The organism is Flavobacterium sp. AG291 (assembly GCF_003350375.1).
Classification (GTDB): Bacteria; Bacteroidota; Bacteroidia; order Flavobacteriales; family Flavobacteriaceae; genus Flavobacterium; species Flavobacterium suzhouense.
In genome coordinates this window covers 1-57,671 of sequence record NZ_QQAR01000008.1, presented here as the reverse complement: position 1 = coordinate 57,671, position 57,671 = coordinate 1, and the positions used below count along the sequence as shown (strand labels likewise).

Below are 57,671 nucleotides of genomic sequence, written 5' to 3'. Positions count from 1 at the left end.
ATGATAAGTATACTCAACGAACTGGAGCATGCGAAAGATTATAAGATACTGAATGCCGAAGGTTTTGCCCTGGAGACCCAAATGCAGGATAACGACCGTATTAATATGGTGTTTAACCATGTGAAGGATAATTTCAGGGAAGAGATTCCCCTTGAGGCCATGGCCGATATGGCGAGCATGACCGTACCCTCATTTTGCCGCTACTTTAAAAAAGTGACTAACAAAACCTTTACCCGTTTTGTAAACGAATACCGTATCGTGCATGCCTGTAAGCTGCTTACCGAAAAACAAATGAGCATTGCTGATGTATGCTACGAAAGCGGCTTCAATAACTTTAGCCACTTCAATAAGTCCTTTAAAGATTTTACAGGGAAGAGTGCTTCGGCGTATAGGAATGAGCTGAGGACGGTGGTGAAGTGATTATATATCCAACAAATAACACCGAAGGGGTGTCATATTTATAGCAATAATAAGAATAGGGTTTTTAAGCTCCGGAGGAGCGACATAATATATGCCGTTCCTCCAAATTAATTATTATATTTACTTAGCTAATCAATAAATCACCAATGAAGAAAATATTAATCTTCTTATTCTTCCCATTTATAGTCACTGCTCAAGAATACGCTACAACTGATAGTGGAAAAAAGTTTTGTTGAATAAAAATGGGACTTACAAATATGTGAAAGAGGTTTCTGATAAAGATGGCAGAATCCTATTGAAAAATTTTAAAGAAGCGGATGGACTTATTATTTATCCTGAATCATTGATAAAAATTGAAAATGCTGATGAAAAAAAGATTGATGTTAAATTTTCTTTTATTTCAACTAAAGATGAGTTTTCAACTTTGACAGAATCTTCGATAAATCTAATGGTAGCTAAAGCTAATTTTGAAGTTATGTATCTTATGAAAAATAAGTATACATATACTCCTAAAAAAATCCTTATGATTCATGGCGTTGATAATCAGAATTGGATTATAGATATAGTCTATACTGCTCAAAATGATTATGGTGGTTTAAAAGATGGACATAAACTTGTGACTATGACAGGAGATGGATTTGTTTACCATGTGGACTAACTTAAAAACTTTGTTGCAGCATCATCGGTTACACCACCTCAATCCCCATCTCTCCAAAACCTTTTAGCAACTTATTATCAGGTTCAGCTTCGGTAATGATTACATCCAGGTCGGTTACCGGGCAAATATAGAAAGGTTCAACGGTGTTGGTTTTTTCCAGTGACGACATGGCAATAGTTTTTGCGGCTTTTTCTACCATTATCTTTTTTACCTGTGCATCTTCATAATCCATTGCGGTTACGCCCATGCTTTCGTGGATACTGCATATCCCTAAAAAGCAGATGTCGGCCCTAACACGGCTAAAGGTATCCAGTGTTTCCTGCCCCATAGTAGTAAAGCCTGTCTTATACAGTCGCCCACCGGCAAAGATAACTTCTGCATTCGGGTGGTCTTCCAGCACATTGGCAACGGGAAAACTATTCGTTACAACCGTTATCTTTAGGTTTGCTGGCAGGCTTGCCGCCAGTGCTACTACCGATGTCCCTCCGTCAAAGAATACTACCTGACCGTCCGTTAAAAAGTCTAATGCTTTTGTGGCAATTATCTTTTTAGTGCCAATATCATGTTTTTCCCTGTCCCTGTAATGGTGCGGAACAGGTGAATGTAATACAGCACCGCCACGAACGGCTTTCAACAGCCCACGGGTATCAAGTTCCTTAATGTCACGGCGTATGGTATCTTCTGATACGTTAAGCGATTCACTCAATGCATCAAGACGTACTTTATTATCCTGTGATAACTGATCTAATATGGCCTGCAGGCGTTCTTCTTTTAACATGATATTGCAATATATTGCAAATATAAGCAAATAAATATTGCAAATAGTTGCAATTTATAATTTTATTACACTACCTTTGCTTCTAAATAATGCAATAAAATGCAGAATAACGCAACAATGAGAAAATCGATTGCTATAGATATGGACGGCGTAATGGCCGATATAGAACAATATATTGTAGACTGGTACAATAAAGAAGCCGGAACTACTATTACCAGAGATGAAATACAGGGTATGGAAGACCACGGTCTTTTTCCGGATAAAGAATTATTATTGAAGATTCTGAATACCGAAGGTTTCTTCAGGAACCTGCCTGTGATGGATGGTGCTGTAGAAGTGGTTAAAGCTCTAATGGAAGAATACGAAGTATATGTAGTGTCAGCCGCAATGGAGTTTCCGTTATCACTATTCGAAAAGAAAGAATGGCTGGCAGAACATTTTCCGTTCATCAGCTGGAAGAATATTATCTTTTGTGGAGATAAGAGCATTATAGATACCGATTATATGATTGATGATCACATCAAAAACCTTGATTTCTGTAAAGGAAAAACGTTGATGTTTACAGCATACCACAATGTGAATCTTACACATCATAAAAGGATAAACCACTGGAACGAAGTGAGCGGCCTGTTAAAAGAATTTGAAGAAGCCGCAGAGTAAAAAATATATTCTTGGGTAAGGATATACCGGAAAATGCAAAATGTTAATCTGGAATGTTTGGGTAAACCTGCAAGGTCTTTTAGGCCTTGCAGGAAATCAAAACAGATATTATTTCAACTCCACCTTCACTACAAAAGCTTTATCATCTACTTTTTTGGAAGGGGTCTTTATATGTAATCCTAAACTATCATAGGTATAGGCTGTCTTTTCAGTACTTCCTAAAATGCTAACGCTTTTTACTTTTCCTTTATTGGCTAAAGCCCCGAACGTTATAGAAGCATCTTCTCCCGGCCAGCCTAATACAATAGCATAAATGGTATTGCCTTTTCTGGTATAGCGAACGTCCTGTGCCGTGTAGCTAATTTTATCCAGGAACATACCGCCTTTTTCCTGTTTAGTTGGGCCTTCGCCAAAAACATCAAAAGTACGTGTGCCATAAATAGCCTCACCGTTTACGTTAAGCCATTGCCCGATCTCTAATAATATATCCTGTTGGTTTTTAGGGATAATACCATTAGCCATAGGTGATACATTAAGCATTAGCGCACCGTTCTTGCTCACGATGTCAGCCAATAGGTCAACAATATCATTAGCGGTTTTCAGGCCAAGGTCGTTAGTATAACTCCAGCTGCCTACCGATACGGTTTCATCCGTCAGCCAGAAATCTTTGGTGATGGCATTTTGGCGTCCTTTTTCAAAGTCTTCTATACTTACGCTTTTAGGAAGCTCGCCTTCCTTATGTGTAATGATGACCTGTTTCTTTTCCTTTACCGAGTGGTTAAAGTAGTATGCAACAAATTCCTGTTTTGTCTTCTCCGGTATCTTAGTCATTTTGCTGTCAAAATAAATAAGATCGGGTGAATAGTTATCAATAAGTTCCTTTAACTCACCATACCAATTGGCATAGAACTGATCGGGTGGAATATTACCATAGAACTGTGCCAGTTTAGGATCGGTTGACGATGTTGGGAATTTTGGGTTGTATGGGAAATACGAAATATCATCCAGCCATTTGTCCGGATTATCCTTATTGATCTGCAGATTTCGGTCTTTATGGAAAGAGGTTACCAGCTTCATGCCTCTGCCATGAATTGCTTTGGCAAGTTCGCCAACCAAGTCACGGTGTGGCCCCATATCCATACTGTTCCACGGGTTGATCTTACTATCCCAGTTACTCCAGCCATCGTGGTGCTCGGCAACTACGCCGGCAAATTTAGCTCCCGCCTTCTGGAAGAGCTCTGCCCAGTCATCAGCGTTAAAATATTCTGCATGGAACATCGGTACAAAATCATGGTAACCAAATTTAGAAGGATCACCATATAATGATACCATATGTTTGTACTCAGGCGTACCCTCTATAAACATATTTCGCGGAAACCAGTCGTTGGCATACGCCGGAACCGAAAGCACACCCCAATGTGCATAGATACCAAACTTGGCATCCTTAAACCATTCGGCAGTCTCGTCATATTTGGCAAGCGATTCCCAGTTAGGCTGGTAGGCTTCCTGCGCATTGCCTACAGTAAAGCTAAAAGCAGCACATGCAGCGAATAGTATTTTTTTCATGTTATATCGTTTAAAAAGCTCCGGAGGAGCGGCATATCATTAATCAATTGGCGTATATACAAAGTTCTTAAATGTTACGTTGCCTTCGCCTACGGCAGAAAGCCCTATCCTTAAACTCGTAAAACCGCTCAGTACATTGTGGTGAAAGGCTGATACCTCTGCCGAATTCTCAATTTTTGTCCATTTGTTGTTATCAGCGCTGTAAAACATATTTACCATTTGTCCGCGTTTTTCAAGGCGAAGGTAAATGTGTTTGCCTACCGGATTTTTCTCAGTAGCAAACTGCCATGAGCGTAAGGTAGCCATGATGCTCTCAGCATTGGCACCAATTCCGGTATGTATCCTGTCGGCATAAAAAAGAATAAGCGATGCCGTTGCGTTGCCTTCTATGGTAGCCTCAACCTGTACAGTATACGAATGATCTTGTGGGATGCACGATAGGGGAGCGCTGTCATGAAGACTTTTACCTTGTGCTTTAATATGAAGTCCACTCTTGTCTAGGCTGAAACGTTTAGTATCATATTCTTTAAAGAATTGCCATTGCTTTCCTAAGGCTCCTTGCTGGAAATCGTCTGATAATCCTGTTTTAGCCACAATTGCTTTGCCTTTAGGTTTTGCAATCGGGGCTTCAGTTTTTATACCATCAGGATTTTTGAACCAGCCGTCTTTTGTCCATTCGATAGGCTGAAGTAACGTTTGACGGCCTAAATTGTAATGCCCGTTTTCATAGCCGTGAAAAACCATCCACCATTTACCAGAGGCATCGTCAATGATTGTTGAATGTCCTTTCGACCACCATTTCTCGTCTTCACTACCTGTTCTAAGTACCGGATTATAGGGTGAATTCTCCCAAGGTCCAAGTGGCGATTTAGAACGTGCTGATATCACCATGTGGCTTGTAGCAGGGCCGGCGGTTCCGCCCTCGGCTACAGTCAGGTAATAGTAATCTCCCTTTTTCAGGATCTTAGGGCCTTCCATACAAAAACATTCTATAGACCATTCACGAGGGATAGCCCAACCATCATATACATGTTTTGCAGGTCCGGTTACCGATAGTCCGTCTTTAGACAACGGAACATAATCGCCCGCACTGAAGTACAGGTAACGATTACCTTTTTCATCTACCACATGACCAGGGTCAATGCTGCCTACTTTAAGATCGATAGGGTCGCTCCACGGTCCGTTGATGTTATTGGCCCATACCACATAATTGGTATTACTTACCGGGAAGTAGATGTAATATTTATTGTCATATTTTACCAGATCCGGCGCCCAAACCGAACCAACATTCTTTGTCAGGGCGTGGGTTACAGGTTCCCAGTTTACCATGTCTTTACTATGCCATATCAGCAACCCCGGATAATAGTCAAAAGAGGAATGCACGATATAATAATCGTCTTTATCTCTTATGATAGAAGGGTCGGCATGGTCGCCGGGAAAGATAGGATTGGTAAACGTATCTTGGGCCGATACGGTCTGAACCAATGTTAAGGACAATATGAAGAGTAGAAGTTGTTTCATATATTATTAATTTATTGTACCACAGTCCCGATAGTTATCGGGAACACAAAGAAAAACACAGAGATACACAAAGTTTTTTAGTTTGCGCCTTTGGCGCGAGAACACAAAGTCAACTCTGTGTTCTTACGCTTGCGTTAAGCTCAAAATGAACTTTGCGAATCTCTGTGTAAATCTCAGTGACTCTCTGTGGTATAACTTCTTATTTTACCATAACCGTAACTTCCTGTTTGATATCTCTTGATGAATTACCTAATTTAAAGGTATACGCACCCGGCTCAACAGTCCATTTTTTAGTAGCGTTATCATAGTAAGCCAGTTCTTTTACCGGAACTTTGATCGTAGCCGTTTTAGAACCACCTGCATTTACCAATATTTTAGCAAAACCTTTAAGTTCTTTAGCGGCACGCTCTACTTTACTTCCTGTTTTAGCAGAATATAACTGAACTACTTCTTTACCATCAACTTTACCGGTGTTTTTTACCTCTACAGTTACAGTGATGGTATCATCCTGACCGTATTCCTTCTTGTCAGCTTTCGCATTCGCCAATTCAAACTTGGTGTATGACAGTCCGTAACCGAAAGGATATAGCGGTTCTACGTTTTTGGTGTCGAACCAACGGTAACCTACAAGGATACCTTCTTTGTATTCTTCAGTTGCACCACCAGGAAAGCTGTTAGTAGCATGAGCCGGAGAATCCTGTATTTTCTTAGGCATTGTCCAAGGTAGTTTACCTGAAGGGTTCACTTTTCCTAATAGTACATCTACGATAGCGTTACCAGCTTCAGAACCATTATACCATCCCCAAACGATAGCTGAGTTTGTAGCTACCACATTGTTGATGTCATACGGAGCACCCGCAACAAAAACTACAATAGTTTTAGGGTTTGCAGCCTTAACAGCAGCGATAAGTTTCTCCTGTCCGAAAGGAAGGGAAAGGTCAGCACGGTCAGAAGCTTCTGTTTCATAATCACGGTTAGCTCCAACAAATAGTACAGCAACATCCGATTTTTTTGCAGCAGCTACAGCTTCTGCAACCATTTTCGGGTCAAGGTCGTTTACTGTTTCTTTTACTTCCTGAGTTACCTCACCAAATTTCATTTCCTTCTTAGGCTTGAATTCAGTTTTATAACCCTGAGCGTAGTTGATAGCAACCGATTGAGGTAGTTTTGCTTTTAATGCATCAAGCGGAGTGATTTCATGTTTTGTTTTAACACCTGCACCAAAACCACCCTGAGCGTGTTTCTGGGTTGCATTCGCACCAATAACAGCTACGCTTTTCAGTTGGTCAGCGTTAAGCGGTAAAAGGTTTTCAGTATTCTTAAGGAGTACAACCGATTCTGATGCGATGTTGTAAGCATCTTTATAATGCGCTTCAGTAGCAATACTTCCTATAGCACGACTGTTTTTGTCAGATCCCATTGCTTTCAGGTTGAAAAGCATTTTCAGGATTCTTTTAGCATGTTTGTCAATTTCCGCTTCCGATACCTGGCCATCTTTTACAGCTTTGATAAGCGGATTGGCAAAGTAGAAATCGTCAAAAGCAAGAGGTGTACCCATTTCAAGGTCGGTCCCTGCTTCAAGTGCTTTTTTTGTAGTATGCACCGCAGCCCAGTCAGAGATCACAATACCTTTAAAGCCCCACTCATCCCTAAGGATATTCTGAAGCATATACGGATTCTCACAAAGGTAATCACCGCGGAATTTATTATACGCACCCATTACGCTATACGCATGACCTTTTTTTACAGCATCCTCAAACGCAGGAAGATAGATTTCGCGTAGTGTACGCTCATCCATCTGAACATCTACAGTACCACGGTTGGTTTCCTGATTGTTGGCAGCATAGTGTTTTATACACACAGCAACATCATTCTGCTGCACACCTGTTACATACGGAACCACAAGTGTCTTGTTCAGGAACGGGTCTTCCGTCATGTACTCATACGTACGACCTCCAAGCGGTGTACGGATGATATTGAATGCCGGAGCAAGCAATACATCTTTTTGGCGTGCACGGGCTTCTTCACCTATGCTTCTTCCAAAAGTGTGTGCCATCTCAGGGTTCCATGTAGCCGAAAGTCCGCCACCTGCGGGGTAGTAAGTAGCGAAATCGTCGGTATTTCCTGCCGGAGCCCAGCTGTCACGCGATATTTCTTCACGCACACCAAGTGGTCCGTCAGCCATATGCACTTCCGGAACACCAAGGCGTTCTACACCTTTATTGGTAAACATGCTGTAACCGTGCAGCAATCCTATTTTTTCTTCAAGGGTCATCTGAGAAACGATCTTGTCGATCTCAGCGTCATATTTATCGCTCATCGGAGTACCTTCATAGGTAGCGGCGATATCGCCCGAAGCCGTAGGGTCTCCTGTTTCTTTTTTACATGATGCCATTACCAGCACAAGTGCTGCCGAAAGGCAAAGTATCTTATTCTTCATTATATAGATGTTTATTTGGTTCGTATTGTTTTCGTTACCGCAATTGCGTCTGACGCTCCTCCTGCCTGTAACTCAATTGTGCCTTTTTCAAGTTCGAATTTCTGGGTTTTAGTATTCCAGTATTCAAGGTCAGCCGCACGCAGTTGCAAGGCAACGTTTTTTGTTTCACCGGCTTTCAGGCTAACGCGTTTAAACGCTTTAAGCTCTTTTATAGGACGCTCTACCTTTGAGTCGGTATGTTTTACATACAGCTGTACCACCTCTTCACCATCACGGTTTCCGGTATTGGTAAGCGTTACATTTACAGTAAGGGTATCACCTTTTGCAATAGCTTCTTTTTCTACTTCTATTCCTTTGTAGCCAAAAGTAGTATAGCTCAGTCCGTGGCCAAAAGCGTAAAGCGGTTTACCTTTAAAGTACATATAGGTGCGCCCGTTACGGATGTTATAATCCAGTAGTTCCGGTAAATCCGAAATATCCTTAACCCATGTCTGGGATAATCTTCCTGCCGGATTGTAATCGCCAAAAAGCACATCGGCAAGGGCAGTACCCAATTCCTGGCTGTTGTGCGTCATATGAACAATAGCCGGAACATGCTCCTGTGTCCAGTTGATGGCAAACGGGAAACTGCTCATCAATACAACTACTGTATTCGGGTTCGCCTGATGCACTACCTTAATAAGGTCTTCATACTCTAACGTAATCGACTGTCGGTCTACCGATTCTTTACCGTCACTCGGTACAGGACATTGTGCCCATCCCGCGTTACACCACGGGTGGTTGCCTGCAATAACGATAGCAATATCGGCTTCCTTAGCAAGTTTGGCTGCTTTACCGTCTATGTTGTTCAGGGCATAAGTGATCTCAATATTTTCGCCTGCTTTGGCTTTAATGCCTGCCAATGCTGAAACGGTATAAGGCGGAGTTCCGCTATACCAGTCCAGTATTATCTGATCGGCACGCGGACCGATAACTGCAATTTTCTTCACCTTTTTTCGGTCTATCGGAAGCAGATTCTTGGCAGGGTCGTTCTTTAAAAGCACGATTGATTTTTGAGTTGCTTCCAATGCCAGTTTTTTATGGGCTTCGGTAGTCCACGGGTCCACGGCGTTTTTATCAAGGCCAATGTTAGCATACGGATTTCCTTCGGGAGCATCCAGCATACCCAGCTTTAGCATAATGCGGTAATCGCCGCGCAGTACTTCGTCAATCTCTTTTTCTTTCAAATAACCATTGGCAACTGCGCCATATACTGCATCTACATATTCATCAAGGAACTGGTTGATGCCGGCCTTTAAAGCTGCAGCAGCACCCAGGTATTTGTCCTTATAATATTTATGGTCAGAAAGTAAAAGCGTAAAAGCCCCACCATCGGTACAAATGATACCGTTCTGGCCCCATTCTTTTACGGTGATGTCTTTCAGCATTGGGTGAACCATTGCCGGAATACCATTCACTTTATTATAGGCCGCCATATAAGCACGAGATCCGCCTTCCTGAACTCCCATCCTGAACGGAACCGAATAGTATTCCCTCCATAACCTTTCATCAAAATCAGATGAGGTATAGGTACGCCCGTCTTCGTTGCTGTTGGCAAGAAAATGCTTCATAAGCGAAGCCGTTTGCCAGTATTTAGCATGATTTCCCTGCAGTCCTTTTACAAAAGCAACAGTAAGCGAACCTGTCAAAAACGGGTCTTCACCATAGCTTTCTTCGGTACGCCCCCAACGAGGATCGCGGGCCAGGTCGGCATTGGGAGCTCGAACCACGAGTCCGCCACGGTTGTATTTCTGGTAGGCAAAGCGTGTTTCGATCGCCTCAACGTTGGCAACTTTCTGCAACAGTTCAGTATCCCAGGTTTCGCCAAGGCCATACGCTTGTGGGAAAGTTGTAGTAGGCAACGGTTCTTTATTTTTACCACCCCATTCTCCGGGAGGGCCACCCATGGCAAGACCATGAAGTCCTTCAACGTGGCCTGTACCTTTAACGCCAAGACGCGGCACCGACGGGTTAGTGCTCAGTGCCTGTATCTTTTCATCCAGCGTCATAAGCGACAGCAGGTTATCAATACGTTTTTCCGCGTCCTGGTCCGGGTTTTGGAAAGGGTACTGATAACTTTTTTGCTGTGCCGATAATGATGCCGCTACCAATAACACTATGTATAGTGCATACTGTTTCATGGCTTATAGTTTTTTAAAGCGTACAGCTGTACCACCCGATATTGGCAGCATTAGTGTAAGCTTATCTTTGGCAGTAACCACTTTAGTAGTAATGGCTACAGCACTTGGGTTATGTGTCATGTCTGTACCCGGAGCATCGGCATAAATTTGTGCCTCATATTTAGCATTCGGGTCAAGGAAAGACAACTGAACGTTCAGGTTACGGGCATCTTCATTGGTAATGCTACCAAGGTACCAGTCACCGCTGTTGCGGTCTTTACGTACAGTAGTGACAAATTTTCCAATCTGTCCCTGAATGACTTTTGTGTCCTCCCAGTCGGTAGGTACATCTTTAAGGAACTGAAGTTCTGCTTTACCTTCGTAGTTTTCCGGTAGGTCGGCAAGCATTTGTATTGGAGAATATAGCACTACATATAGTGCTAATTGTTTTGCTGCAGTAGTATGAACTCTTCTGTTGTTAAAGCCCATTTTTTCTTCCACATCAATTACACCCGGTGTAAAGTCCATAGGACCGGCAAGCATACGTGTAAATGGCAGGATGGTTTCATGGCTTGGCGGGTTACCCTCGCTCCATGCGTTATATTCCATACCTCTTGCACCTTCGCGCGCCATCATGTTAGGGTAGGTACGACGCTCTCCTGTATCTTTTATTGGTTCGTGGAAGTTTACGGCAAGCCCATACTGAGCTGCTTTCTCTAACACATAACGGTAGTAACGCACACCAAACTGACCGTGGTGCCATTCTTTCATATTGAGTTTAGAACCTACCTGTCCTATTTTAATATTGTGAATTCCCAGTCTTTTATAAAGGGCGAAACCTTCGTCAATCTCTTTCATGTAGTTGAGGATGTTCGATCCTGTTTCGTGGTATCCAATGATCTGTACATCTTTTTTATTACCATATTCAACTACCTTATCAAGGTCAAAATTATCTGCGTTTTTAGTGAAGCTGAACATATGCATTTTATTCTCATACCACGCCGGAGTCCAGCCTTTGTTCCAGCCTTCTATAAGCAGGTATTTAAAACCTTCTTTAGACGTAAAGTCAATATACTGTTCAGCGTGTTTAGTGGTTGCACCCTGTTTTTCACCTTCCCAAAACGTAAATTTGCTAATGTGCATACCCCACCAAATTCCTAAGTATTTGAAAGGATGAATGTATGAAAGGTCTTTTAGTTTGTTCGGTTCGTTAAGGTTAAGGATAAGGTATGACTCAATAAGGTCGCCCGGTTTTTCGCCTATCTGGATAGTTCTCCACGATGAGGTAAAACCACCTTTGTAACGTGCTTTTATACCGTCGCTCCACGGCACAAGGTCTGATTTTAGGTTAGCACCCGTAGTGTGTTCCATAACCATACTTGGCCAGTCGGTAAGATTGGCTTCGTGGAAACTGATTACATTATTCTTGTTCTCAATAGTAAGCGGAGTGTGTACTTTATTAAGTGTGCTCACTGCCGATTTGGTAAACAGGTATTCATAACGGTTTTCCTGATAGGCAGGAATCCACCACGCCTGTCCGTCTTCTTTAAGGTTAAAGGTAGTTGCCTCGTCCATAACGAATATACTATCCTTAACACCTTGTTCAGGGAATACATAACGGAAAGCTACACCATCATCAAACGCACGGAATTGTATTTCCAGCTTACGTTTGTTCTTATCCTTGCTGTTTAGTTTAACAATAAGTTCGTTGTAATTGTTGCGGATGTTTTTCTTTTCACCCCAAACCTGTGTCCAGGTATCATCATGTGTTGAGGTTTTTACATCGGCAATTTCAAAGTTTTTGGTAAGATTGTCGCTTTTCAGCACAAACCCCATAGCCGATTGTGTAATGATATCATCTTTACCATGTTTTACAGCATAGGTAGGCGCATTGTTTACCAGTGCAAAGTTTATGGTGTTCTTTCCTCCCGGAGAGGTAAGTTCGTAATTGTTCTTTTTCGCCTGTGCGTTTGAAGCCAGAGAAGCGAACAAAAGAGCAGATAATATAAATTGTTTAATCATAATAGTAGCTTGTAGCGGTTAAGCTTTAAAAATCCGGGAACCGGAAGTCAAAACGGTTCCCGGAGAGTTTAAAGAACTAACCCAAATAACACAAAATTTATTTTATCCATTCAGTTTTGAATGTTGTTTTTCCGTTTAGCGGATTTTGTCCAAGGTTAAAGCTGCTGCCCGATTTAGAAGCAGTAAGGGTTTGTACCTTGTCACCACCCGGTAGGTAAACCTTACCTGAAGCTATTGTGGTAGCGTCAGCTGCATATACCTTTAGCGTCAGCTTGCTCCAGTCCATATCCTGAGTAGATTGTGCCAGTCCAATGTGAGGCAGTGCTGTACCGTCTTTAACCAATACTACGATAGGAATATCTCCGGCTTTGATTTTATGCCATCCGCCCTGATATACTTTTTTAGTCTGGTAATCTATCCATGTACCTGCAGGAAGGTAAACATCCCTTTCTGTAACTTCTTCAAATAATGGAGCAACAAGCAGGTCAGACCCAAACATATACTGGTTGTCAATTAACCATGCTCCCGGATCGTTAGGAAATTCTACAAACAGCGCACGCATCATTGGCAGTCCTTTTTCAGAACTTTCTTTTGCCTGAGCATAGATGTATGGCATCAGTTCGTAACGCATATTATCAGCCGCTCGGTATCCTTTAAGGAAATCTTCGCTAAATAACCATGGCTCTCTTGGTGGTTCTCCGTGGCTACGCACGTGAGATGTTAGCATTCCAAACGGAGTCCATCTTCTGTATAATGCTTCCGGCGATTTAGTTGCAAATCCACCTAAATCGTGGCTCCAGAAACTAAAACCTGATAATCCTAATGAAAGTCCGCCTCTAAGCGTAGCGGCCATAGCACCGTTGTTGGTTTCGGCATCACCACCCCAGTGTAGTGGGTAACGCTGGCTACCTGCCCATGTGCTACGTGCCCATATTAGTGTATAACCTTTTTCGCGTTGTGTAACTTCGGCAACAGCCTTGTTATAACGCAAAGGGTACAGGTTGTGCTCATAATAACCGGTACGCCCGCTGTGGTATAATCCTTCCGATGGTGCTGCTTCTCCAAAGTCAACTTTGAAAACACCCACGCCCTGATCGAACAGGTGTTTCAGTTTGCCCTGGTACCATTTTACCGTTTCAGGGTTAGAGAAATCCAATACTGCATCTTCATACGGTAGGTTTCCTTTTTTATCTTTTACAGCAAGGCCGTTGTTTACTATCTCGTTGAATAAAGTATTTTTAGGAGTGAAATACGGCAACTGCCAAAGACATACGTTGAAGCCGTCTTTTTTCATGTCGGCAATCATTTTGGTCGGGTTTTCAAAACGTTTAGAAGCAAACTCATAGTTGTTTCTCCAGTCTACATCAAACCACCCTGTATCAAAGTGAATAACATCACTTGGTATTTTGTACTTACGAAGGTTTTTAGCCACCTCACGGCCTTCTTTCTCAGAGAAATAGGTAATACGGCTCATCCAAAGACCGAATGACCAAAGTGGTGGCATGGCTGCCTTACCGGTAAGGTCGGTATATTCGTCAAGGATGTCTTTTGGCTCACCGATGAATACAAATAAGTCTGCAACATCATCGCCTATCATCATCTTATTAGCACTGGCATAGTATTTACCAAAGTCAACCGTAATAGGGGCAGACGTATGCATGAATACACCATAACCGCGTGAGCTCATATAAAAAGGAATTGGCTTATACATGGTTTCATTCTGAACACCATTGGCATCATCCGTCCACATAATTACTTTCTGTCCACGTTTGTTGAATTGTGTAAAGGACTCACCACAACCAAAGATCTTTTCGTCCGGCTCAAGCCCAAATACAGGTGCTACACTGCGCGAATAATCGCTGTTCTTTCTTACGAAAGCAAACGGTAGGGTAGGTGTATAGGTATTTTGAAGGTCGTCATTATGCAGTGTCGATGTAAGCAGTTTACCCGACGCATCATATATTTTTACGTGCCACGGTTTGTTTTCAATAACCACTTTACCGTAGTTGCTCACATACTGGTGTCCGGTAGCAGTTTTGCTGTATTTCCATCCTTCAGGGTGGTTAGGAGCAGTACCGTTTACCAGCATCAGCGATTCTGCCGGTTGGTTAAACTGTGGCCCTGAAGCAGCCACGATTCTTACCGTACGTTCAGATACGAATTGTATACTGAAAGGCAATACAGGAGATGCCTCATATTCTGTAGCAGGGAATTCGTTTGCTTTTTCCGTATCAGGCTTCATCATCATATTGTTGAAGGCCTGACGGGTTTTGTAATTGTAACGAAGGTATTTTACCGTTCCTTTTCCCGTAGCCGGATCAAAAGAGGCCAGCTCGTCGGCAAAATAGAAAGTGTTTAGGTAATCCTCAAAATCTTTGCTAACATCAACCGGATGGTTCAGGATGTTCGCATTCTGAATTTGAGCAGCAGCTTCATGGCTTGCTGCCAGACCCAGGGCCAGGCTAAGGAATGCCGCTGCTAAAGTTGTTTTTTTCATTTTATTATAGATGTTTGTTTATTTGGTTCTTATCTCAATAGTGCTGCTCTTTAAGCCGGCTGCACTCGCTGTAAGTTCTATGGTTCCTGCCTTTTCTGTAGACTGTACTATTACAAGGCATTTACCGTTTAGCGCTGTGTGTTTAGTGCCTTTGTATGATTCATGGCTCACAGGGTCACCGCTGCATACACCAACAATCTTACCTTCTCCTTTCAAACTAAAGTTTATCTCGTTGTTAGCTGTAGCTACAAAAACACCATTGGCATCATAAATATCAACCGTTATAAAGCTAAGATCGTTGCCATCAGCATCAATGATAATCCTGTCTGCGGTTGCTTTTAGTGAAGCAGCTGCGCCCGAAGTTTTTACTTCTTTTTCAAGCACGATCTTGCCTCCTTTGCGCGAAACAACTTTTAGTGTTCCGGGTGCATAAGGTACTCTCCACATTACATGAAGATCGTCGCCTTTTTTACTTTGTTTGCCCAGCGATTTTCCGTTAAGGTAAAGTTCTACTTCGTCGGCGTGGTTATAGTAAGCCCATACATCCACAGTTTGTCCGGCTTTCCAGTTCCAGTGCGGAAGTATATGCAGTACATCTTTATTGGTCCATTCGCTTTGGTACATATAGTATACATCTTTCGGGAAGCCCGCAAGGTCTACAATACCAAAGTAAGAACTGATAGACGGCCACTGGTAAGGAGTAGGTTCACCTATATAATCAAAGCCTGTCCAGATGAACATTCCCGAAAGGAAATCGTGTTTTTTCATCACCTTCCATGTTGCTTCGTGGGTAGAGCCCCAGGGTGTCTGGATTTGGTCATATGCTGAGCAGGTATTACCCGGGTTACCCGTTGTTAGTGGTATATCCCAGCGTTTAGGCCATTGTTTTATCGTGTCCGATTTCTCGTCATAATACCCTCTCGTTTGTAGTGCCGAAGTGGTTTCGGTAGCTATAAAAGGAGTTTTCGGGAAGTTGATCTTGTGGTTGGCATACGTTTGGTGTGCGTAGTTATAGCCAATAAGATCCAGTGCCCCCGATCCTGCCAGTGCGTTAGGCTGTGCAGCCGTTTCGGTAAACTGGATATTAATATCTCCATTTACAATAATTGGCGGATTCATCGCAGCAGTTACAGGGCGTGTAGTGTCCAGTGCTTTTACAATAGCAGCAAGCTCTTTACCAATGCGTGCCCCATTTTCGTTCCATTGTTCCGGTATCTCGTTACCAATGCTCCAGATGAAAACACTAGGGTGATTCCTGTCCCTTAAAATTTGCGCTTCAAGGTCAATCTTATGCCATTTATCCCATGCAGTGCTGTAGTCATATTTGTTCTTTGACTGCTCCCACATATCAAAAGCCTCATCCATTACAATAAAGCCCATTTTGTCGCAAAGATCAAGCAATTCAGGAGCAGGAGGGTTATGTGAAGTACGCACCCCGTTTACGCCCATGTCTTTCATAATCTGAAGCTGGCGTTCAATCGCTCTTGTATTGATCGCAGAGCCTAACGGACCCAAATCGTGATGAAGGCATACGCCTTTTATCTTCAGTTGTTTTCCGTTAAGGATAAAACCTTTATCAAGATCAAATGTAAAAGAACGTATTCCGAAAGGCGTGCTGTAGCTGTCTGCAACTTCATCGCCGGTTTTAATTTCGGTTATAGCGGTGTAAAGTTCCGGTGTCTCTACATTCCATAGTACCGGATTGTTTACAGTGGTTTCCTGTTTAATGGTTTTTTCGGCGTTAGCCTCAAGCGTTATCTTTTGGCTTACCGATGTTACTTCACTATCACCTTTGTACAGGGTAGTGGTAACAGTTGCTTCTTTGGTTGAAGCATATTCATTTTTGACTGTAGTCTGTATGGCTACGGTAGCATTTTCGGCAGTTACTTTTGGTGTCGTTACAAATGTGCCATTTTCGGCTACGTGCAGTTTGTCGGTAGTCTGAAGCCATACATTTCTGTATATGCCCGAACCTGAGTACCATCTTGAATTGGGTTGCTGGTTTAATACTTTTACCACAATCTCATTTTTGGCATCGCCAAATTTTAAGAAAGGAGTAAGGTTATATTCGAAGCCGATATAGCCATTAGGGCGTTTGCCTAAATAGTGACCGTTTATCCATACTTCACTGTTACAGTATACTCCGTCAAATAGTATTGAGGTAACTTTTGTACTATCGGCTGCGGCAACGGCAAATGTTTTTTTATACCAGCCAAACCCTCCGTTTAAAGCACCTCCGCCTATTCCGCCGGGGCTATGCTCGTCAAAACTACCTTCTACGCTCCAGTCGTGAGGTAAGCTTAGCGTACGCCATTTGGTAGCGGCAGAAAAGGTGTCTTTGTCAACGGCAGCATCATTAAGATGAAACTGCCAGTCTTTGTTAAAGGATATTTTCCGGTTGTTATGCTCTTTAGTATCACTGCTGCTGCATGCTGTAAACATTAGCATTCCTGCTGTAGCAATGACCATAAAGAGATATGTGTGAATTTTTTTCATGCTGTTTTTTTGGAAAAAAAGCCGGTAAACACTTTTGGATATGCTTACCGGCAATATGCTTTATTCTTTTGGTTTGAAGTGGAAAACAATCTGGCATTTTCCTTCACCGGTACGGCTCTGATCACGAATAACCGCAAGGCGCATCGAAGTTTCAGTTAGCTCAATTACGTTTAAGGTAGTCCAGTCGCTGCAGTCAGGATGATAATCACCACCGTAAAGCATCTCTACACCACCATTGAATTTCATTTTGTGTTTGGCAATATCAAAACTGAAGGTACCTGTTTTAGTTGTTTGGGTATCATCATTTAGTGCAGTTTGCGTTACACTAACGTTATAAGCCCCATCAAGGTCAAATGTCATTTCTCCCCAGTTTTTGTCTGGCATTGCCCAGCTTGCCTCGGCATAAGTTGGTAACCAGCTCCACGCATCAGAACCTGATGGGTTATAAGGATAGTCAAGACCTGCCCATCCAATTGGGCTACTCATATCTACTACCCATGTTTTACCTTCAACTTTTTTAGAAAGCATTTCCCACTCAGGTGCAGCAAAGTAACTTTCATTAGTGTTTTCAAGTGTAATGCTTACAGGCTCTGCAGGTACAGCACCACCTTTACTATATGCAGTAAAGAAAACATCATAGGTTCCTTTAAAAGGAAACATAACTTTTGCCTCGGTAAGGTTGCTGGTTCCCATAAGGTTACCGGCTGCATCCTTATACTCCCAGTAGGCAATAGTTCCAGGGGTATTGTTCTTCATTGTTACCAGGTTAGTAGCATCTGCTGTAACCGAAATATCAATCTTAGATGCATCAACAGGAGCCGGAAGGCTTTCGTCATCTACTGTAGCATCGCAGGAAACCAGGCTTCCTATAGCTGTAAAAGCAACGAATAATTTTAGAAACTTTTTCATGATTAATACTTTTTATATTATTTAATTCCATCCCGGATTTTGGGTAATTGTTCCGTTAGAAAGCAATACCTGAGACTGAGGAAGTGCGAACCAACCTAATGTTTCCGGTCTGAAACTTGTTTCAAAACCATTAGGCATAGAGGTTGCATCTACAGCTGCTTTAGTGGTATTCATATCCTGACGGATAAGATCGAACCAACGGTGTCCTTCAAGAGCAAACTCAAGTCTGCGCTCATTCATAATGTTAGCTTTAGTAGCAGGTATGCTGCTTGTAGTGTTGCCAAAAGCACGCTCACGAACCCTGTCAAGACAAGTTTGAGCAAATGCTGCATTGCTGTCAAGGTTAAGTTCTGCTGCCATAAGTAGCACATCTGAAAAACGGATGACAGGATAATCTTCGTAGTTGTCTATCTGGAAATCGCCTCCGTTAGCAGCAACTTCGGCACTGATAGGACAGAATTTTTTCCATCCGTAACCTGTAAACTGACGTACTCCGGCAGCTACTGCATCATAGTTTAAGCCTTCGGCAGCATAGTCAATAATAGTTGCGTTTCTGCGGATATCGCCATCGCTGTACGCTTCATATAGAGAAGGTGTTACGGTAGCACCACCCCATCCTTGTCCATAAGTACCAAGGTCACCGCCTCTTACAGCAATGTTTACTGCAAAACGGTTACCTTCATGCAGGTTCCAGTCAGCGTTACCCGAAGAGTTAAAACGGATAGCAAATACCATTTCAGTATTTCCTTCACCGGCATAAGTTACACCTGATGAAGCTGCTGAAGCAATCCAAAGGCTTCTAAAGTCAGCTACAAGACCATGTCCGCTGTTGTTTGCCACATCGTTAATGTAGTTTACTGCCTCTGCTTTAGTAACTACACCGGCAAGATCCGGTTTCTCATAGTAATCAGTATAGAAAAGGAATGCTTTAGCAAGGTAAGCCTCAGCAGCCCATTTTGTTACACGTCCGTAGTTAGCATTAGATGGCTGAGAATAATTTGCAGGTCCAAGATTATCTGCTGCAAATTTAAAATCGTTTGCTATAAGAGCATAAGTAACATCTGCAGTTGCTCTTGGTGTCTGGAATTCATTTGGTTTTAAAGTGTGATCCAACGGAACGATATCGCCAAATACGCGTGCAAGCTCGAAATGGAAATGAGCCCTAAGAAAACGTGCTTCAGCTTCATATTGGGTTTTAAGTTCCGGTTGTGTACCCCAGTCTACCTTATCAAGGTTTTCAAGAAGGATGTTAGCCCTGTAAATACCAAGGTAACAGTTTTGCCATATAGGGTTGTTCATTTCCTTGTCGGTAATAAACTGAAAGCGGTCAAGCTCAAGGGCTACGTTACTATCAGCTGTACCAAAACCACCATAACAATCGTCAGAGGCAGTTTCTGTGTTAAGAAGAAAACCACCGTAACCTTCTCGTTGCAGTACATCATAAACTGCTACAAGTCCCTGTAATGCATCTTTCTGGTTTTTATAGAAGTTTTCTTCTACCTTATCTGTGTAAGGCTGGTTCGATATAAAATCGTCAGAACAGGCTGTAACTGCCAGTACTGTTGATAAGCATGCTATTTTAATATATTTTTTCATTTTCAGTCCTTTTTTAGAAGTTAGCGCTTAAACCTAACATATATGTTCTTGGCTGAGGGTAGTAACCTACGTCAATACCTTTTGCCCACGGTTGGTTTACGTTACCAAAACCAATTTCAGGATCCATACCAGGATATTTTGTAAATGTATACAGGTTGTTAGCTGATACATAAAGCCTTAACTGGCTGAATGTTTTGCTTATCTGATCGCTTAGTTTAGCAAGGTCACAACCTAAAGTTACAGTTTTAATCCTGAAGAAATCACCATCCTTAATATAAAGGTCTGAGAACTTAGTGTAGTTACCATTATCTGTAGTACCATAAGTTACCCTTGGAGTACTGTTAGATGTACCTTCGCCTGTCCAACGGTTAAGAACTTCGCTGGTGTAGTTGTAGTAAGGTCTTGAGTAATCGTGAATACCATATGCAATCTGGTTTCCACCTGCACCATACGTATAAACCGAAAGATCGAAAGCTTTATAATTAAGCTGGAAGTTTACACCATAGTAGTAATCAGGGTTAGGATCACCAATCTGAGTTTTGTCATCGGCAGTAATCTGTCCGTCACCATTGCGGTCTACAAACTTAACGTCTCCCGGAACAGCACTCGGCTGTATAAGTGAGCCATCTTTAGTGTAAGCATCAATTTCCGCCTGGTTTTGGAAGATACCTGCTGTCTGAAGTCCGTAGAAATAACCGATAGGCATACCTTCCTGAACACGGTTCATCTCATCAAGACCCTGGAATAGCAGGTTGCTTTCTCCGTATATAATGCCGTTTTGGGTAGCAATACGGGTTACCTCGTTTTTGTTATGAGAGAAGTTAGCATTTACACTTAATCTCCAGTCTTCGTTAAAGGCTTTGTTGTAACCAAGGGCGATCTCGAAACCTTTGTTTGTTACATCACCACCGTTTATAAATGGAGCCTGAGCACCTGCGATTTCCGGAACAGACGCCTGTACTAACCAGTCTTTTGTCTGTTTGTTATAGTAATCAAAGCTAAGGTTAAAATCGTTAAACAAAGTAACATCGATACCTACGTTGGTTTGCTCAGAAGTTTCCCATTTAAGATCAGGGTTAGATAATGCATCCGGGCTTGCACCTACAAAAAGAGGAATTTCGTTAGGGCCTGTGCCAAAGTGGTAATTTTTGTCGTATGAACTGATTGTAGACATGTAAGCAAAAGTTCTCGGGAACTGATCGTTACCATTCTGACCCCAGCTACCACGGATTTTTACTTTGTTAAGTACTTTAGCATCCTGAGGGAAGAAATTCTCCTGATCTATGTTCCATGCTCCGGAGAATGAAGGAAAGATTGCGTATTTGTCATTCGCTCCAAATTCTGAAGAACCGTCTCTTCTAATGGTAGCGGTAACAATATATTTATTGTCATAGTCATAAAGCAGTCGTCCAAATTGTGAATAGATGTTGTATGGTACCTTACCTCCCGAAACGGTGTTTTGGGTTTTATCTGTAGTATTGCTTAGGTAAGCATGGTCAAAGTCATCAAAAATAAGGTCTTTACCTGATCCTGTCTGGAATTCAGAGATACGCTCACGTGCAGAGATACCGGCAAGTACATCTATATTGTGTTTGCCTAAGCTCGTTTTATACTGAAGCGTGTTATCCCATGTCCATGAGTAGTTGTTTGTGGTGCCCTGTGTAACTGTTGAGATAGTGTTGTATGACACTGATGACAACTGGTATACCGGAGTAAACGAACGATAAGTATTATCGCTTACATCAACACCAAATGAAGTTCTGAAAGTAAGCCCTTTGATAAGATCAACTTCTGCAAACAGGTTACCTACATAACGGTTTGTTTTACTTTCGTTAAAATTAGTATAGTACATTAAACCAACAGGGTTTGTGATATCAGAAGATATATCTGATGAGCCATAGCTTCCGTCAGCGTTATAGGTAGGGAAGTTAGGAGGAGAGTTCAGAAACCCTCTGATAGAGTTGTTGTAAATACCGTCATCGGCAATACCGCTGCTTTTTACTTTTGTATATGTAAAGTTCTCACCAAAACGGATATTCTCTCTTATTTTATAAGTACTGTTCATAGTAAAGCTTACACGGTCGTAGTGTGATTGTCCGCTGTTGCTTCCTATCAAACCATCCTGTCCGTAGTAAGAAAGGCCTGAGTTGTAAGTAGCTTTACTATCTCCACCCGAAACAACAAGTGAGTGGTTTTGTTTCATGGCACCATCGTTAAACAGGTCATCCTGCCAGTCGTGGTTTGTCATATTGTTGATCTGATCCTGAGTATACATAGGTGCAAGTCCTGAGTTTACACGGGCTTCATTCATAATCGTACCGTACTCTTTAGCAGTAAGCATGTCCAGTTTTTTAGCTACTTCCTGAAAACCTGTATAGCTGTTTAAGGATACACTCATTTTGCCTTCGGCACCTTTTCTTGTAGTTACAAGGATAACACCATTAGCAGCACGTGCACCATAAATAGAAGCTGCAGCAGCATCCTTAAGTACGTCCATCCTTTCAATGATAGACGGGTCAAGGTAACCAATACCGTTATCTACCACAACACCATCTACTACATAAAGTGGTGTGCTGTTTCCTGTAGTACCTGTACCACGAATGTTTACTACCATACCTGCACCCGGCTGACCTGATGTAGAGGTAATGTTAACCCCTGATGATTGTCCCTGAAGGGCAGCAGTAGCATCGATATTGTTTGTTTGTTGCAGGTCTTTCCCGCTTACAACTGTTGTTGCAGCACTCGATACCTTTTTCTTTTGGGTACCATAACCTACAACTACTATCTCGCTAAGTTCGTTAGCTTCCGGTTTTAATGATACCGTAACTGTTGCTTGTCCGTTTACGGCAACTTCTCTTGGGGCATAGCCCACAAAACTAAATACCAATGTTGCATTTGGGCTAACTGCAATCTGGTAATTACCGTCAATGTCGGTAGAGGCACTGTTTGTTGTTCCCTTTTCTATTACACTTACTCCGGGTAATCCAAGGCCGTCATCGGCACCGGTTACTTTACCTTTTACTGGTTGCTGCTGTGCAAAGGCAGCTGTAAAAGCGAGGGTAAACAGAAATGATAAGCAAAAGGTAAACATCCTGTGCGGAATCGTAATTTTACTTTTCATAATTAATTAGAGTGTTTGGTTATTGTTGTTTTTAATCAGGTTCTCTTAGTAAGAATTCGCTACGATTTGCTCAAACAGTTCCTGTTTTCCGCTCATCGGCTGAGGTTCTCCATTTCTACGCGCGATGTCGCTAAGGTTTTCCAGAGTAAGTTCTCCTTTTTCAAACCTTGCACCTTCGCCACTGTCAAATGATGCATATCTTTTTTGGCGTAATACCGAGTACTCACTATTTTGAAGGATGTTGTCAGCACATATAAGACCGCGTGCAAAAGTGTCCATTCCCGAAATGTGAGCAATAAATTTATCGTCAAGGTCTATTGAGTTACGGCGCACTTTAGCATCAAAGTTTACACCACCGCCCTGCATTCCGCCATGTTCAAGGAACACAAGCATCGCCTGAGTAGTTTCATAAATATCGATAGGGAACTGGTCGGTATCCCATCCGTTTTGATAATCACCGCGGTTAGCGTCAATGCTTCCTAACATTCCGGCATTAGCGGCAACAAGCAGTTCGTGTTCAAACGTGTGGCCTGCCAGTGTAGCATGGTTAACTTCGATGTTAAGTTTAAAATCTTTCTGAAGACCATAAGTGTTAATGAAATTGATACATGTTGCCGAATCAAAATCATACTGGTGTTTCATAGGCTCCATAGGTTTAGGCTCTAAAAGGAAGTTTCCGGTAAAGCCCTGTTTTCTGGCATAGTCGCGAGCTGTTGCAAGGAACTGACCCATATGGTCTATTTCGCGTTTCATGTTAGTGTTCAAAAGGCTCATATAACCTTCGCGACCACCCCAAAACACATAATTTTCACCGCCTAAAGCAATAGTAGCATCCATTGCGATCTTAACCTGAGCTCCGGCATGAGCCAAAACGTCAAAGTTAGGGTTGGTAGCGGCACCATTCATGTAACGCGGGTTGCTAAAAAGGTTAGAAGTCCCCCAAAGTAGTTTTATACCTGTTTCCTGTTGTTTGATTTTAGCATATTCTACCATTTCCTGAATGCGTTTTTCAAACTCAGCAAGGGTAGAAGCTTCGTCTACCATATCCACATCGTGAAAACAGTAATAAGGAATGCCAAGTTTTGCCATGAATTCAAATCCTGCATCCATTTTTTCTTTCGCTCTTGCAATAACATTCTCGTGTTTGTCCCACGCAAAAGTTTCGGTAGGGCTTCCAAACGGGTCACCACCTTTATTGTTTAGCGTATGCCAGTAAGCCATAGCAAATTTAAAGTGGTCTTTCAGTGTTTTTCCCGCAACTATGCGGTTCTCGTCATACCATTTAAAGGCCAGCGGATTAGTGCTGTTTCTGCCTTCATATTGTATCTTATCTACAGTACTAAAAAACGACTGGTTTGTTGTTGTACTCATTGTATTGAATTATATTAAATAGTGTTTTTCCAGTTTTGATAAATTTCAGCATATTGCTGGCTTAATGCCGTTGTTGGTTCAATGCGTTCCAGGCATTTAAGGCTGTCAAAGGCTTCGTCAAGCGACTTGTAATAGCCATAACCATAGGCTGCACCACGCGCGGCACCATCGGCACCGGCAGTGTTGTAAAGCTCTACGGTAGTTTGGGTGGTGTTGGCAAAAATCTCCCTGAATACAGGACTCAGGAACAGGTTTGCTTTTCCGGCGCGAACTACAGTACCCGATGCCCCAACCGATTTCATCACATCAAAGCCATAGTTCATGGCAAATACGATACCCTCGCAGGCGGAGCGCACAAGGTGTGGTGACTGATGAATGTTGAAGTTTAGGTTTTGAATGCCCGATGTTGCAGGTTTGTTATTAAAGATGCGCTCTACCCCATTTCCAAACGGATAAAAGCGAAGACCTTCACTGCCTACAGGTGCTTTTGCGGCTTCTGCATTAAGCTTTTCGTATGAAATAAGCTCATTGCTTCCGGCAGACATTATTCTACGTAGCCATTGGTATAATATTCCCGATCCGTTTATGCATAGCATTACGCCATTGCGTTTTTCGCTTTCGGTATTGTTTACATGAAGGAAAGTATTGATGCGGTTGTTAGCATCATAAGTGTCGTTGTCACTTACGGCATAAACTACTGCCGAAGTTCCTGCAGTAGTGGCTATTTCTCCTGGTTTTAATACGTTTAGAGAAAGAGCATTGTTGGGTTGGTCGCCGGCACGGTATGTGATTTTTACTGCTGGGTTCAATCCAAGTTCTGAAGCTACCACCGGATTGATATCAGCCTGTTGGCCAAAGTTGGCTACTATTTCAGGTACAAGATTTGTTGGTAGCTCCATGGCTTCAAGTACTTCTGTTGCCAGACGACCTTTGGAGAAGTTCCATAAAGCAGCTTCCGATAATCCTGAAGTGCTTGTTTGTGCTTTTCCTGAAAGTTTTGCGGCTATAAAATCGCCCGGAAGCATAAAGTAGGCTACTTTGGCAAAAGTTTCCGGTTCGTTATCCTTTACCCATTTTAGTTTTGAAGCGGTAAAGTTGCCCGGACTTCCTAAAATAATGCTTTGCGCATTTTGATGCCCCATAAGGTCATAAATGCTATCGCCTATTTCTGCAGCACGGCTGTCGCACCAAATGATAGAAGGACGTACAGGGTTTAGTTGCGCATCAGTAACTACAAGTCCGTGCATTTGGTAGGCAATCCCTATAGCTGCAATGCGTTTCAGGTCTACACTGTGTTTTTGCCCTAACTGGCTTATTCCTGATTTAACATAGTTCCACCAAAGGTTAGGGTCCTGTTCTGCCCAACCAAATTTTGGAGCTATAATATCCATCTCAGAATCAGGTACGCTCACAGTGGCTATAATGTCGCCTCTCTCGGCATCAAGCACCGAAAGTTTTATAGATGAGCTTCCTAAGTCTATTCCTAAAAAATGCATAACCTGATTATTTGGTATTTGTAAATTAACTATTATGAAATTTCAGTTGCGAATATACTACAACGTTTTTTCTTATGGTTAATTTGACCACAAGTATAGAACATTATTTTTATATCAACAAAATATTAAGCAAAAAAATTTATTATTACCAATTGAAAAGCAGTTTATTAGCGGATGTGTAAAAAAATACCTATTGTTGGTAATTTTGAAAAAATCCCTATATTCGTTGGGATTTAAATGGGAATGATGGCAAAAAAAATTATAGACAAAGAATCGGGTAAAGTTTCGGAGCGTTCAGTCATGAATGCCATCACAATCGACTGCGTAATTTTCGGTTTTGATAAAGGCAGTCTAGAAGTATTGCTTATTGAGCACGCCGAAGGTATCCGAAAAGGAGAATGGGGTTTACCGGGTGGTTGGATTCACGAGAATGAGAGTATTGATAATGCCGCACACCGACTACTTGCCGACCTTACCGGTCTTGATAATATTTATCTGGAACAGTTAAAGGCGTTTGGCGAGCCCGATCGCTTTCCGCTAGGGCGTGTAATAACTATAGGCTACTATGCGCTTGTGAAAAGAGAAGATTATAATATCCGTGCCGGTTTTACGGCTTCCGATGCTAAATGGTACAAAATTGCCGATGTCCCCAATCTTATTTATGACCACAACCAAATACTGAACTACAGTCTTACCAATCTGCAAACCCGTGTTAAGCAGGCGCCAATTGGGTTTAACCTTCTTCCTGAAAAGTTTACATTGTTAGAGCTGATGCAATTGTATGAAGAAATACTTGGTGTAGAGATGGATAAATCTAACTTCAGGAGAAAAATATTGCGTATGAAATTGCTTGTTGCTCTTGGTGAAAAACAAAAAGAGGTTTCGCACCGAGCCGCCGAGCTTTATGAGTTCGATCCCAAAATTTACGAAAAGCTTACCAAAAAGGGCTTTAACTTTGAGTTTTAAATCGTTTGTATATATGCGTGAGAGTCCTTCGGGGCTCTTTTTTTATTTCAACCAATTTAGGGTGTGAGTAGGCTTCCCCTTCTTTGAAGGGGTGCCCGTAGGGCGGGGTAGTTAGATGATCAATAAACCACCCCGGCTTTCAGCCACCCCTCCGGAGGAGGGGAAGCCTACTAATGTCTAAATAGCCAGCTTACAACGACCCTCTTTCAATCAATCTGCTTTTATTTTCAATTTGAGTTTTGTTTTGTGACAATATCATTTCGGCTAATAGTCTTCCCATTTCGGTAAAGTCAGTAGAAATGGTGGTAATGCCGTGACCCACCACTTTTTTAAGCGGGGTGTCGTTGTATGATATTACGCCCACATCGGTGCCTATTTTCAGATGCCGGTCGCGTGCCTGTTCCATAACACTTACTAAATGCCGATCGTTAGGAATGATATAAACTTCACCGTGTTTTAGCTGCCTGTTCTCAAAATCAGGAATGATTTCGAAATCAAAATTATTCTCAGTACAGAAGTTTGTAAAGCCCTCAGCCATACCGGGCGGTTGTTTAAAGTCAGGGAATATGAGTATCAGTTTTCTGTATTTCCTCAGTTTTTCCTTGCCCTGCAATAAGCCATTGTAAATGTCCTTTACAAAATTTTGATGCACCGATGGATAGTCGTGCAACTCATCATTTGTCTGGTCCAGTATATAAACATCATTTTTAGGCAGTGTTTTTATAGCTATCGCCGCCCCCTTAAGTGTGGTGGGCATAATGATGTATTTGGAATAATCACCGTTATTCTCATTGATTAGTTTTTTAAAAACCTCAATGTTGAAATAGTGAAAAAAGATATCTATCTGTGCATTGTTAGCCATCGTTTCCAGAAACGAATTGTAAAGGTCTTCTTTGAAGGAGTTGAATTCGTCAAACAGCAAAAAAATGCGCTGCTCAAAACTGAATTCCTCACTTTTTATATAATACCCTTTTCCAAGGCGCGAATAGATAATGCCCCGTTTTTTAAGTTCGTCGTAAGCCAGTAGTACAGTATCTCTCGAAAGAGAAAATTCTAATGCTACTTTGTTTACCGACGGCAGCTTGTCGCCACGTTTTAGTCTCTTATCTGCAATGCCAGTCTCCACAGACAGGATTATCTGTTTGTACTTGGGGAGGCTGCTGCGGTTGTCTATGTTTATTATTTTCATGAGAATGTAAACTGGTAGTAAAGATACAAAAACTGGTAGGTACTGGTACGGTTATTATGCATTAACTTTTACATTTGATGCCGATTCGATAAAAAAATAATGGAAAAAAATCACATTTCACATTTTAGTGATAATAGTGTTACGAAATTATTCGGCACTCTTGGGGATGGTACTGAAGTATATAAATATACTCTTACGAACCACAAGGGGCTTGAGGTTGCATTTATCACTTATGGTGCAGCAATACAGTCGTTATTGGTTGATAGCAAGAACGATACAAAAACAGATGTGGTTTTAGGATTTGATACTATCGAGGGTTATGTAGGATCGTATAATTTACCAAGCCCGCCGTACTTTGGGGCGATTATTGGTCGCTATGCGGGGCGTATTGCAAACGGAAGCTTTCAAATAGATGACAAGCTCTATAATCTTGACAAAAATCTTGGAGAAAACACCCTGCACGGAGGGAAATTTGGCTTTTGCCGTGTGAATTGGGAGGTGAAGGGTGTAAAACAGGGAACTGATAGTGCCTCGATAACTTTTTCATATACAAGCCCAGATGGCGATGAGCGTTTTCCGGGTGAACTGGTTACTGAAGTAACGTATATGCTTACCTCTGAAAATGAAATTAAGATTGATTATACTGCCAAAAGCAGTCAGGATACAGTGATAAACCTTACGCAGCACAGCTACTTTAACCTTGATGGTCATAATCATGATGTGTTGGGTCAGCAATTGATGGTAAACAGCTCCGTTTTAGTAGATATTACTGACGATGGCATACCTACCGGCAGTTATGCGGAAGCCGACGAAAAAGGTTTTGATTTTAAGATACCGTCGGGCTGTCCGGCTAAAATTGATAATTCGTTTGTGCTTACAGCCAATGATCAGCCGGCAGCAATATTATCCAGTGATGTGACCGGACTGAAAATGACGGTGTATACCGATCAGTCTTCGGTGCATATTTATGTTGGGGGGAATTGTTTTGGTACAATTGAAGGAAAAGAGGGTGCGGCATATCATCCGCAGAGTGGGATATGCTTTGAAACCCAGAATTTTCCCGATGCACCAAACCACGATAATTTCCCGAATGCCATTTTGCGAAAAGGCGATACCTATACACAGAAAACGATCTGGAAATTTGAAACGATATAATACCTGGTAAGGTAAAAGATACATGAAAAAGAAGTTAATTAAACAGGTTACAGCGGCTTTTGAATCTGCTTTTGGAACCGAACCACAACATATTTTCCTGTCTCCGGGCAGGATAAATGTTATTGGTGAACACGTAGATTACAATGATGGTTTTGTGCTTCCGGCAGCTATCAATAAATACATTTGCTTTGCGGTGTCAGAATCGGGAAGTTCAAAATGTACTATCATAGCCAAAGACCTTGGAGAAACCTATACTTTCGATATCAACGACGAACTAAACCCTACCGATATTATGTGGGCTAACTACATTCTTGGTGTTATCCATCAGCTTAAAGGCAGAAGCAATGCACTTCGGGGGGTAAATATTGTTTTTAGCAGTACTATCCCTATGGGAGCCGGGCTTTCATCTTCGGCGGCACTGGAGTGCGGTATTGGCTATATGTTTAGCCATATGTTTGATCTTGGACTTACAAAAGAGGAAATAGCACTGATCGGACAGAAGTCGGAGCATACTTTTGTGGGTGTAAATTGCGGTATTATGGATCAGTTTGCCTCAGTGTTCGGTAAAAAGAAAAGCGTGATAAAACTGGACTGCAACTCGCTTGAATATGAATACCACAAAGCCGATTTTAAAGATTATTCCTTATTATTGTTAGACAGTAATGTTAAACATACACACCTTACTTCGGGTTACAATACCCGCAGGCAGGAGGTTGAAGCAGGGCTTGCCCTTTTAAAAGAGGCATATCCCGGCATTAAAACATTCCGCGACTGTAACGAGCAGCAGGTAATTGCACAACGTGAACAACTGGGCGAGATCAATTTTAAGCGTTGCCTGTTCGTAGTACAGGAAATTCACCGCGTTCTCGATGCTGTTGATGCGCTTAAAGCATCAGACTTTGCTAAATTGGGACAACTGATGTTCGCTACCCACGACGGACTTTCTAAAGGTTATGAAGTAAGCTGCGAGGAGATTGATTTCCTTGTAGATGCTGTAAGGGATAATGACAATGTGTTAGGCTCACGAATGATGGGCGGAGGCTTTGGCGGATGCTCTATCAACCTGGTGAAAAAAGGTAGCGAAGATGCGCTTATAGAGCGTGTAAGCGGTGAGTACAAAGCCAAATTTGGCATTACGTTAAAACCGTATAAGATTAAGATTTCAAAAGGTACAACCCTTTATAAAAAATAACATGCAGGCATTTGACAATAACGAACATCCGCACAGGCGCTATAATCCTTTAACGGGAGAATGGGTGCTGGTATCGCCACACCGCAACAAAAGGCCGTGGCAGGGACAAAAGGAAAATGCTGCCAATGCATCGTTGCCGGAATATGATCCGGATTGCTACCTGTGCGCCGGAAATGTACGCTCAAATGGTGTGCAGAATGATAAATACACTGATGTTTTTGTATTTGATAACGACTTTCCATCATTGCTTACCGATGAAGTAATTGTACCTCAGTGCAGCGATCTGTTTCAGCTGAAGCCGGAAAGAGGAATCAATAAAGTGATATGCTTTTCGCCAAAACATAACCTGACGATTCCTGAAATGGAGGTAAGCGCACTGGTAAAAGTAGTTGATGCCTGGAAACAGCAATATACTGAACTGGGCAGCAAAGACTTTATTAACCACGTACAGATATTCGAGAACAAAGGTGCAGTAATGGGCTGCAGCAATCCGCACCCGCACGGGCAGATATGGGCACAGTCGTCGTTACCAACTCTGGTTGAAAAAACACAGGCCAATCTGCTTGCTTACTATGAAAAGCACGGAAAAAGCCTGCTTGCCGATTACCTTACCGAAGAGCTTGTAATGCGTGAACGCATTGTAACAGAAAACGAACATTTTGCTGTTGTAGTTCCGTTTTGGGCTACATGGCCATATGAAACCATGATCATCAGTAAAAGGCATTTTGGCAACATTACCGAAATGACAGCTGAGGAATCTTTGGCATTTGCCGAAATTCTGAAAGCTATTACCGTGCGTTACGACAACTTGTTTGAAACGTCTTTCCCATATTCATCGGGGATACATCAAAGACCAACCGATGGAAATCCGCACCCTGAATGGCATTTCCATATGCATTTTTATCCGCCATTGCTGCGTTCGGCTACCGTAAAGAAATTTATGGTGGGTTACGAGATGATGGCCGAGGCACAAAGGGATATCTCACCCGAGAAAAGTGCCGAAATTCTTAGGAATCTTCCTGAAAAACACTACAAACAAACTATATAACCGAACACTAACACACAAGAAACTATGAAAGCATTATCTACTGCCGACTATATCGTTTTCTTATTCTACTTTGTCCTCATTGTAGGTTACGGATTATGGATATACAGGCGAAAAAAGAAAGAAAGCACCAGTAGTAACGACTACTTTTTAGCCGAAGGCTCACTAACATGGTGGGCTATTGGCGCATCGCTTATTGCCAGTAACATTAGTGCCGAGCAATTTATTGGTATGAGCGGTAGCGGCTTTAAAATGGGACTTGCCATTGCTACCTACGAATGGATGGCAGCCGTATCACTTATAGTGGTTGCCGTATTTTTTATACCGGTATACCTGAAAAACAAGATTTTTACCATGCCGCAGTTCCTGAATCAGCGCTACAACGGACGTGTAGCCATGATTATGGCTGTATTTTGGTTGCTTTTATATGTGGTGGTAAACCTTACCTCAATATTGTATTTGGGAGCATTGGCTATAAGCAGTATATCGGGCTTTGACCTTAACCTGTGTATGGCGTTCCTGGCTGTTTTTGCCATATTTATTACCCTTGGTGGTATGAAGGTAATAGGGTATACCGATGTTATACAGGTATTCTTTCTGATATTGGGAGGCCTTGCAACAACTTATCTTGCGCTTAATCTTGTAGCCGAACACTTTGGCGGATCGGGTGTAATTGATGGTTTTAACCACATGACTACTCAGGCGGGAGACCATTTCCACATGATATTTGATAAGACCAATCCTAACTATGCCGACCTTCCGGGATTATCGGTGCTGATAGGAGGTATGATCATTATTAACCTTAACTACTGGGGTTGTAACCAGTACATCACGCAGCGTGCTCTTGGTGCAGACCTTAAGACTGCCCGTGGGGGTATATTATTCGCTTCGTTCCTTAAATTGCTAATGCCTATCATTGTGGTATTGCCGGGTATTGCAGCCTATGTACTGCACCAGCAGGGTGGTTTCCAGACGGAAATGCTTCAGGGAGGAGAGCTTAATCCTGACCGTGCTTATCCGGTACTGCTTAACCTTTTGCCTTCAGGGCTTAAAGGATTATCGTTTGCAGCACTTACAGCGGCTATTGTTGCATCGCTTGCAGGTAAGGCAAACAGTATTTCGACGATTTTTACACTTGATATCTATAAAGAAAGGATCAATACCGGTGCCAGCGAAGAGAAACTGGTTAAAATCGGTAAGATTACAGTAGTCGCAGCGATGATAATCGCGATTATCATTGCACCATTCCTTGGAATTGATAAAAAAGGAGGTTTCCAGTTCATTCAGGAGTTTACAGGCTTTTTGAGCCCGGGTATCTTTGCGATGTTCATCCTTGGATTCTTCTGGAAAAAAACTACTTCTAACGCAGCATTGTTTGGTATGATAGGCGGATTTATCTTCTCGGTTATCTTTAAGTTCCTTCCGGGTATGACAGATCTTTCATGGTTGTACGACTGGGGCTTTGCTGTGGCAAATGCCGATGGTATTTACGAGATTCCTTTCATCGACAGAATGGGCTTTGTATTCCTTATCTGTGTAACGGGTATGGTATACATCAGTCTTAAAGAATACCGTAAAGGCATTACGCCTAATGGTCTTGAGGTAGATACTTCAATGTTTAAAGTGTCTAACGGTTTCCTTGCGGGATCTGTTATTGTTACGGCACTTATCGCTGCGCTGTACATCTTCTTCTGGTAGAATTTGCGAGAATAAAAAGAAAATAAAAGCCCTTTAAGTGTTACGCTTAAAGGGCTTTTCTTATTTGATGGTTACCAGGTCGATAATCTCACCTTTATAAAAGTCGAACAGCATTACTTTTTTATAGCTGCTGGCAAAAGGCTGTGATAGCACACTAAGGTCAAAATAAAAACTATCACATTGCGACGATAGGTTATCGAGTATAAGTACCAGCCAGTCAGAGTCATCTTTTGGAGCCGGGGAATCATTAATAGCTGATAGTATGTCCTGCCTGCCGCATTTTTTTACGGAGGTATTGGTATAAATGCCGGCATTGCCATTAACGCGTGTTAACCTCCTTACATAGCTGTAAGGAATTATCTTTCCATGTATGGCATTTATTATTTCTTCTTCTAAATCAATTAAACGCGCAGGAGTATAGTTTTTTTTCTGGTCATGAAGCAAAACGTAATAAGAGTCTTTAAGTTCATGAAGTCCTGCGCCTATGTTCAGGCCTAATGTAGAAAGTATATTGGGAGTGTCCGGATTGGTTAGAGCAACATCTGTAAAAGTAATTTTAATGTCGCTTCCTTTACCGTTGTTAAATGAGCCATTGTCGTTAATTGTGGTTTCGGGACCATAGCACGACGCAAACTTCCATAAACTGATAATATTGTCAATGTCTTTATTGTTGTCTGAAGCTGAACAGCTTTCAAGAGCACTTATCCATTTTTCTATCATTTTGGCATCCATAGTATAAAAGTTTCTATCAAAAATAGCGTTGTATGACATTGGGATGCGTATTTTTATACCAAACGGCATTTTTGTTATACCAAACATTTTTAGCCCGATACTTTAAAAAATCAGTAAACCGTTTTCGTATAAAATAAGTGGGGTTTGGTATAAAATGATTTTGTAAGACATTGTTTTTAACGTATTTCGCAGGGATTTAAAAAAGTATGCAGAAATTCAGGGATATATATTGTACCGATAACAACGGGTTTGTAAACTTTCTGGTAGAACCCAAATACAGGATATACCGCCATTTGATGATATGGCTGTACCTGGTGCTGACACTGCTTGACAGTGGAGAAGCCGGAGAATTTGAAGGTAATTATTATCTGTACGTTCGTATAATGTGGATGGCTTATTTCCTGACTATGGTTTATTTTAATATGTATGTATTGGTGCCCTACCAGCTTTTTAAAGGAAAATACATTACCTATATAATAACACTTACGGGGCTTATAGTGCTTACGTTTTCGGCAATGCGACAAATTAATATTACTTATTTTGATCCGCACAGGATATTGCCTAAACCTATAAAGATGAATGTGTGGCGGGAAATACTGGCTGCGGCTAATATTCTTACGCTTACCGTTTTTTCTTCAACGGCAATAAAGCTGTTTCAGCAATGGAAAGCCGATACTACCCGTATGGCGGAGCTGGAAAAGAATTCATTGCAAATGGAACTTAAAGAACTGAAAAACCAGATAAATCCGCACTTTTTGTTCAATATGCTGAATAATGTAAATGTTTTGGTTACCAAAGATCCGGTTAAGGCATCGCTTATAGTAATGAAGCTGTCTGATTTTTTACGCTATCAGTTGTATGAGAATAATGCGGCATCGGTTCAGCTTTCATCCGAAATTCAGTTCCTGAATGATTTTATGGAACTCGAAAAAATAAGGCGTGATGAGTTTACCTTCAGCCTGGAGGTGAAAAATGCAACTACCGATGCTGAAATAATGCAGCGGCTTATACTACCGCCAAATATGTTTATTACGTTTATAGAAAATGCTATAAAACATAGTGTTGATTTAGATAATCCGTCGTTTGTAAAAGCCGATTTTACAATAATGGCCAATCAGCTTCATTTTAGATGTGTCAACTCTAAACCGGCAGAGCCAATGGAGCAGTCGGCCAATGGAGGGCTGGGGCTTGCCAATGTGAAGAGACGACTGGAATTATTGTATGGTACGAATTATACATTAGTGATAAACGACCATAATGAAGAATATGAAGTAAACCTGATACTACCGGTATGAATTGTATTATAGTAGACGATGAGCCGTTGGCGCGTGAAGGAATGCTGCTTCAGCTACAGGATATAGCCGGGCTGACAGTTATCGGTAGCTTTAACAGTGCCAAGAAAGCAAGGGCTTTTATGGAAGAAAATAAGGTAGATCTTATTTTTCTGGATATACAGATGCCCGGTACAACGGGACTTGATTTTGCAGCTACAATTTCGGGTGAAACGCTGGTGATTTTTACCACGGCCTACTCGCAGTATGCCCTGCAAAGCTATGAGGTAGAGGCGGTAGACTATATAGTTAAGCCCGTAAAAAAAGAAAGGCTGCTAAAAGCGGTGCAAAAGGCTATAGGTTATAACGCGTTGCTAACCGGGCAAAATGCCCAGATGGAAAGCATGGATGCCGAATTTATGCTTATAAAATCGGAAAGGCGTTACCACAAAATAATGTTTAAAGATATACTGTATATAGAAGGGCTTAAGGATTACGTTGTAATTTATATTGAGGATAATAAGATCATTACTGCGATGAACCTGAAAACCATTCATAATCACCTCAGTGCAGGAATGTTTTCCAGGGTCAGCAAGTCATATGTGGTAAACATTAATCACATCGATTCATTTGACAATCATACCATTTTTATAAAGAATACTGAAATACCCATTGGCGATGTATTTCGCAAGGAATTTTTAGATCTGTATTTAGGTAAAGACCTCTCAGGCAAACTCTAGGGAGTTCAATCATCAATCAAATCAAACCCAATCATGAAAAAAAAGCTGTTTTTATTTTCATCGGCATTGCTATGCCTTAATGTAACTGCTCAGGAGGCCGATTCCCTAAAGCAAAAAGCCCAGACTGTAATTGCCGATAAGTTCCCTTTTGCCCGGGTTTTCGATGTAAAATATGTTCAGTATATCCCTCAGGATTTTGATAGCGAATTGCTGGATAAGGACTTTATAAGCGGGAGGATAAAAAACAGGGGGAAGTTCAATTTTTTCGCTAATATTCCTGTTGTTATGAAAAAGAAGTGGAATATTACGGCAACGGCAAATTACAAGTATGAATTTATGGAGACGGAGCAGGTAAAGGACGGAGCAGGGATGGTGGCTCCTTTTTATGATAAAAAATACGATTTTCATTATCTGTCGGGGGTAGTAAGTTTTACAGGTTTTACAACGTTATTCAAAAAACCGTTTATATACAATGCGAGTTTAATTGTTGATGGTACTGAACGCGATGCACAGCGTGTTAAAGGTTTTGTTGGAGGAAGTTTTGTAATTAAGGCAAACCGAAAAACAAAAATGACCTTAGGTATGATCGCATTAATAGACAAGACATCTCCGGTGCCGGTAGCGCCTGTGTTTACATTAGATCACAAATTTAACTCCGGGTGGATGCTGGATATAATTTTGCCACAGCGTTTATTTATAAAGCATGATATTTATAAAAACGGAAGGCTTTCGTTTGGGACCGAGCTGGTAAGTGATGGGTTTTACTTTCAGTCATCTCAAATCAATCCGGGCAATGTGTCCGATTACCGACAGCTTGAACTTCGCTCTGGGGTTACCTATGAGCATTGGTTAGGAAACGGGTTTGTAGGTACGTTTAAAACCGGATTATCTAATGTTTTTATATCAAGGGTAAGTTCTAGGGGAGAATCTACCAATGATTATTTACTCTCAACCAAACAGGATGGCACGGGCTATTTTAGTCTTGGTTTTTCATACGATCCTTTTAGCAACAGAAAGAAAAAATAGGTTATCGGTATTAAGATAATTTTACCACACAGCAATTTACTTATTGCATAACTTTAGGTTGAATAAAAACATAAATAGTTATGGCAACGCAATCTAAAGGGGGTAAAGGTTTGTTTGAAAAATTTGCAGAGAAGGTAACCAAAGCCACAGGAAGTACACCTGTTTTTCTTGGCGCTTTTTTAATTGTAGTGGTCTGGGCCATATGCGGACCTATTTTTGACTACAGCGAAACCTGGCAGTTGGTTATCAATACCGGGACGACCATTATTACTTTTTTAATGGTATTTCTTATCCAAAAGTCGCAGAATAAGGATTCACTCGCAATTCAGATAAAGCTAAACGAGTTGGTGGCATCGCATGAACTTGCCTCTAATCGCATTGTTGATGTTGAGGATATAAGCGAAGAAGAAATGGAAGTGCTGGAAAAATATTATCAAAAACTGGCAGCTTTGGCTCAAAAGACCCGTTCACTGAAGGAGTCACATTCTATAGGTGAAGCACAGGCAAGGCATGAAATGAAAGTGGCGGAAAGGGAAAAGTCTAAAGCCAAAAGTCCCGGGAGAAAGGATTCTGATTCCAAGGCCAAAAAAGCAAGTGCCAAAACCCAAACAACAAATTCCAAATCCCAGAGTCCTAAAACTCCAAATTCAAAACCTAAACCAACTCAAAACTCAAAATAGGCTGCTTTTCTTCCCCGTTGATGATGATGGATAACTGGTGTTCTCCCGGATAGAAAACCCTTGTTGTTATTGCCTTAAACGATTGTTTGCGTATTATAACAGCCTTTTCGCCAGGCTGGTATATTTTCTCGCTTATCTTAAATACTTTTTTTGCCAGCTGGACTTTAGCTTTACGGTAGTACATACCATATTCAAGGCGTACGGTTTGTGGTTGGTTATCCTTGTTTTCAATAGCAAAAGTAAATTCTACGCTATCGCCCATTTTTACATTCGGCGTGCCTATTTCAAATTCTGAAAAATCGATATGGGTGGCATCAAGTCCATAAAGTTTTAATATCTCAGGATGACCCTGCTTTAACAGAGTTCGGGCACCGTGTTTTACAATGGCGTCGGTTTCTTTACTGTTGCCTTTCCATTTTTTAGCAATATCCAAAACAATATGCGGATGATCTTTGGCAATATCGTTAATGTTATTGGCTACACTGCGACGCACATATTCTGAAGGATCATTTTTTAGATTTTCCAGTAATGGCAGTACAGGTGTAGGGTCTTTTTTAAGCGAAGGTATCGCCATTGCCCAGGGTAATCTTGGTCTTGAACCCTCACTGGCAAAACGGCGAACATGATGGTTATGATGCCTGGACCATATAGTCATTTGTACCAGCATCTGGTTTTCATATTTGATAAGGAATGGGCGAACCGCAAACTCGCAACTGGTAAACTGTGTAATGTATTCCAGAGCACGGATAGCATCGTCATAATGATCGAGTCCGTATACTTCAATATAGTCAGGTAGGAACATACAGGCGAGGCTGTCCTGAGTGAAATGAGCCTTTCTCATATTTTCTATTATAGTTTTTAATGCATCAACGGCTTTACTGAAATCCTTTGGCATAAATTCGTGAAGGACTACAGCAGTATGACGCATCCTTGCCTTGAGTTCCTTATGCTCGAAACCATCGGAGTTTATAAGTGTAATGAATTTAGTTTTGTCAAATCCGGGAAGCGATTGATCCAAAACAGCAGAAAGGCGTTCGTAAAATGCAGGAGAGTATATGTTTTTAAGGGCGCTCATAGGAATGATAGTTTACATAGCAAACATACTTTAATTATGGTGAAATAAAAACCCTCCGAAAGCGGAGGGTTTTTGTGTATAGAAATTTGTAAAATTCTAATGGCTTTTCTGTAGTTTGCCATAAGCGTGTTCCAGAGCATTTTTCATTTTATCGGCTGCCCCTTTAATGGCTTTCTCAACCGAATCGGCGTGGTTTGTTGTTGCAACCGGATTAAGACCCATAGCGTGAACTTCTATAGTGCAGCGTTTATCATCCGGACCAGTTTTGTCACCGTTTTCATCGGCAAGGTGAACCGTAACGCCTGTTATCTTATCATCATATCTTTTTAGTGTTTCGTTTATTACTGTGGTAAAATAATTTTCTATTCTCTCATGACCGTTGTCTTTACAGTCAATGCTAAACTGGATTTGCATAGTTATGTATTTTGTGGTTATTCATAGTAAATTTAGCTATTTTTCATTCAATAACGAAACAAAATAGGTTAAGATTAATATTTAATCGGTTTATGGTAGCATAGAAAAAAATAATTGGAATATGTTTGGAATAATATACCGATTGGTATAATTTTGTACTGAGAAAATGATAATGCCATGATGAGCAAAGCGGAAAAGACAAGACAATTTATAGTAGAAAAAACGGCTCCCATCTTTAACAGGAAGGGATTTGCGGGTACATCTATAAATGATATTGTTGAGGCCACAGGGCTGACTAAAGGTAGTATTTATGGTAATTTTGAAAGCAAGGATGAGGTTGCCCTGGCAGCCTTTGACTATAACTATGGAAATGTAGTTGCCCTTATAAAGTCTAAAATGGCAGGTAAGCCCCATAATATAGATAAGCTAAAAGTATATCTTACGGTATTTTCTGATTTTGTGAATCTTCCTATGTTGCATGGGGGATGCCCGGTTTTGAATACCGCTATTGAATCGGATGATACGCACGGGCAGCTTAGGGCTAAAGCTGTAGGAGCTATTGAAAACTGGTACGGCCATTTAGAGAAAGTGATTAATGATGGCGTTGAAGCAGGACAAATAAAACAGGGTACTAATGCGAAAGATTTTGCAGGGGCATTTATTGCGCTTATTGAGGGTGGAATAATGCTGGCTAAGGTTACCGGTAAGATGCAGGGACTTAAAGCTGCCATGAAGCAGGCAGAAAAAATGATTAAGGACATAGCAACCTAAAAATTTTGCTCTAAAATATACCGATCGGTATATTTTAAAAAGAATGATATTAAAATTTTGAAGATATATTTTTTTGGAACAAAATATACCGATTGGTATAAAATATAAAATTATGAAAGATGTATTTATAGTTTCAGCGAAAAGGACACCTATTGGAGGGTTCCTGGGAAGTCTTTCGGCATTAAGTGCTACAGAATTGGGAAAGATAGCCATAGAAGGAACTCTGGCGCAAACAGGTATACCGGCAAACGAAATAGACTCGGTGTATATGGGTAATGTACTTTCGGCTAATCTGGGACAGTCTCCTGCCAGGCAGGCTGCGAAGTTTGCAGGCATAGACGATCATACCGATGCTACAACCATTAATAAAGTATGCGCTTCGGGTATGAAAGCGGTGATGCTTGGCGCTCAGCAAATTCAACTGGGTGCAGACAACGTAGTAGTTGCCGGAGGTATGGAAAGTATGAGTAATGTACCGCATTACATACAGCAACGCGTGGGTAATAAAATGGGGCATAGCCTCCTTACTGATGGTCTATTGAAAGATGGTCTTACCGATGTATACAACAACTTTCACATGGGGAATGCTGCCGAAATTACCGTACGTCAATATAATATATCGAGGGAAGAACAGGATGCTTATGCACTTGAATCGTATGGCAGGGCTGCGAAAGCGTTTGAAGACGAAAAGTTCAGCCGAGAAATTATCCCAGTAACTATAAAACAACGCTCAGGAGAGGTAACCATCAACAAAGATGAGGATGTATACAAACTTATTGCTGATAAGGTACCTACGCTTAAACCAGTATTTGAAGAGGGTGGAACCATTACCGCTGCTAATGCCAGTAACCTTAATGATGGTGCGGCTGCGTTGATATTAGCTTCTGCCGAAGCGGTAGAAAAATATAACCTGAAACCCATTGCTAAAATAATAGGCTATGCCGATGCTGCCCAGGCTCCGGAGTGGTTCACCACAGCACCGTCACTGGCGATACCAAAAGCACTTGCACAGGCAGGATTGTCTCAGGATGATATCGATTATTTTGAGATCAATGAGGCATATTCAGCAGTAATACTGGCTAACCGACAAATATTAGGCATAGCACCCGAAAAGATAAATGTTTACGGAGGAGGTGTTGCTATGGGGCATCCTATAGGCGCTTCTGGAGCAAGAATAATTGCTACGCTTACTTCGGTGCTTGCACAGGAAGGCGGTAAGTATGGCGTGGCAGCCATTTGTAATGGCGGCGGCGGTGCTTCGGCAATTGTAATAGAAAACCTAAAAAACCAGTAATATGTTCTCAGAAGCAGCACAATTCCTTAAAGACAGGGTAGGTAAAGAAGTTACCGATTCGCCGTCACCTTTTATGAGCTGGCTAAAGCCGATAATGCTGGAAGTAAATGAAGGTAATCTTCGCTTTCAGTACACAGTCCGCAAAGAAATGACCAATCCGTTCCGTACACTGCATGGCGGCGTAACAGCAGCAATTATAGATGATGCTATTGGGGCAACATTAATATCGTATGGTGAGCCTTTTTTCTATGTTTCAGTGAACCTGGTTATCGATTATTTATCGGCAGCCGTAGAGGGAGACATTATAATTGCTGAAACGAAAGTAGTTAAGAAAGGTAAGCAATTGGTAAATGCTGAATGTGAGGTATGGAATGCCGACCGTTCAAGGCTTATTGCAAGAGGATATACTAACCTGCTGAAAACAGAAATTAAAAAATAAACAATGAAAAAAGTAGCTGTAACAGGGCTTGGAGCCATAACACCGCTTGGTAATTCGGTAGCTGAATTCTGGGAGAATATCCTTGCCGGAAAAAGTGGTGCAGGACCTATAACCAAATTTGATACTACGAAGTTCAAGACCCATTTTGCCCACGAGGTAAAAGATTTTGATATAGAAAAATATATAGAAAAAAAAGAGGCGCGCAAGTATGACCTGTTTACGCAATATGCCATAGCGGCAACCGATGAGGCTGTAAAAGATGGCGGACTTGATTTTGCCGCCATGCCGCAAAACGAACGTTTTGAGGTAGGTGTGATATGGGCATCGGGGAATGGTGGTATCAGCACATTTGAAGAACAGCTTCAGGAATTCAATTCAGGCGATGGTACACCAAGATTCAATCCGTTCTTTATTCCTAAAATGATCATCGATATTGCTGCAGGGGTGTTGTCTATCCGTTATGGGTTGCATGGTCCTAACTATGCAACGGTATCCGCCTGTGCTTCATCCAATACGGCGATTATCTCCGCTTTCGATACCATTCGCCTTGGCAAGGCTACTATTATGATTGCCGGAGGAAGCGAAGCCGCAATAACACCTGCATCAATAGGAGGTTTTAATGCTTCGCAGGCGCTATCTAAACGTAATGATAGCCCGCAAACAGCATCACGTCCGTTTGATGCCAGCAGAGATGGTTTTGTAGCAGGAGAAGGTGCAGGGGCACTGATTTTGGAAGACTGGGATCATGCCGTGGCGAGAGGTGCAAAGATATATGCCGAAATAGTAGGAGGCGGTATGGCTGCCGATGCCTATCACCTTACCGGAACTCCGGCCGATGGCCTTGGTGCAGCACTGGGAATGCAAAAAGCATTAGCGGATGCCAATCTGTCTCCAAAAGATATTGATTACATCAACGCACACGCTACTTCAACGCCTGTAGGTGATTTAAGTGAACTGAATGCGATACATACTGTTTTTAACGGACAGGATGTGGCGGTAAGCGCTACCAAATCGATGACGGGACATTTGTTAGGGGCAGCAGGGGCAATCGAGAGTATTATTAGTGTGCTGGCAGTTAAAAATGATATAGTGCCGCCCACAATTAATGTAGAGCATTTAGATCCAGCCATACCCGAAGGACTTCACCTGGTACTTAACGAACCCGAAAAAAGAAACATACAGTATGCGCTGAACAACACCTTTGGTTTTGGTGGGCATACGGCAACATCGATATTTAAAAAAGTTACAGAGTCATAAAGTTATAAGGTTGCAAAGTCGCAAAGTTACAAAGTCGCAAAGTCATAAAGCTTTGTGTTCTTAGTGATCCCGATAGCTATCGGGATAGTGAACCTTGTGGTAAAAAACAATAATATATAAATTCTAAAACAATGAAAACAACAGGAAATACAATATTAATTACCGGTGGTAGTGCCGGAATAGGATTAGAAATGGCACGTCAGTTCGTGGCGTTAGGAAACAAAGTAATCATTACCGGAAGGGATGGGGAAAGACTTAAAAAAGCAGCAGTTGAACTAGGTAATGTTACGGCAATTACTTCTGATGTGAGCAATGCACAAAGTGTGGAAGATTTGGTGAATCGTATAAAAACCGAATTCCCTGAGCTGAATGTGCTGGTAAACAATGCCGGTCGTGCAGATGTGCACAACCTTGCCGATGCAGAAGGGAAAGCCTATGAAATTGCAATAGCTGAGTTTGATACTAATTTTCTTTCGGTGGTGCGACTTACCGAGAAATTGCTTCCGGTACTTAAAGCTCAAAAAGATGCTGCTATTGTAAATGTTTCATCAATTGTTGCCTTTGCTCCGGCGCAAAGCCTACCTACTTATTCGGCAAGTAAAGCCGCGCTGCATTCCTATACAAAATCGCTAAGGCTGGCACTTAGGGATACTGCAGTAAAAGTGTTCGAACTTATGCCTCCACTGGTAAATACAGCACTTTCGGCAGAAATAGGAGGAGAGAATGGTATAGCGCCATCGGTACTGGTAGATGACCTTGTTGATGCATTGAATACTGACAGGTTCCAGATACACACCGGGCAAACCGAGGACATATACAGGTTAAGCCTTGCTAATCCTGCGCAGGCATTATTGGCAATGAACGGTCTTTCTTAAAGCATCCCGGCACAAGCCGTCTATATACATCTATTCTGTAAACAGTCCCGCTTATGGCGGGACTGTTTGTTTCTTCTTAAATTTTTGGTGTAAGCCTGAAACTATTGCGCAAACTTTTGCATCTTTGTAAGACAGCAATCACGCAATACCATTATGAGGCAATTATTTCTGGTTTTACTATTTTTTTCGGGCTTTTTGGCAACGGCTCAAATATTTGAGCCTAAAGTACTCGATACTATAGAAAAAGACAGTTTACCTCCGGTATATGATGTTAAATACCGTGAAGACCAGTTTTATGCTTCATTAACCTATAACCTGATCCAGTCTAAGCCTGACAATTATTCTCAGGATGGGGTTTCTACAGGTATCTCTTTAGGCTTTTTAAGAGATATGCCTGTTAATAAGAACCGCACTTATGCCGTAGCTTTAGGGTTGGGTTATTCGTATAGTAACCTTAAGCATAACCTTCAGGTGCTTAATGTAGATGGCACCAATACGTATCAAATGGTATCGAACGGTTCTTTTGATAAGAACAAACTGGTGTTGCATTATCTGGAAATCCCATTAGAATTACGCTGGCGTAACAGTAATCCGACCGATCACCAGTTTTGGCGCATCTATCTTGGCTTTAAGGCCAGCTGGATGTTTGCCGATAAAGCCATATTCAGGGGAGACGTAAATTCTACGGTAAAACATGATGCGAACCTAAACGATTTTGTATACGGCACGTACATTTCTGCAGGATGGAATACCTGGAATTTTTATGCCTATTATGGTCTTACGCCGGTATATAACAGTGCGCCTATAGAAGGAACCGATCAAAAGTTAAAATTACGGGCTATTAATCTCGGGCTGATGTTTTATATACTCTAATGAGCATAAATCTCCGTGAACATATAGAAAAGATTGTACCGCTAACCGATGATGAGTTTGCATTTGTAATGTCTCATTTCACTTCCAAAAAGCTAAAGAAACATCAATTCCTTATTCAGCAAGGCGAACCTGTACGGTATTCCTATTTTGTAGTTTCGGGACTCCTGAAACTTGTGCATACCGATGCTTCAGGGAAGGAGCACATCGTATCCTTTGCGATGGAAGACTGGTGGGAAAGCGATTTTCAGGCTTTTCACAATCAGTCTAAAGCTACTATGGCGTTAGAATGCCTTGAAGATACTGAAGTATTTTGTCTTACCCTTCAAGATTATAAAAGCCTCTGTTCCCAACTTCAGAAGATGGAGTATTTTTTTCTGGAAAAGGCTAACAGAGGACATATAGGTTCGCAGCAACGTATTTTATCGCTTATTACCAGCAATGCCAAAGAGCGCTATGAGCAATTGCTTGAACGCTACCCATCTCTGTTTCAGAGAGTACCCAAATCCATGATTGCTTCCTATTTGGGCGTTTCGCGCGAAACGTTGAGCAGGCTAACCAACTAGCGTGACAAACCTCACTTCATATCTGTGACGAATGTCATAGGTGGCAGCCATCCATTCTGTGCAATTTTGCAGTGTAACTATTTCAGTTTTAAACATGAAAAACACAGCGAAAATTTTAGTATTTACATTATTAACGGTTATGCCTTTACTGGCACAAACCAAAAACGCAAAGCAAATGGAAAAAAGAGAATTCAGTCCTTGGAAATGGCAGGATGAACGCAGCTATGTTCAGGCTGTTGAGGTTAAAAATGTTCAGGCAACATTATATGTTTCAGGTCAGGCGGCAGTACACGCCGATGGTACTTCCAGTAATGCCGATATGAAAAGCCAGTTGGAGGAAGCGATAGCAAATTTAGAGCAGGTTATTAATCATGCAGGTTACGATCCTAAAAATATTGTTAGATTAACCATATACACAACTTCAACTGAAGAGTTGTGGCCTAATTTCCCAATTCTCCAGGAATGGATCGCAAAACACAGTATAAAACAGGCGACCACGCTGATGGAAGTAAAAACCCTTTTCGAGACCTTAAAAGTAGAACTTGAAGCTACGGTTGTAAAATAAAAAGATAACGCCATGTGTAAGCATGGCGTTTATTTTTGGCGTAAGCGCTAAACTTTTGCATCTTTGTAAGACATGATAATCTTATGAGTGTAAATCTCCGTGAACATATAGAAAAGATCGTACCGCTAACCGATGATGAGTTTGCCTTTGTACTGTCTCATTTCACTTCCAAAAAGTTAAAGAAACATCAATTCCTTATTCAGGAAGGGGATACTGTTGATCACTCCTGGTTTGTGGTTTCGGGTCTTATAAAAGCATCTCATACCGATGAATCGGACAAAGAACATATACTTCAGTTTGCCATGGAAGACTGGTGGGTAAGCGATTATCAGGCCTATCATTATAAAACGCCGGCTACGCTTTCGTTATCCTGTCTTGAAGATACAGAGGTACTTTGCCTGTCGCTTGAAAATTCTGAAAAACTTTGTAGTGAACTCCAAAAGGCTGAGCATTTCTTCAGGCGTAAGGCTAACTTTGGTTATGTTGCCCTACAGCAACGCATATTATCACTACTTACTACGAGTGCCAAAGAACGTTATGAGCAGATGCTAAAACAATATCCTTCACTTTTTCAAAGGGTTCCTAAAACTCTTTTGGCTTCTTATCTGGGAGTTACCCGCGAAACCCTGAGCAGGCTTTCTTCATAAGTGTGATTCAGGTCACAGTATATTTGTGATGTAGGTCAAATGCTTCTTCGTCTCATTCTGCCGAACTTTGTACTATAAATTTTCAACGATTACAACATGAAAAATATAGCAAAAGTTATAGCGATATTGTTAATCAGTACTGTACCTGTATTGGCACAGGCTAAAAAAGCAAAAAATATGGATAAGAAGAAAATACTGTTTGTGGTAACCAGCCACGACAAAAAAGGAAGTACAGGCGAACCTACCGGTTTTTACCTTGGTGAGGCGTCACATCCGTGGGAAGTGCTGCACAATGCAGGATACACTATTGATTTTGTAAGCCCAAAAGGCGGAAAAGCCCCGGTTGATGGTTTTGATCTTAAAGATCCTGTAAACAAAGAATTTTGGGAGAATGCTGAATACCATAACAAAATAGACAATACCTTAAAACCATCTCAGGTTAACCCTGCGGACTATGCTGCAATCTATTACGCAGGCGGGCACGGTGCCATGTGGGATTTTGCTGATAATGACGAACTACAAAAGATAGCTGCTTCCATTTATGAAAAAGGCGGAATTGTTGGAGCGGTATGTCACGGCCCTGCGGGATTGGTTAATATAAAACTATCTAATGGTAACTACCTTGTTGACGGTAAAAAGATAAACGCTTTTACCAATGAAGAAGAAGAGGCTGTAGGGCTGACTAAAGTTGTGCCGTTCCTGTTAGAAGACGGACTGAAAGCGCACGGTGCTAAATTTGAGAAATCAGGAATGTGGCAGCAGCACGTAACAGTTGACCAAAGGGTTGTAACCGGTCAGAATCCGCAATCCGCAAAACGGGTAGGGGAAGCTATATTAGCCGAATTGAAAAAGAAATAAATAATAATGCTTAAGTGAAAGAGCCTTCATGCGAAAGTGTGGAGGCTTTTTTTTGGGTCGGAGGTCCGATGTCGGAGGTCCGATGTGACAGTCGTTGCGAGGAACGAAGCAATCTCAAGAGATTCTTCGGTTCCGTTTTACTTCGCTCATAATGAAAACCTTATGGTTATTGCAAGACTGCCTATCGGCAAAGGCGGGTAGTTACGACGAAGCAATTCCTATTCATTCCCTACGGGAAAACTTTCCATATCCTGATTCTTTCTGCCAAAATTATTTCCCTAACTGGAAATGTATCAGAGGATAATATCGTGTAGCGATTTAAATGTTGGTAGTGATGTTTTAGGAGTTGATTGATTGAGCCTGAAAGGCTCAGATATAATAACCGGAGGCAACACCTTCGGGTTTTAAACCGCCGGAACTAACCATATAAACCAGAGCCCTACCTGAGGCACAATACCTATGAGTGCACCTAGCAGTACTTCGCTTAAGGAATGCGAACGCACAGCCATGCGCGATGAACCCACAATACCGGTACATACTACCAATAGTGCGATGAGGTACAGGTAAGTGATATGATAATAGGAAGAGATCCCAATTACAAAAAGCACTAGGGAAGCAGTAGCCATGGTGTGCAGGCTTGGGCTAAAGTTACCCAATACCAATGCAAGGGTTATTACAGTGCTTATCAGTACGCCTGTAAAGTAATAGTATAATTCCGGGATAACGACTATTGATAGGCTGTACTTTATGAGGAAGAGTATCAGTAACGCATAAATAGCTAGCGGTAACCGACGTTCTTTTGTATTAGGCAGTTTTGATTTCATTTTACCCAGCGAACGCAACAGGTAAAATATAGACATGGGCAATAGTACAGTAAGTATGAGTACCTGTACAAAAGCAAGGTAAATTTCGTGCTCATAAAAAAAGCTGTTGGCCACTACAAAGTAAAACAGCGTGGCATATACCGGCACAAACAGCGGATGGAAAATATAGGAAAACAGAGCAAGAAACTTCTTCATGCAAACCTATATTTTCTTTCTCATCCTGGCAACAGGAATATCGAGCTGTTCACGGTATTTAGCAATGGTACGCCTTGCAATAGGGTAGCCTTTGTCTTTAAGTATCTCGGCAAGCTTGTCGTCCGGAAGTGGTTTGCGTTTGTCCTCTTCGCTGATAACGGTTTCAAGTATCTTTTTGATCTCAATGGTCGATACATCTTCACCCTGATCGTTTTTCATCGCTTCAGAGAAGAACTCTTTTATAAGTTTAGTGCCGTAAGGTGTTTCAACATATTTACTGTTGGCTACACGCGAAACGGTCGAGATATCAAGCCCGATCATATCGGCAATATCCTTAAGGATCATGGGTTTTAGTTTGGCTTCATCACCGTCAAGGAAATATTCCTCCTGATAGTGCATTATGGCATTCATGGTTACGAACAGGGTTTCCTGACGTTGGCGAATAGCATCGATAAACCATTTTGCAGAATCCAGTTTTTGTTTGATGAACTGAACTGCATCCTTTTGAGCATTGCTTTTATCACGGCTGTCCTTGTAGGTCTGCAACATTTCCTGATAGTCTTTAGAAACGTGCAGTTCGGGAGCATTACGTCCGTTTAGTGTCAGTTCCAGTTCGCCATCTACAATACGTATGGCAAAGTCAGGTACAACATGCTCTACGGCTTTAATGTTGCTTTCGTAAGAGCCGCCCGGCTTAGGGTTCAGGCGTTCAATCTCATCAATGGCAGCACGTAGCTGATCCTGAGAGATGTCATATTTCTGTAACAGTTTGTCGTAATGTTTTTTGGTAAAAGCATCAAACTGATGTTCGATTATATCGGTGGCAAGCTCTACCGAAGCGGTAGGCGTTTTGTGTTTAAGCTGTAGTAAAAGGCACTCCTGCAGGTCGCGCGCACCCACACCCGATGGCTCAAGTTCATGGATAACGTGCAGTATGCGTTCGGTGGTCTTTTCATCGGTATAAATACCCTGTGTAAAGGCCATATCGTCAACAATATCGGGGATACTGCGGCGGATGTAACCCATATCGTCTATGCTCCCAACAAGGAACTCGGCAATCTCGCGTTCTTCATCGGTAAGGATAAAGGTATTCAGCTGCTCGATAAGGTTTTGGTGGAAACTTACGGGTGCGGCAAATGGCATCGTACGATCCTCATCGTCGTCACTGTAGTTATTCGCCTGGGTTTTATATCCGGGAATTTCGTCGTCGCTAAGGTATTCATCTATGTTGATCTCGTCGGCATCAATGCGCTCGTTATCATAATCATCATAGTCGTCAAAATCCTCAGAAGTATCGTATTCGTCCTTCTCATATTCATCCTCCTTACCTGTCTCCAGGGCAGGGTTTTCTACCATTTCTTCTTTAAGGCGTTGCTCAAAAGCCTGCGTAGGCAATTGTATCAGCTTCATCAGCTGAATTTGCTGCGGCGATAGTTTCTGGGATAGTTTAAGTTGTAAGTTCTGCTTAAGCATAGATAAACACAGTCATTTTTACAGTATAAAATTACAAAAAACAGGCATAATTATTGATGCTTTTTGGAGAAAATTGTAAAAAGGATAATTTAAAACTTTTGTTTTTGGGTTTTTGCGTTCTTATGCTGTTAGATGCAAAATGCATTTAATAAAAAAAAAACACCACAATATAAACTGTGATGCTTTTGATATTATTGTAGGGAATTCTGATTAAAATTGATTATTTGGCAGACGTTGCAGATTAATATTCTTGTTTTACATTTTGTAGAGACGTTGCAGAGCAACGTCTGAATAGGGGTAAACAAAAAAGCCTCACATTACTGTAAGGCTTTCTAAATTCTATTATTTCAATTCTCAGTACTAATATCTCAATACTGAAAAGATTAAAATTCTGCGTTTTGCGGTGTCCTTGGGAAAGGAATCACGTCGCGGATGTTGCCCATACCGGTTACGAAAAGTACAAGGCGCTCAAAACCAAGTCCGAAACCTGCGTGTGTAGCCGTTCCGAAACGACGGGTGTCAAGATACCACCAAAGCTCTTTTTCGTCGATGCCAAGCTCGGCGATCTTCTCAAGAAGCACGTCAAGGCGCTCTTCCCTTTCCGATCCTCCAACGATCTCACCGATGCCAGGGAACAGGATGTCCATAGCACGCACGGTTTTCTTGTCGTCGTTAAGTCTCATGTAGAATGCCTTAATGTTCGCAGGGTAATCAAAAAGGATTACCGGCGACTTAAAGTGTTTCTCTACAAGGTAACGCTCGTGCTCACTTTGTAGATCGGCACCCCATTCTTCAATGATATAGTTGAATTTCTTGTTCTTGTTTGGCTTACAGTTCTTAAGGATATCGATAGCCTCAGTGTAGCTTACACGCTTAAAGTTGTTCTCCAGTACAAACTGAAGTTTCTCTAATAAGCCCATTTCGCTGCGCTCTGCCTGTGGTTTTTGTTTTTCCTCATCTGCTAAACGCTGGTCAAGGAATTTAAGGTCATCCTGGCAACGGTCCATTGCATATTTGATCACATACTGAATGAAATCCTCTGCAAGATCCATGTTGTCGTCAAGGTTGTTGAAAGCAACTTCAGGCTCAACCATCCAGAATTCTGCAAGGTGGCGTGAGGTGTTAGAGTTCTCTGCACGGAAAGTAGGTCCGAAAGTATAGATCTGACCCAATGCCATTGCAAAAGTTTCTCCCTCAAGCTGACCCGATACGGTAAGGTTGGTTTCCTTTCCGAAGAAATCCTGCTTGTAGTCTACTTTTCCTTCTTCGTTCAGTGGTGGGCTACCAACAGGAAGCGACGTTACCTGGAACATTTCACCTGCACCCTCTGCATCCGATCCGGTAATGATAGGTGTGTTCACATATACGAAACCTTTTTCCTGAAAGTATTGGTGAATGGCAAACGACAGTACTGAACGTACCCTCATGATAGCACCAAATACGTTAGTACGCACACGAAGGTGGGCGTTCTCACGTAAGAACTCCAAAGAGTGTTTTTTAGGCTGCATAGGGAATTTCTCAGGATCTGAATCTCCAAGTATCTCTACGCTTTTAGCCTGTATTTCATATTTCTGACCTGCACCCTGGCTCTCCGTAAGGTTGCCCTTAACAGCTACAGCGGCACCGGTTGTTATTCTTTTTAAAGTTTCTGCGGGCGTATTTTCAAAGTCAACAACACACTGGATATTATTTATAGTTGATCCGTCGTTAAGGGCTATAAACTGATTATTCCTAAAAGTTCTTACCCATCCTTTTACTAATACATCATCAACAGGCTTCGCGCTGTTCAGCAGGTCTTTAACTTTTGTGTGTTTCATTTTTTAAAATTTAAACTTGTTTTATGGAAAATGCCCCGTTTTAGCGTATAGAGAGGCAAATGCCTGCAAATGTAGTAAAAAGCGTAAAAAGTTGATAGGGCTTTGTGTTGTAATTGCATCAAATTTATAAAAATGTCGCGGCGGGGTTAAAATTGAACCATAGTCGGGGGGAAGGGCTATCTTTGCCGGTAAAACAATTTACCATGAACTGGATATTACTTATCATCGCAGGCTTGTTTGAAGTAGGTTTTGCCTCGTGCCTTGGAAAGGCTAAAGAAACCTCTGGTGCAGTTTCTAATTACTGGATGGGTGGCTTTTTTGTTTGCCTTACCATCAGTATGGTATTGCTGTATAAAGCTACACAAACCCTGCCTATAGGTACTGCCTATGCGGTGTGGACAGGTGTCGGTGCTGTGGGTACGGTATTGGTAGGTATTTTTGTTTTTAAGGAACCATCAGATTTCTGGAGGCTGTTCTTTCTTACTACGCTTATCGCTTCTATAGTAGGGCTGAAGTTTGTTTCGGCTCATTAACATTTTAAACACTAAGAACACAAGGATTTTGCACCAGGTTCACAAGGCTTTGTGTTCTTGGTGTATGCTTAGTGTCCTTTGTGTTTAAATATTCGCAAAATTTAAAACAAATTCAGTACAAACGTAATCTTTACTGCGATATTCTTTTCGAACTGTGGCAGGTGATAGGGACCGTAACGGTAAAAGGCTGATATACCGGCTATGCTTAAAATCTCATTAAGTTCTACACCGCTTTCGTAATAACCTTTTTCGAGCGTATTAAAGCTGGCACCTATATGGTCATTTTTATTATCCATACTTCCCCATGCTGCACGGGTAACAAGTGCAGGTGCCATTTTCAGGATGCCGGAAATGGTAAATTTCCTGAATGAATGCCTTAGCTGTCCTGTAATATACTTACTTGAGAAAAACTCGTTGAAATACATGGTCTCAAAACCATTTTTACTGGCAAAGTTGATACGTGCCAATACGCCGTCCTTACTCAGATTGTTGGGCGAAGTGCTATACAGGTGTGTAAGCGGAGTATCGCCTAAGGCAAGTCCTGACTGTATTAGAGCCGATGTTTTTTGTCCGTTAAGGTATTTCTGTTCATATTCTGCCCTTGCGTCAAATTTGCTGAAGGAGAAATCGCTGTCAAGCAGTCCGCCAAGCGACTGTGTATACTGGAATGTGAACTTAGGGTATCTTTTCTCAGATTCTATCCTTCCGGTAGGCGTTTGCATAAAATCACTAAACGGATTCCACTGAACCGATACTGTTGCCAGAGTTAGGTAAAAAAGGGTATACGGAGTGTTTTCAGGTATGTAGGTATAGCCAAATTTCGGGTCAATGCGGCTGCGTTCCAACTGCCAACGGCTTTCGGTTTTAGGTAGTATCTTGGTTTCTATATACCCCATGTAAGTCTGGTGGTTATAGAAGGTAAGAAGGTTCAGTAGCCTTGGGTCGTAGATCTTAAAGGCTTTTTTGTCAGTAGCAAATGAGGTACTCGCAATCTCGGTAATGTCATCAGCGTAGTTGAATCCTATCCATGAGTTTGAGAAGTTACCCACGCGTACAGCGCCACCCATGCCATACTTAAAGACACCGTCTTTAGTACCATAGGCACCATAACCGCTAAGCCTGAATGTCTCGGCAAATTTATTATTGGTTACAAAACCCAAACCTGGCCTGAAGCCTTCGTAGTTGTTGTATTTTATAATTTTTTGAAGGTCAATATCTATAGGACCGGCAGGATAATATCCGTTAATGATGCGTTTTCCTTTAATAATAATCTGCTCCCAGTTTTCTTTAGCGACAATACTGTCCATGGCAGTATAGGTGGTCAGGCTTCGGGTATCAAGAGTATCAGGGCGGAAGTTATTCCAGTAGTCTTCCGGCCTGTTTATGGCTTCTTTTTTAATATCTATGGCAACTCCCGCACGTCGTATGGTAACAGGAATGTCGAATTTTTTATCAAAATTTCCCGCTTCCGAATAAACGTAAATAAGATCGGTAGGTTCGGTGTCGCGTTTGCGTTTGCCTGTGCCTTCAGCATCAAATTTTATGGTTTCCCCAAGTATCTTAATATCCTGTTTGTTGTTTCCTTTTACTATTTTAAGGGTTTTCCTGTCCGGAAACCAAATACCTTTTTCTTTTTCATAGCTAAAAAAGTGTGTTGAAGTCACATCAATTACATTTTTAACCCTGAATATGGTTTTTGCAACGCCATAGTTCTGCATGTCAAGGTAAACGATACCGTCGAGCTTTTTCTTTTTGTTCTTGTCTTTAGGCGTAAAGTAAAGCATGTAAGTATTGCGTCCATCAATAGTAACCGTGTCAAGTATCTTATAATGGTATTCTTTGAGCGCGTCTGATGCTAAAGGTCCCGCATATTTGGTCTCAAGGATATCTATTTTATCGGTATATACCGAATACGATTGCAGTTTCAGTCCGATGAATTCATATAAAGGCTGCTTAAAACCTGCCATTCGGGTAGCGAGTACATTTTCTTTAAGTCCCTGCTTTTTGTTGAAGAGAAATTCAGAGACCTTCTCCGTTTGGTAGATGTGCCTTTTCTCAATCAGTTTTTTAAACTTGTACTCGGTTGAATCTATTCTCTTGAAAATACGGGCTGCTTTTTCATATTCATAAATAGAATCGAGCGCACCGGCTATAGAGTCAGGGTTAGCCGTAACAATTAACCGTTCATAGGTATTGTAGCTAAAGCTGTTGAGCTTTTGCTGAGGATCATTTATGATTTTTCCGCGAATGGCTTTTCTTATGATTTCAATGGCAGGATTTTCACTGCCAATAACAATTTCCTGTAATTGCCCTGCTGTTGGCTCTAATGCTACAGAGTAAAATATCCTTCCGGGTGTTATCTTGAACGAACGTTCGGTGTAGCCAACATAGTCAACGGTAAATATCTCGTGCATTTGCGGATGGTCAAGTACAAATTTGCCGTCAACATCGCCAATTACGCTTTTTCCGTTTTGTTGGTAAATTGTAGGGAAGGGTAAAATTTCACCGGTTTTGCTGTCTTTCACTATACCGGTAATGGCCGATTGTGCCCCGCATGCGAAGGAGATAAAGAAAAGCAAAAACGTAAGTAGTCTCATTGAAGGCTTTATGGCTAAAACGAAAGAAGTGCAAAATTGTTACTGCAAAGATATAGAAAATAAAAATCCGCCTCGGTGGGCGGATTTTCAATTATACTTTCATGATTTCGGCTTCCTTAACAACCAGTAGTTCGTCAATTTTCTTGATGAAGCTGTTTGTCAGGTCCTGTACCGATTCTTCAGCGCCTTTGCAAGCATCTTCAGAAACACCGTCTTTTTCAAGTTTCTTGATGTCGTTGTTAGCGTCTTTACGAACGTTTCTGATACCTATTTTTGCATCTTCTGCCTCAGCTTTTGCCTGCTTTACAAGATCTCTCCTGCGCTCCTCTGTTAATGGCGGAACACTGATGATGATGTTGTCTCCGTTGTTCATTGGGTTAAACCCAAGGTTAGCGATCATTATCGCTTTCTCGATAGGCTGAAGCATGCTTTTTTCCCAAGGTGTAACTGTAATAGTTCTTGCATCGGGAGTGTTTACATTGGCAACCTGAGAAAGTGGTGTTTGAGAACCGTAGTAATCTACAAACACACCACCAAGCATAGCCGGTGATGCTTTTCCTGCACGGATGTTAAGGAATTCTTTTTCAAGGTGTGCTATAGAGTTGTTCATAGACTCCTGAGCGCTATCTAAGATAAAATCGATTTCTTCCATGGTGTAATTCTTATGATAAAAAATTAAACGTTTACAGTAGTTCCTACCAGTTCGCCTTCACAAACTTTTACCAGATTACCCGGTTTGTTCATGTCGAACACAATGATAGGTAATTCGTTTTCCTGGCTAAGTGTAAAAGCAGTAGTGTCCATTACGTTAAGGCCTTTTGCAAGTACATCATTAAACGTAAGGGTGTCATATTTTGTTGCCGTTGGGTCTTTTTCAGGATCGGCAGTATATATACCGTCTACACGTGTTCCTTTCAGGATAACATCCGCGTGAACCTCTACACCTCTCAATACGGCAGCCGTATCGGTAGTAAAGTAAGGGTTACCTGTACCTGCTCCAAAAATTACGATTCTTCCTTTTTCAAGGTGGCGAACCGCTCTTCTTTTGATATAAGGCTCGGCAATTGCCTCTATTTTAAGTGCTGTCTGAAGACGGGTTTGCATTCCTGCATCTTCAAGAGCTCCCTGTAGTGCCATACCGTTAATTACGGTAGCAAGCATACCCATGTAATCTCCCTGAACCCTGTCCATACCATTGCTGGCACCTGATACACCCCTAAAAATGTTTCCTCCGCCAATTACGATAGCGATCTCAACACCTTTTTCATGTATTTGCTTTATCTCCGCTGCATATTCGGCAAGCCTTTTAGGGTCAATGCCATATTGCCTGTCGCCCATCAGGGCTTCGCCACTAAGCTTTAACAGGATTCTATTGTATTTCATAGGGTAAATTTTGACTGGTGCAAATATAGTAATAATTGTTTTTCGTAAAATAACAATTTTGTAACCTCACAGTCCAAATAAACTAGGGTATGGGATGAGCCGGAATAATTTCGCTATGTGATTTCTTTGCAGCCTCATAACCTATCTCAAATATCTCATCCATTTTAGTCTTATTGGTTTCAAAGGTACTGTATAGTGCCAATTCGTCAGGTGCTATTACCCAGTCACATAGCGTGAATTTTTGCATATTGGTATTGGCGGAAAGCAAATCATAGGCACGCGTGGTTACCGAACGTATGGTGCGCAAATCGGAGGCGTCAATTTTTTGTATCGGACTCACATAGATACCTATCAGGTTGTCACAGCGTCCTTGAAGGATATCTGTAGGGAAGTGGTTGATGATGCCACCGTCACTGTAGAGTCTGCCGTCTATTTCATAAGGCGAGATGATACCCGGAAATGCAGATGAAGCCAGTACGGCATCGGCAATTTTGGTTTCGGGCCCAAAAATGCGCAGCTTGCCCGATACCAGGTCGGTAGCGGTAAGGTGCATCTTATATGGCATATCGCCAAGGGTAGCATCTTTAAAAACTGAATAAAAATAATCACGAAAAGCTTCCGAGTCGATAAAGCCTGCCTTGCGAAAGGTGAAATGCTTCCAATGAAAAAAATATATCGATTTAAAGAATTCGAGTATTTCTTCGGGACGCTTGCCCCAGGCATACAAAGACGACACAATGGCACCCGAGCTTGTTCCGGCAATATGTGAAGGCTCAAGGCCTATTTCATCTAAATATTTCAAAACGCCCGCATGGGCTATACCTTTCGAGCCTCCACCCGAAAGCACAAGTCCAATGGACCCACCATCAATTTTCATTACATTATTTATTTACTGACTAATTTACAGTTTTTTGTTGAACTCCTCCTGACTTTTTTCAAATTGGTCTTTTTTTTGATATCATAAAAGTATCACTAATTTTGCACTTAAAATTGAGAGATATGAACGTAACAACATCATTGATTGAAAATAGCATAAACAAAAGCTTTACCTATGAGAATTACAGGAAGCATGTTTCTGCTCTGCTTGCCGATGGCCTCTCTACAGGAAATACGCAAAGCGAAGATTTAACCCATTATTCGACATTGAACGAGACACGTATGAACCGTCTTGACAAGACTATACACGTGCCGGATGAGATAAAAGAAAAATTAGGAAAACTTAAAAAACAGCATACACTTTTAGTGATCTCTGAAGGTTGGTGTGGCGATGCTGCACAGATCGTTCCGGTAATGAATAAATTGGTTGCCGAAAGTGATAAGCTTGACCTGAAAATCGTGCTTCGTGATGAGAACGACGAACTGATGAACGACTACCTAACCAACGGTGCACGCTCCATCCCAAAACTGGTTCTGGTTGAAAGTGATACCCTTGTTGCCCGTGGCAGCTGGGGACCACGTCCGCATGATGCTGCTAAACTTATCATGGATGACAAGGCTAAACACGGTGTGGTAACTCCGCAGGCAAAAGAAGATTTACAGCGTTGGTACCTGCATGATAAAGGTATCAGTACTATGGAGGAAATTACATTATTGCTTGAGAACGCTGAGAATATGTAAATTTTGGTTGCCGGTTGTAGGTTGATGGTTGTCAGCTTGACTTGTGCCTTATATAATTTATCCCTGGCTTTTAGTCGGGGATTTTTTATGGGTATGAGTGTTCATTTCGATTTCTATGATATAACCAAATCTTTTTGATAAAAGGTTTGGTTTTTTATTACCGCAAAAACCCGATGGATTATTTTATTTCTAACAGC

The 57,671-nt window shown here is 41.6% G+C and carries 48 protein-coding genes (1 of these 48 running past the window's edge); 24 read left to right on the top strand and 24 right to left on the bottom strand.

All coding sequences use genetic code 11. The features are described 5' to 3' along the window. Together DEU42_RS09870 and DEU42_RS09865 are read left to right on the top strand one after the other, a co-directional pair. A protein-coding gene (locus tag DEU42_RS09870) for an AraC family transcriptional regulator (RefSeq protein ID WP_114758132.1) crosses the window boundary here: on the top strand, positions 1–420 show its 3' portion. 453 nt of this gene lie to the left of the window's left edge; only the last 420 of its 873 coding nucleotides appear in the window; its start codon lies off the left edge, out of view; it ends in the stop codon at positions 418–420. 232 nt (positions 421–652) lie between these two features. Beyond that, positions 653–1,078 carry a hypothetical protein gene (locus DEU42_RS09865; RefSeq protein WP_147278099.1) on the top strand — a complete coding sequence of 142 codons (426 nt, stop codon included), beginning with the start codon at positions 653–655 and terminating at the stop codon, positions 1,076–1,078. Between the two features lie 28 nt (positions 1,079–1,106). Here the strand turns inward: DEU42_RS09865 and DEU42_RS09860 are convergent, their stop codons facing one another. Further along, the gene (locus tag DEU42_RS09860; protein ID WP_114758130.1) at positions 1,107–1,856 is read right to left on the bottom strand and encodes a DeoR/GlpR family DNA-binding transcription regulator; all 750 of its coding nucleotides are present in this window, start codon (positions 1,854–1,856) and stop codon (positions 1,107–1,109) included. A 117-nt stretch (positions 1,857–1,973) separates the two neighbouring features. Here DEU42_RS09860 and DEU42_RS09855 point away from each other — a divergent pair, with 117 nt between their 5' ends. Continuing rightward, positions 1,974–2,516 carry a 5' nucleotidase, NT5C type gene (locus tag DEU42_RS09855; protein WP_114758235.1) on the top strand — a complete coding sequence of 181 codons (543 nt, stop codon included), beginning with the start codon at positions 1,974–1,976 and terminating at the stop codon, positions 2,514–2,516. A gap of 108 nt (positions 2,517–2,624) precedes the next feature. Here the strand turns inward: DEU42_RS09855 and DEU42_RS09850 are convergent, their stop codons facing one another. The 12 genes from DEU42_RS09850 to DEU42_RS09795 form a co-directional block, all read right to left on the bottom strand. Continuing rightward, complete coding sequence (locus tag DEU42_RS09850; RefSeq protein ID WP_114758129.1) at positions 2,625–4,082, bottom strand: alpha-L-fucosidase; 1,458 nt, start codon at positions 4,080–4,082, stop codon at positions 2,625–2,627. Positions 4,083–4,121: 39 nt separating this feature from the next. Then, on the bottom strand, positions 4,122–5,603 hold the full coding sequence (locus DEU42_RS09845; protein ID WP_114758128.1) for a family 43 glycosylhydrolase: 1,482 nt from the start codon (positions 5,601–5,603) through the stop codon (positions 4,122–4,124). Positions 5,604–5,802: 199 nt separating this feature from the next. Continuing rightward, positions 5,803–8,043 carry a glycoside hydrolase family 3 C-terminal domain-containing protein gene (locus DEU42_RS09840; RefSeq protein WP_114758127.1) on the bottom strand — a complete coding sequence of 747 codons (2,241 nt, stop codon included), beginning with the start codon at positions 8,041–8,043 and terminating at the stop codon, positions 5,803–5,805. Positions 8,044–8,054: 11 nt separating this feature from the next. Further along, entirely contained in the window at positions 8,055–10,223 is a 2,169-nt protein-coding gene (locus DEU42_RS09835) for a glycoside hydrolase family 3 C-terminal domain-containing protein (RefSeq protein WP_114758126.1), read from the bottom strand. 3 nt (positions 10,224–10,226) lie between these two features. After that, complete coding sequence (locus DEU42_RS09830; protein WP_114758125.1) at positions 10,227–12,224, bottom strand: glycoside hydrolase family 97 protein; 1,998 nt, start codon at positions 12,222–12,224, stop codon at positions 10,227–10,229. A 97-nt stretch (positions 12,225–12,321) separates the two neighbouring features. Next, positions 12,322–14,721 carry an alpha-xylosidase gene (locus DEU42_RS09825; RefSeq protein WP_114758124.1) on the bottom strand — a complete coding sequence of 800 codons (2,400 nt, stop codon included), beginning with the start codon at positions 14,719–14,721 and terminating at the stop codon, positions 12,322–12,324. A gap of 18 nt (positions 14,722–14,739) precedes the next feature. Continuing rightward, positions 14,740–17,217 carry a glycoside hydrolase family 2 TIM barrel-domain containing protein gene (locus DEU42_RS09820; RefSeq protein ID WP_114758123.1) on the bottom strand — a complete coding sequence of 826 codons (2,478 nt, stop codon included), beginning with the start codon at positions 17,215–17,217 and terminating at the stop codon, positions 14,740–14,742. Between the two features lie 60 nt (positions 17,218–17,277). Continuing rightward, positions 17,278–18,126 (bottom strand): hypothetical protein, encoded by an 849-nt coding sequence (locus tag DEU42_RS09815; protein WP_114758122.1) that lies wholly within the window; start codon positions 18,124–18,126, stop codon positions 17,278–17,280. A 21-nt stretch (positions 18,127–18,147) separates the two neighbouring features. Then, positions 18,148–19,722 (bottom strand): RagB/SusD family nutrient uptake outer membrane protein, encoded by a 1,575-nt coding sequence (locus tag DEU42_RS09810; protein ID WP_114758121.1) that lies wholly within the window; start codon positions 19,720–19,722, stop codon positions 18,148–18,150. Positions 19,723–19,735: 13 nt separating this feature from the next. Beyond that, positions 19,736–22,843: a SusC/RagA family TonB-linked outer membrane protein gene (locus tag DEU42_RS09805; protein ID WP_114758120.1), complete on the bottom strand. Its 3,108-nt coding sequence runs from the start codon at positions 22,841–22,843 to the stop codon at positions 19,736–19,738. A gap of 45 nt (positions 22,844–22,888) precedes the next feature. Continuing rightward, entirely contained in the window at positions 22,889–24,214 is a 1,326-nt protein-coding gene (gene xylA, locus DEU42_RS09800) for a xylose isomerase (RefSeq protein ID WP_114758119.1), read from the bottom strand. Positions 24,215–24,228: 14 nt separating this feature from the next. Further along, the gene (locus DEU42_RS09795) at positions 24,229–25,710 is read right to left on the bottom strand and encodes a xylulokinase (RefSeq protein ID WP_114758118.1); all 1,482 of its coding nucleotides are present in this window, start codon (positions 25,708–25,710) and stop codon (positions 24,229–24,231) included. A 246-nt stretch (positions 25,711–25,956) separates the two neighbouring features. Between DEU42_RS09795 and DEU42_RS09790 the strand changes: the two genes are divergently transcribed. Further along, positions 25,957–26,676: an NUDIX hydrolase gene (locus DEU42_RS09790; RefSeq protein WP_114758234.1), complete on the top strand. Its 720-nt coding sequence runs from the start codon at positions 25,957–25,959 to the stop codon at positions 26,674–26,676. Between the two features lie 190 nt (positions 26,677–26,866). Here the strand turns inward: DEU42_RS09790 and DEU42_RS09785 are convergent, their stop codons facing one another. After that, on the bottom strand, positions 26,867–27,865 hold the full coding sequence (locus DEU42_RS09785; RefSeq protein WP_114758117.1) for a substrate-binding domain-containing protein: 999 nt from the start codon (positions 27,863–27,865) through the stop codon (positions 26,867–26,869). 99 nt (positions 27,866–27,964) lie between these two features. Here DEU42_RS09785 and DEU42_RS09780 point away from each other — a divergent pair, with 99 nt between their 5' ends. Genes DEU42_RS09780 through DEU42_RS09765 form a run of 4 tightly spaced genes read left to right on the top strand, consistent with a single transcriptional unit; the run spans position 27,965 to position 32,955 of the window. Continuing rightward, positions 27,965–29,020: an aldose epimerase family protein gene (locus DEU42_RS09780; protein WP_114758116.1), complete on the top strand. Its 1,056-nt coding sequence runs from the start codon at positions 27,965–27,967 to the stop codon at positions 29,018–29,020. Between the two features lie 22 nt (positions 29,021–29,042). After that, on the top strand, positions 29,043–30,212 hold the full coding sequence (gene galK / locus DEU42_RS09775) for a galactokinase (RefSeq protein ID WP_114758115.1): 1,170 nt from the start codon (positions 29,043–29,045) through the stop codon (positions 30,210–30,212). A 1-nt stretch (position 30,213) separates the two neighbouring features. Continuing rightward, positions 30,214–31,260: a UDP-glucose--hexose-1-phosphate uridylyltransferase gene (locus DEU42_RS09770; RefSeq protein WP_114758114.1), complete on the top strand. Its 1,047-nt coding sequence runs from the start codon at positions 30,214–30,216 to the stop codon at positions 31,258–31,260. A 24-nt stretch (positions 31,261–31,284) separates the two neighbouring features. Beyond that, complete coding sequence (locus DEU42_RS09765; protein ID WP_114758113.1) at positions 31,285–32,955, top strand: sodium/sugar symporter; 1,671 nt, start codon at positions 31,285–31,287, stop codon at positions 32,953–32,955. A 60-nt stretch (positions 32,956–33,015) separates the two neighbouring features. On the opposite strand, the gene DEU42_RS09760 is transcribed toward DEU42_RS09765, so the two are convergent. Further along, the gene (locus DEU42_RS09760) at positions 33,016–33,726 is read right to left on the bottom strand and encodes a hypothetical protein (RefSeq protein ID WP_147278098.1); all 711 of its coding nucleotides are present in this window, start codon (positions 33,724–33,726) and stop codon (positions 33,016–33,018) included. Between the two features lie 167 nt (positions 33,727–33,893). Here DEU42_RS09760 and DEU42_RS09755 point away from each other — a divergent pair, with 167 nt between their 5' ends. The 4 genes from DEU42_RS09755 to DEU42_RS09740 all read left to right on the top strand — a co-directional run bounded on the left by DEU42_RS09755 (position 33,894) and on the right by DEU42_RS09740 (position 37,404). After that, on the top strand, positions 33,894–34,982 hold the full coding sequence (locus DEU42_RS09755) for a sensor histidine kinase (RefSeq protein ID WP_114758111.1): 1,089 nt from the start codon (positions 33,894–33,896) through the stop codon (positions 34,980–34,982). Further along, positions 34,979–35,698: a LytR/AlgR family response regulator transcription factor gene (locus tag DEU42_RS09750; RefSeq protein WP_114758110.1), complete on the top strand. Its 720-nt coding sequence runs from the start codon at positions 34,979–34,981 to the stop codon at positions 35,696–35,698. The genes DEU42_RS09755 and DEU42_RS09750 overlap by 4 nt, the downstream gene beginning before the upstream one ends. Before the next feature lie 33 nt (positions 35,699–35,731). Then, on the top strand, positions 35,732–36,724 hold the full coding sequence (locus DEU42_RS09745; protein WP_114758109.1) for a hypothetical protein: 993 nt from the start codon (positions 35,732–35,734) through the stop codon (positions 36,722–36,724). A gap of 80 nt (positions 36,725–36,804) precedes the next feature. Beyond that, entirely contained in the window at positions 36,805–37,404 is a 600-nt protein-coding gene (locus tag DEU42_RS09740) for a low affinity iron permease family protein (protein WP_114758108.1), read from the top strand. On the opposite strand, the gene DEU42_RS09735 is transcribed toward DEU42_RS09740, so the two are convergent. Together DEU42_RS09735 and DEU42_RS09730 are read right to left on the bottom strand one after the other, a co-directional pair. After that, positions 37,379–38,479 carry a DNA alkylation repair protein gene (locus DEU42_RS09735; RefSeq protein WP_114758107.1) on the bottom strand — a complete coding sequence of 367 codons (1,101 nt, stop codon included), beginning with the start codon at positions 38,477–38,479 and terminating at the stop codon, positions 37,379–37,381. The genes DEU42_RS09740 and DEU42_RS09735 overlap by 26 nt on opposite strands. A gap of 96 nt (positions 38,480–38,575) precedes the next feature. Continuing rightward, on the bottom strand, positions 38,576–38,893 hold the full coding sequence (locus DEU42_RS09730; protein ID WP_114758106.1) for an HPF/RaiA family ribosome-associated protein: 318 nt from the start codon (positions 38,891–38,893) through the stop codon (positions 38,576–38,578). 177 nt (positions 38,894–39,070) lie between these two features. Between DEU42_RS09730 and DEU42_RS09725 the strand changes: the two genes are divergently transcribed. From DEU42_RS09725 to DEU42_RS09680, 10 genes are all read left to right on the top strand, one after another. Continuing rightward, positions 39,071–39,664, top strand: coding sequence for a TetR/AcrR family transcriptional regulator (locus tag DEU42_RS09725; RefSeq protein ID WP_233506655.1), 594 nt, complete (start codon positions 39,071–39,073; stop codon positions 39,662–39,664). A gap of 112 nt (positions 39,665–39,776) precedes the next feature. After that, positions 39,777–40,958: an acetyl-CoA C-acyltransferase gene (locus tag DEU42_RS09720; RefSeq protein WP_114758104.1), complete on the top strand. Its 1,182-nt coding sequence runs from the start codon at positions 39,777–39,779 to the stop codon at positions 40,956–40,958. A 1-nt stretch (position 40,959) separates the two neighbouring features. Continuing rightward, positions 40,960–41,397, top strand: coding sequence for a PaaI family thioesterase (locus DEU42_RS09715; protein WP_114758103.1), 438 nt, complete (start codon positions 40,960–40,962; stop codon positions 41,395–41,397). Positions 41,398–41,400: 3 nt separating this feature from the next. Next, complete coding sequence (gene fabF, locus DEU42_RS09710; RefSeq protein ID WP_114758102.1) at positions 41,401–42,654, top strand: beta-ketoacyl-ACP synthase II; 1,254 nt, start codon at positions 41,401–41,403, stop codon at positions 42,652–42,654. A gap of 131 nt (positions 42,655–42,785) precedes the next feature. Continuing rightward, positions 42,786–43,529 carry an SDR family oxidoreductase gene (locus DEU42_RS09705; RefSeq protein ID WP_114758101.1) on the top strand — a complete coding sequence of 248 codons (744 nt, stop codon included), beginning with the start codon at positions 42,786–42,788 and terminating at the stop codon, positions 43,527–43,529. Positions 43,530–43,682: 153 nt separating this feature from the next. Further along, positions 43,683–44,402 (top strand): porin family protein, encoded by a 720-nt coding sequence (locus DEU42_RS09700; RefSeq protein ID WP_114758100.1) that lies wholly within the window; start codon positions 43,683–43,685, stop codon positions 44,400–44,402. Continuing rightward, entirely contained in the window at positions 44,402–44,965 is a 564-nt protein-coding gene (locus DEU42_RS09695) for a Crp/Fnr family transcriptional regulator (RefSeq protein WP_114758099.1), read from the top strand. The genes DEU42_RS09700 and DEU42_RS09695 overlap by 1 nt, the downstream gene beginning before the upstream one ends. A gap of 175 nt (positions 44,966–45,140) precedes the next feature. Next, on the top strand, positions 45,141–45,530 hold the full coding sequence (locus DEU42_RS09690; RefSeq protein ID WP_114758233.1) for a RidA family protein: 390 nt from the start codon (positions 45,141–45,143) through the stop codon (positions 45,528–45,530). Between the two features lie 83 nt (positions 45,531–45,613). Continuing rightward, entirely contained in the window at positions 45,614–46,177 is a 564-nt protein-coding gene (locus tag DEU42_RS09685; RefSeq protein ID WP_114758098.1) for a Crp/Fnr family transcriptional regulator, read from the top strand. A gap of 96 nt (positions 46,178–46,273) precedes the next feature. Next, positions 46,274–47,035, top strand: a complete 762-nt coding sequence (locus tag DEU42_RS09680; protein ID WP_199509081.1) for a type 1 glutamine amidotransferase domain-containing protein — start codon at positions 46,274–46,276, stop codon at positions 47,033–47,035. 404 nt (positions 47,036–47,439) lie between these two features. Here DEU42_RS09680 and DEU42_RS09675 read toward each other — a convergent pair whose 3' ends face one another. The 3 genes from DEU42_RS09675 to asnS all read right to left on the bottom strand — a co-directional run bounded on the left by DEU42_RS09675 (position 47,440) and on the right by asnS (position 51,344). Further along, a complete protein-coding gene (locus DEU42_RS09675) occupies positions 47,440–48,054 on the bottom strand; it encodes a phosphatase PAP2 family protein (RefSeq protein ID WP_114758097.1) in 615 nt (204 codons plus the stop codon). A gap of 6 nt (positions 48,055–48,060) precedes the next feature. Further along, complete coding sequence (gene rpoN, locus DEU42_RS09670) at positions 48,061–49,527, bottom strand: RNA polymerase factor sigma-54 (RefSeq protein ID WP_114758096.1); 1,467 nt, start codon at positions 49,525–49,527, stop codon at positions 48,061–48,063. Between the two features lie 383 nt (positions 49,528–49,910). Beyond that, on the bottom strand, positions 49,911–51,344 hold the full coding sequence (gene asnS, locus DEU42_RS09665; RefSeq protein WP_114758095.1) for an asparagine--tRNA ligase: 1,434 nt from the start codon (positions 51,342–51,344) through the stop codon (positions 49,911–49,913). Positions 51,345–51,547: 203 nt separating this feature from the next. Here asnS and DEU42_RS09660 point away from each other — a divergent pair, with 203 nt between their 5' ends. Continuing rightward, positions 51,548–51,877, top strand: coding sequence for a DMT family transporter (locus DEU42_RS09660; protein WP_114758094.1), 330 nt, complete (start codon positions 51,548–51,550; stop codon positions 51,875–51,877). Between the two features lie 101 nt (positions 51,878–51,978). Here DEU42_RS09660 and DEU42_RS09655 read toward each other — a convergent pair whose 3' ends face one another. From DEU42_RS09655 to DEU42_RS09640, 4 genes are all read right to left on the bottom strand, one after another. Next, a complete protein-coding gene (locus DEU42_RS09655) occupies positions 51,979–54,474 on the bottom strand; it encodes a DUF5686 family protein (protein ID WP_114758093.1) in 2,496 nt (831 codons plus the stop codon). A 91-nt stretch (positions 54,475–54,565) separates the two neighbouring features. Next, complete coding sequence (frr, locus tag DEU42_RS09650; RefSeq protein WP_114758092.1) at positions 54,566–55,126, bottom strand: ribosome recycling factor; 561 nt, start codon at positions 55,124–55,126, stop codon at positions 54,566–54,568. Positions 55,127–55,149: 23 nt separating this feature from the next. After that, positions 55,150–55,857 (bottom strand): UMP kinase, encoded by a 708-nt coding sequence (gene pyrH, locus DEU42_RS09645; protein WP_114758091.1) that lies wholly within the window; start codon positions 55,855–55,857, stop codon positions 55,150–55,152. A gap of 82 nt (positions 55,858–55,939) precedes the next feature. Continuing rightward, entirely contained in the window at positions 55,940–56,734 is a 795-nt protein-coding gene (locus DEU42_RS09640; RefSeq protein WP_114758090.1) for a patatin-like phospholipase family protein, read from the bottom strand. Positions 56,735–56,856: 122 nt separating this feature from the next. Between DEU42_RS09640 and DEU42_RS09635 the strand changes: the two genes are divergently transcribed. After that, positions 56,857–57,474, top strand: coding sequence for a thioredoxin family protein (locus tag DEU42_RS09635; protein ID WP_114758089.1), 618 nt, complete (start codon positions 56,857–56,859; stop codon positions 57,472–57,474). The last annotated feature ends 197 nt before the right edge of the window (positions 57,475–57,671 follow it).

Coding starts and splice junctions, on each gene's coding strand:
- DEU42_RS09860 (WP_114758130.1), bottom strand. CDS start 1,856: ATGTTAAAAGAAGAACGCCTGCAGGCCATATTAGATCAGTTATCACAG.
- DEU42_RS09855 (WP_114758235.1), top strand. CDS start 1,974: ATGAGAAAATCGATTGCTATAGATATGGACGGCGTAATGGCCGATATA.
- DEU42_RS09850 (WP_114758129.1), bottom strand. CDS start 4,082: ATGAAAAAAATACTATTCGCTGCATGTGCTGCTTTTAGCTTTACTGTA.
- DEU42_RS09845 (WP_114758128.1), bottom strand. CDS start 5,603: ATGAAACAACTTCTACTCTTCATATTGTCCTTAACATTGGTTCAGACC.
- DEU42_RS09840 (WP_114758127.1), bottom strand. CDS start 8,043: ATGAAGAATAAGATACTTTGCCTTTCGGCAGCACTTGTGCTGGTAATG.
- DEU42_RS09835 (WP_114758126.1), bottom strand. CDS start 10,223: ATGAAACAGTATGCACTATACATAGTGTTATTGGTAGCGGCATCATTA.
- DEU42_RS09830 (WP_114758125.1), bottom strand. CDS start 12,224: ATGATTAAACAATTTATATTATCTGCTCTTTTGTTCGCTTCTCTGGCT.
- DEU42_RS09825 (WP_114758124.1), bottom strand. CDS start 14,721: ATGAAAAAAACAACTTTAGCAGCGGCATTCCTTAGCCTGGCCCTGGGT.
- DEU42_RS09820 (WP_114758123.1), bottom strand. CDS start 17,217: ATGAAAAAAATTCACACATATCTCTTTATGGTCATTGCTACAGCAGGA.
- DEU42_RS09815 (WP_114758122.1), bottom strand. CDS start 18,126: ATGAAAAAGTTTCTAAAATTATTCGTTGCTTTTACAGCTATAGGAAGC.
- DEU42_RS09810 (WP_114758121.1), bottom strand. CDS start 19,722: ATGAAAAAATATATTAAAATAGCATGCTTATCAACAGTACTGGCAGTT.
- DEU42_RS09805 (WP_114758120.1), bottom strand. CDS start 22,843: ATGAAAAGTAAAATTACGATTCCGCACAGGATGTTTACCTTTTGCTTA.
- xylA (WP_114758119.1), bottom strand. CDS start 24,214: ATGAGTACAACAACAAACCAGTCGTTTTTTAGTACTGTAGATAAGATA.
- DEU42_RS09795 (WP_114758118.1), bottom strand. CDS start 25,710: ATGCATTTTTTAGGAATAGACTTAGGAAGCTCATCTATAAAACTTTCG.
- DEU42_RS09790 (WP_114758234.1), top strand. CDS start 25,957: ATGGCAAAAAAAATTATAGACAAAGAATCGGGTAAAGTTTCGGAGCGT.
- DEU42_RS09785 (WP_114758117.1), bottom strand. CDS start 27,865: ATGAAAATAATAAACATAGACAACCGCAGCAGCCTCCCCAAGTACAAA.
- DEU42_RS09780 (WP_114758116.1), top strand. CDS start 27,965: ATGGAAAAAAATCACATTTCACATTTTAGTGATAATAGTGTTACGAAA.
- galK (WP_114758115.1), top strand. CDS start 29,043: ATGAAAAAGAAGTTAATTAAACAGGTTACAGCGGCTTTTGAATCTGCT.
- DEU42_RS09770 (WP_114758114.1), top strand. CDS start 30,214: ATGCAGGCATTTGACAATAACGAACATCCGCACAGGCGCTATAATCCT.
- DEU42_RS09765 (WP_114758113.1), top strand. CDS start 31,285: ATGAAAGCATTATCTACTGCCGACTATATCGTTTTCTTATTCTACTTT.
- DEU42_RS09760 (WP_147278098.1), bottom strand. CDS start 33,726: ATGTCATACAACGCTATTTTTGATAGAAACTTTTATACTATGGATGCC.
- DEU42_RS09755 (WP_114758111.1), top strand. CDS start 33,894: ATGCAGAAATTCAGGGATATATATTGTACCGATAACAACGGGTTTGTA.
- DEU42_RS09750 (WP_114758110.1), top strand. CDS start 34,979: ATGAATTGTATTATAGTAGACGATGAGCCGTTGGCGCGTGAAGGAATG.
- DEU42_RS09745 (WP_114758109.1), top strand. CDS start 35,732: ATGAAAAAAAAGCTGTTTTTATTTTCATCGGCATTGCTATGCCTTAAT.
- DEU42_RS09740 (WP_114758108.1), top strand. CDS start 36,805: ATGGCAACGCAATCTAAAGGGGGTAAAGGTTTGTTTGAAAAATTTGCA.
- DEU42_RS09735 (WP_114758107.1), bottom strand. CDS start 38,479: ATGAGCGCCCTTAAAAACATATACTCTCCTGCATTTTACGAACGCCTT.
- DEU42_RS09730 (WP_114758106.1), bottom strand. CDS start 38,893: ATGCAAATCCAGTTTAGCATTGACTGTAAAGACAACGGTCATGAGAGA.
- DEU42_RS09725 (WP_233506655.1), top strand. CDS start 39,071: ATGATGAGCAAAGCGGAAAAGACAAGACAATTTATAGTAGAAAAAACG.
- DEU42_RS09720 (WP_114758104.1), top strand. CDS start 39,777: ATGAAAGATGTATTTATAGTTTCAGCGAAAAGGACACCTATTGGAGGG.
- DEU42_RS09715 (WP_114758103.1), top strand. CDS start 40,960: ATGTTCTCAGAAGCAGCACAATTCCTTAAAGACAGGGTAGGTAAAGAA.
- fabF (WP_114758102.1), top strand. CDS start 41,401: ATGAAAAAAGTAGCTGTAACAGGGCTTGGAGCCATAACACCGCTTGGT.
- DEU42_RS09705 (WP_114758101.1), top strand. CDS start 42,786: ATGAAAACAACAGGAAATACAATATTAATTACCGGTGGTAGTGCCGGA.
- DEU42_RS09700 (WP_114758100.1), top strand. CDS start 43,683: ATGAGGCAATTATTTCTGGTTTTACTATTTTTTTCGGGCTTTTTGGCA.
- DEU42_RS09695 (WP_114758099.1), top strand. CDS start 44,402: ATGAGCATAAATCTCCGTGAACATATAGAAAAGATTGTACCGCTAACC.
- DEU42_RS09690 (WP_114758233.1), top strand. CDS start 45,141: ATGGAAAAAAGAGAATTCAGTCCTTGGAAATGGCAGGATGAACGCAGC.
- DEU42_RS09685 (WP_114758098.1), top strand. CDS start 45,614: ATGAGTGTAAATCTCCGTGAACATATAGAAAAGATCGTACCGCTAACC.
- DEU42_RS09680 (WP_199509081.1), top strand. CDS start 46,274: ATGAAAAATATAGCAAAAGTTATAGCGATATTGTTAATCAGTACTGTA.
- DEU42_RS09675 (WP_114758097.1), bottom strand. CDS start 48,054: ATGAAGAAGTTTCTTGCTCTGTTTTCCTATATTTTCCATCCGCTGTTT.
- rpoN (WP_114758096.1), bottom strand. CDS start 49,527: ATGCTTAAGCAGAACTTACAACTTAAACTATCCCAGAAACTATCGCCG.
- asnS (WP_114758095.1), bottom strand. CDS start 51,344: ATGAAACACACAAAAGTTAAAGACCTGCTGAACAGCGCGAAGCCTGTT.
- DEU42_RS09660 (WP_114758094.1), top strand. CDS start 51,548: ATGAACTGGATATTACTTATCATCGCAGGCTTGTTTGAAGTAGGTTTT.
- DEU42_RS09655 (WP_114758093.1), bottom strand. CDS start 54,474: ATGAGACTACTTACGTTTTTGCTTTTCTTTATCTCCTTCGCATGCGGG.
- frr (WP_114758092.1), bottom strand. CDS start 55,126: ATGGAAGAAATCGATTTTATCTTAGATAGCGCTCAGGAGTCTATGAAC.
- pyrH (WP_114758091.1), bottom strand. CDS start 55,857: ATGAAATACAATAGAATCCTGTTAAAGCTTAGTGGCGAAGCCCTGATG.
- DEU42_RS09640 (WP_114758090.1), bottom strand. CDS start 56,734: ATGAAAATTGATGGTGGGTCCATTGGACTTGTGCTTTCGGGTGGAGGC.
- DEU42_RS09635 (WP_114758089.1), top strand. CDS start 56,857: ATGAACGTAACAACATCATTGATTGAAAATAGCATAAACAAAAGCTTT.